Source organism: Nostoc sp. T09, assembly GCF_002154695.1.
GTDB lineage: Bacteria > Cyanobacteriota > Cyanobacteriia > Cyanobacteriales > Nostocaceae > Aulosira.
In genome coordinates this window covers 1-52,540 of record NZ_MTAV01000024.1, presented here as the reverse complement: position 1 = coordinate 52,540, position 52,540 = coordinate 1, and the positions used below count along the sequence as shown (strand labels likewise).

The 52,540-nt window shown below is 42.8% G+C and carries 47 protein-coding genes, 1 tRNA gene, 1 pseudogene and 2 riboswitches; of the genes and pseudogenes, 16 read left to right on the top strand and 33 right to left on the bottom strand.

What is annotated here, in order from left to right; translation table 11 throughout:
* Positions 1 to 291: 291 nt before the first annotated feature.
* Positions 292 to 921: a recombination mediator RecR gene (gene recR / locus BV372_RS07390; protein ID WP_086685392.1), complete on the bottom strand. Its 630-nt coding sequence runs from the start codon at positions 919 to 921 to the stop codon at positions 292 to 294.
* Positions 922 to 1,331: 410 nt separating this feature from the next.
* Here recR and BV372_RS07385 point away from each other — a divergent pair, with 410 nt between their 5' ends.
* The gene (locus BV372_RS07385) at positions 1,332 to 1,625 is read left to right on the top strand and encodes a type II toxin-antitoxin system HigB family toxin (protein ID WP_086685389.1); all 294 of its coding nucleotides are present in this window, start codon (positions 1,332 to 1,334) and stop codon (positions 1,623 to 1,625) included.
* 14 nt (positions 1,626 to 1,639) lie between these two features.
* Positions 1,640 to 2,020, top strand: coding sequence for a type II toxin-antitoxin system HigA family antitoxin (locus BV372_RS07380; RefSeq protein WP_086685386.1), 381 nt, complete (start codon positions 1,640 to 1,642; stop codon positions 2,018 to 2,020).
* Between the two features lie 69 nt (positions 2,021 to 2,089).
* On the opposite strand, the gene BV372_RS07375 is transcribed toward BV372_RS07380, so the two are convergent.
* From BV372_RS07375 to BV372_RS07335, 9 genes are all read right to left on the bottom strand, one after another.
* Positions 2,090 to 4,387 (bottom strand): site-2 protease family protein, encoded by a 2,298-nt coding sequence (locus BV372_RS07375; RefSeq protein WP_086685384.1) that lies wholly within the window; start codon positions 4,385 to 4,387, stop codon positions 2,090 to 2,092.
* A gap of 132 nt (positions 4,388 to 4,519) precedes the next feature.
* Positions 4,520 to 6,406 carry an ATP-dependent zinc metalloprotease FtsH2 gene (ftsH2, locus tag BV372_RS07370; RefSeq protein WP_086685382.1) on the bottom strand — a complete coding sequence of 629 codons (1,887 nt, stop codon included), beginning with the start codon at positions 6,404 to 6,406 and terminating at the stop codon, positions 4,520 to 4,522.
* 533 nt (positions 6,407 to 6,939) lie between these two features.
* Positions 6,940 to 7,434 carry a hypothetical protein gene (locus BV372_RS07365; protein WP_086685380.1) on the bottom strand — a complete coding sequence of 165 codons (495 nt, stop codon included), beginning with the start codon at positions 7,432 to 7,434 and terminating at the stop codon, positions 6,940 to 6,942.
* 236 nt (positions 7,435 to 7,670) lie between these two features.
* The gene (gene gltX, locus BV372_RS07360) at positions 7,671 to 9,116 is read right to left on the bottom strand and encodes a glutamate--tRNA ligase (RefSeq protein ID WP_086685378.1); all 1,446 of its coding nucleotides are present in this window, start codon (positions 9,114 to 9,116) and stop codon (positions 7,671 to 7,673) included.
* A 171-nt stretch (positions 9,117 to 9,287) separates the two neighbouring features.
* A tRNA-Asp gene (locus BV372_RS07355) sits at positions 9,288 to 9,361 on the bottom strand.
* A gap of 141 nt (positions 9,362 to 9,502) precedes the next feature.
* The gene (locus BV372_RS07350; RefSeq protein WP_086685377.1) at positions 9,503 to 11,071 is read right to left on the bottom strand and encodes a serine/threonine-protein kinase; all 1,569 of its coding nucleotides are present in this window, start codon (positions 11,069 to 11,071) and stop codon (positions 9,503 to 9,505) included.
* 103 nt (positions 11,072 to 11,174) lie between these two features.
* Positions 11,175 to 12,794 (bottom strand): serine/threonine-protein kinase, encoded by a 1,620-nt coding sequence (locus tag BV372_RS07345; protein ID WP_086685375.1) that lies wholly within the window; start codon positions 12,792 to 12,794, stop codon positions 11,175 to 11,177.
* Between the two features lie 357 nt (positions 12,795 to 13,151).
* The gene (locus BV372_RS07340) at positions 13,152 to 14,336 is read right to left on the bottom strand and encodes an esterase-like activity of phytase family protein (RefSeq protein WP_086685374.1); all 1,185 of its coding nucleotides are present in this window, start codon (positions 14,334 to 14,336) and stop codon (positions 13,152 to 13,154) included.
* A gap of 135 nt (positions 14,337 to 14,471) precedes the next feature.
* On the bottom strand, positions 14,472 to 15,980 hold the full coding sequence (locus BV372_RS07335) for a TM0106 family RecB-like putative nuclease (RefSeq protein ID WP_086685372.1): 1,509 nt from the start codon (positions 15,978 to 15,980) through the stop codon (positions 14,472 to 14,474).
* 148 nt (positions 15,981 to 16,128) lie between these two features.
* Here BV372_RS07335 and BV372_RS07330 point away from each other — a divergent pair, with 148 nt between their 5' ends.
* On the top strand, positions 16,129 to 17,319 hold the full coding sequence (locus BV372_RS07330; RefSeq protein WP_086685370.1) for an aminotransferase class V-fold PLP-dependent enzyme: 1,191 nt from the start codon (positions 16,129 to 16,131) through the stop codon (positions 17,317 to 17,319).
* 113 nt (positions 17,320 to 17,432) lie between these two features.
* Here BV372_RS07330 and BV372_RS07325 read toward each other — a convergent pair whose 3' ends face one another.
* A complete protein-coding gene (locus BV372_RS07325; RefSeq protein ID WP_086685368.1) occupies positions 17,433 to 17,792 on the bottom strand; it encodes a hypothetical protein in 360 nt (119 codons plus the stop codon).
* A gap of 747 nt (positions 17,793 to 18,539) precedes the next feature.
* Between BV372_RS07325 and BV372_RS07320 the strand changes: the two genes are divergently transcribed.
* Complete coding sequence (locus BV372_RS07320) at positions 18,540 to 20,465, top strand: transglycosylase domain-containing protein (protein ID WP_086685365.1); 1,926 nt, start codon at positions 18,540 to 18,542, stop codon at positions 20,463 to 20,465.
* 36 nt (positions 20,466 to 20,501) lie between these two features.
* Here the strand turns inward: BV372_RS07320 and BV372_RS07315 are convergent, their stop codons facing one another.
* The 6 genes from BV372_RS07315 to BV372_RS07285 form a co-directional block, all read right to left on the bottom strand.
* A complete protein-coding gene (locus BV372_RS07315) occupies positions 20,502 to 21,095 on the bottom strand; it encodes a neutral zinc metallopeptidase (RefSeq protein WP_086685363.1) in 594 nt (197 codons plus the stop codon).
* Positions 21,096 to 21,699: 604 nt separating this feature from the next.
* Positions 21,700 to 22,533, bottom strand: coding sequence for a protein-glutamate O-methyltransferase CheR (locus BV372_RS07305; protein ID WP_086685359.1), 834 nt, complete (start codon positions 22,531 to 22,533; stop codon positions 21,700 to 21,702).
* Entirely contained in the window at positions 22,533 to 23,606 is a 1,074-nt protein-coding gene (locus tag BV372_RS07300) for a chemotaxis response regulator protein-glutamate methylesterase (RefSeq protein ID WP_086685357.1), read from the bottom strand. Before BV372_RS07300 ends, BV372_RS07305 begins: the two co-directional genes overlap by 1 nt.
* A gap of 226 nt (positions 23,607 to 23,832) precedes the next feature.
* Positions 23,833 to 25,140, bottom strand: coding sequence for a methyl-accepting chemotaxis protein (locus tag BV372_RS07295; protein ID WP_086685355.1), 1,308 nt, complete (start codon positions 25,138 to 25,140; stop codon positions 23,833 to 23,835).
* 20 nt (positions 25,141 to 25,160) lie between these two features.
* Positions 25,161 to 25,625, bottom strand: a complete 465-nt coding sequence (locus tag BV372_RS07290; protein WP_256973110.1) for a chemotaxis protein CheW — start codon at positions 25,623 to 25,625, stop codon at positions 25,161 to 25,163.
* Entirely contained in the window at positions 25,618 to 27,756 is a 2,139-nt protein-coding gene (locus BV372_RS07285; RefSeq protein WP_086685351.1) for a chemotaxis protein CheA, read from the bottom strand. Before BV372_RS07285 ends, BV372_RS07290 begins: the two co-directional genes overlap by 8 nt.
* Positions 27,757 to 27,893: 137 nt before the next feature.
* On the opposite strand from BV372_RS07285, the gene BV372_RS07280 reads away from it, so the two are divergent.
* From BV372_RS07280 to BV372_RS07260, 5 genes are all read left to right on the top strand, one after another.
* Positions 27,894 to 28,169 (top strand): hypothetical protein, encoded by a 276-nt coding sequence (locus tag BV372_RS07280; RefSeq protein ID WP_086685348.1) that lies wholly within the window; start codon positions 27,894 to 27,896, stop codon positions 28,167 to 28,169.
* Between the two features lie 146 nt (positions 28,170 to 28,315).
* On the top strand, positions 28,316 to 28,681 hold the full coding sequence (locus tag BV372_RS07275) for a PleD family two-component system response regulator (RefSeq protein ID WP_086685345.1): 366 nt from the start codon (positions 28,316 to 28,318) through the stop codon (positions 28,679 to 28,681).
* A 7-nt stretch (positions 28,682 to 28,688) separates the two neighbouring features.
* The gene (locus tag BV372_RS07270; RefSeq protein WP_086685342.1) at positions 28,689 to 29,294 is read left to right on the top strand and encodes a chemotaxis protein CheX; all 606 of its coding nucleotides are present in this window, start codon (positions 28,689 to 28,691) and stop codon (positions 29,292 to 29,294) included.
* 60 nt (positions 29,295 to 29,354) lie between these two features.
* Positions 29,355 to 30,971, top strand: coding sequence for an ATP-binding protein (locus tag BV372_RS07265; protein ID WP_086685397.1), 1,617 nt, complete (start codon positions 29,355 to 29,357; stop codon positions 30,969 to 30,971).
* Between the two features lie 171 nt (positions 30,972 to 31,142).
* Positions 31,143 to 32,282: an FAD-dependent oxidoreductase gene (locus BV372_RS07260; RefSeq protein WP_086685339.1), complete on the top strand. Its 1,140-nt coding sequence runs from the start codon at positions 31,143 to 31,145 to the stop codon at positions 32,280 to 32,282.
* Between the two features lie 65 nt (positions 32,283 to 32,347).
* On the opposite strand, the gene BV372_RS07255 is transcribed toward BV372_RS07260, so the two are convergent.
* From BV372_RS07255 to cobG, 7 genes and pseudogenes are all read right to left on the bottom strand, one after another.
* Positions 32,348 to 32,644, bottom strand: coding sequence for a hypothetical protein (locus BV372_RS07255; protein ID WP_256973109.1), 297 nt, complete (start codon positions 32,642 to 32,644; stop codon positions 32,348 to 32,350).
* A gap of 100 nt (positions 32,645 to 32,744) precedes the next feature.
* A pseudogene (locus BV372_RS37415) lies at positions 32,745 to 32,925 on the bottom strand (Uma2 family endonuclease); the annotation flags it as partial.
* Positions 32,926 to 32,951: 26 nt separating this feature from the next.
* Positions 32,952 to 33,380, bottom strand: a complete 429-nt coding sequence (locus tag BV372_RS07245) for a type II toxin-antitoxin system VapC family toxin (RefSeq protein ID WP_086685334.1) — start codon at positions 33,378 to 33,380, stop codon at positions 32,952 to 32,954.
* On the bottom strand, positions 33,377 to 33,595 hold the full coding sequence (locus tag BV372_RS07240; RefSeq protein WP_086685330.1) for a transferase hexapeptide repeat containing protein: 219 nt from the start codon (positions 33,593 to 33,595) through the stop codon (positions 33,377 to 33,379). Before BV372_RS07240 ends, BV372_RS07245 begins: the two co-directional genes overlap by 4 nt.
* A 72-nt stretch (positions 33,596 to 33,667) precedes the next feature.
* Positions 33,668 to 34,372, bottom strand: a complete 705-nt coding sequence (locus BV372_RS07235; RefSeq protein WP_086685327.1) for a precorrin-2 C(20)-methyltransferase — start codon at positions 34,370 to 34,372, stop codon at positions 33,668 to 33,670.
* A gap of 2 nt (positions 34,373 to 34,374) precedes the next feature.
* A complete protein-coding gene (locus BV372_RS07230; protein WP_086685323.1) occupies positions 34,375 to 35,001 on the bottom strand; it encodes a precorrin-8X methylmutase in 627 nt (208 codons plus the stop codon).
* Positions 35,002 to 35,084: 83 nt separating this feature from the next.
* On the bottom strand, positions 35,085 to 36,557 hold the full coding sequence (cobG, locus tag BV372_RS07225; RefSeq protein WP_086685395.1) for a precorrin-3B synthase: 1,473 nt from the start codon (positions 36,555 to 36,557) through the stop codon (positions 35,085 to 35,087).
* Between the two features lie 31 nt (positions 36,558 to 36,588).
* A riboswitch (adenosylcobalamin-variant (AdoCbl-variant) riboswitch) is annotated at positions 36,589 to 36,695 on the bottom strand.
* Positions 36,696 to 36,797: 102 nt separating this feature from the next.
* Between cobG and cbiE the strand changes: the two genes are divergently transcribed.
* Complete coding sequence (cbiE, locus tag BV372_RS07220; RefSeq protein ID WP_256973108.1) at positions 36,798 to 38,045, top strand: precorrin-6y C5,15-methyltransferase (decarboxylating) subunit CbiE; 1,248 nt, start codon at positions 36,798 to 36,800, stop codon at positions 38,043 to 38,045.
* Positions 38,046 to 38,363: 318 nt separating this feature from the next.
* On the opposite strand, the gene BV372_RS07215 is transcribed toward cbiE, so the two are convergent.
* Positions 38,364 to 39,305, bottom strand: coding sequence for an AraC family transcriptional regulator (locus BV372_RS07215; protein WP_256973111.1), 942 nt, complete (start codon positions 39,303 to 39,305; stop codon positions 38,364 to 38,366).
* A gap of 133 nt (positions 39,306 to 39,438) precedes the next feature.
* On the opposite strand from BV372_RS07215, the gene BV372_RS07210 reads away from it, so the two are divergent.
* From BV372_RS07210 to BV372_RS07195, 4 genes are all read left to right on the top strand, one after another.
* Positions 39,439 to 40,131 carry an aldo/keto reductase gene (locus BV372_RS07210; RefSeq protein WP_218776690.1) on the top strand — a complete coding sequence of 231 codons (693 nt, stop codon included), beginning with the start codon at positions 39,439 to 39,441 and terminating at the stop codon, positions 40,129 to 40,131.
* Between the two features lie 146 nt (positions 40,132 to 40,277).
* Positions 40,278 to 41,327, top strand: coding sequence for an NAD(P)-dependent alcohol dehydrogenase (locus BV372_RS07205; RefSeq protein WP_086685316.1), 1,050 nt, complete (start codon positions 40,278 to 40,280; stop codon positions 41,325 to 41,327).
* Between the two features lie 184 nt (positions 41,328 to 41,511).
* Positions 41,512 to 42,009 (top strand): cupin domain-containing protein, encoded by a 498-nt coding sequence (locus tag BV372_RS07200; protein WP_086685313.1) that lies wholly within the window; start codon positions 41,512 to 41,514, stop codon positions 42,007 to 42,009.
* Positions 42,010 to 42,174: 165 nt separating this feature from the next.
* Positions 42,175 to 43,794 carry a Na+/H+ antiporter gene (locus BV372_RS07195; protein ID WP_086685309.1) on the top strand — a complete coding sequence of 540 codons (1,620 nt, stop codon included), beginning with the start codon at positions 42,175 to 42,177 and terminating at the stop codon, positions 43,792 to 43,794.
* Positions 43,795 to 43,854: 60 nt separating this feature from the next.
* On the opposite strand, the gene BV372_RS35065 is transcribed toward BV372_RS07195, so the two are convergent.
* The 6 genes from BV372_RS35065 to BV372_RS07170 form a co-directional block, all read right to left on the bottom strand.
* Positions 43,855 to 44,031: a hypothetical protein gene (locus tag BV372_RS35065; RefSeq protein WP_218776691.1), complete on the bottom strand. Its 177-nt coding sequence runs from the start codon at positions 44,029 to 44,031 to the stop codon at positions 43,855 to 43,857.
* Between the two features lie 70 nt (positions 44,032 to 44,101).
* Positions 44,102 to 44,848 carry a cobalt-precorrin-6A reductase gene (locus tag BV372_RS07190; RefSeq protein ID WP_086685307.1) on the bottom strand — a complete coding sequence of 249 codons (747 nt, stop codon included), beginning with the start codon at positions 44,846 to 44,848 and terminating at the stop codon, positions 44,102 to 44,104.
* Positions 44,845 to 45,279, bottom strand: coding sequence for a DUF1636 family protein (locus BV372_RS07185; protein WP_086685304.1), 435 nt, complete (start codon positions 45,277 to 45,279; stop codon positions 44,845 to 44,847). The genes BV372_RS07190 and BV372_RS07185 overlap by 4 nt, the downstream gene beginning before the upstream one ends.
* Positions 45,280 to 45,301: 22 nt before the next feature.
* A riboswitch (cobalamin riboswitch) is annotated at positions 45,302 to 45,457 on the bottom strand.
* A 126-nt stretch (positions 45,458 to 45,583) separates the two neighbouring features.
* Positions 45,584 to 46,078, bottom strand: a complete 495-nt coding sequence (locus tag BV372_RS07180; RefSeq protein WP_086685301.1) for a hypothetical protein — start codon at positions 46,076 to 46,078, stop codon at positions 45,584 to 45,586.
* 192 nt (positions 46,079 to 46,270) lie between these two features.
* Positions 46,271 to 48,421 carry a pentapeptide repeat-containing protein gene (locus tag BV372_RS07175; protein ID WP_086685298.1) on the bottom strand — a complete coding sequence of 717 codons (2,151 nt, stop codon included), beginning with the start codon at positions 48,419 to 48,421 and terminating at the stop codon, positions 46,271 to 46,273.
* A 57-nt stretch (positions 48,422 to 48,478) separates the two neighbouring features.
* A complete protein-coding gene (locus BV372_RS07170) occupies positions 48,479 to 48,823 on the bottom strand; it encodes a hypothetical protein (protein ID WP_086685295.1) in 345 nt (114 codons plus the stop codon).
* A gap of 461 nt (positions 48,824 to 49,284) precedes the next feature.
* Here BV372_RS07170 and BV372_RS07165 point away from each other — a divergent pair, with 461 nt between their 5' ends.
* Complete coding sequence (locus tag BV372_RS07165; protein ID WP_086685292.1) at positions 49,285 to 49,719, top strand: hypothetical protein; 435 nt, start codon at positions 49,285 to 49,287, stop codon at positions 49,717 to 49,719.
* A 55-nt stretch (positions 49,720 to 49,774) separates the two neighbouring features.
* Here the strand turns inward: BV372_RS07165 and BV372_RS07160 are convergent, their stop codons facing one another.
* Positions 49,775 to 50,209: an Rrf2 family transcriptional regulator gene (locus BV372_RS07160; protein ID WP_086685289.1), complete on the bottom strand. Its 435-nt coding sequence runs from the start codon at positions 50,207 to 50,209 to the stop codon at positions 49,775 to 49,777.
* A 359-nt stretch (positions 50,210 to 50,568) separates the two neighbouring features.
* Between BV372_RS07160 and BV372_RS07155 the strand changes: the two genes are divergently transcribed.
* Positions 50,569 to 51,051, top strand: a complete 483-nt coding sequence (locus tag BV372_RS07155; protein WP_086685286.1) for an adenosine-specific kinase — start codon at positions 50,569 to 50,571, stop codon at positions 51,049 to 51,051.
* A 185-nt stretch (positions 51,052 to 51,236) separates the two neighbouring features.
* Here the strand turns inward: BV372_RS07155 and BV372_RS07150 are convergent, their stop codons facing one another.
* Complete coding sequence (locus BV372_RS07150; RefSeq protein WP_086685283.1) at positions 51,237 to 51,485, bottom strand: hypothetical protein; 249 nt, start codon at positions 51,483 to 51,485, stop codon at positions 51,237 to 51,239.
* Positions 51,486 to 52,540 lie beyond the last annotated feature (1,055 nt).

Below are 52,540 nucleotides of genomic sequence, written 5' to 3'. Positions count from 1 at the left end.
CGCCCTGCAATCGAATTGCATCGCCTTGTTATATTAATGCATCGCCCTGCAATCGAATTGTATCGCCTTGTTATGTTAATGCATCGACCTGCAATCGAATTGCATCGCCTTGTTATGTTAATGCATCGACCTGCAATCGAATTGCATCGCCTTGTTATGTTAATGCATCGACCTGCAATTGAATTGCATCGCTATGCAATGCGATTGTATCGGGTGACAATGACATTGCAAGTGGATGCGATCGCATTTTTAGCCGATAAATTTGTCATTTCCCCGCATCGCTGCGTCTCCCTAATCCAACTCTCGCCGCCCTTCCAAAGCCCTTGCCAAAGTCACCTCGTCAGCGTACTCCAAATCTCCACCCACAGGTAAACCAAAGGCAATGCGCGTCACCTTAGTAAATGGTTTCAATAGCTGACCAATATATAATGTCGTCGTTTCCCCTTCGACACTGGGACTAATTGCCAAAATCACTTCCTGGGGTTTTTGTTGACTCACCCGCCGCACTAAAGCTTGGACAGTCAACTGTTCTGGGCCGATACCATCCATAGGCGAAATCACCCCACCCAAAACGTGATACTTACCTTTGAACTCGCGGGTTTTTTCCAGTGCAATGACATCACGAGAATCTGCCACCACACAAATAGTATTGATATCACGGTTAGGATTGCGGCAGATTTCACAAACTGGTTCAGCAGATAAATGAAAGCAGACAGAACACAAGCCCACCTGTTTTTTAGCATCAATCAGAGCTTGTGCCAAAGCCTCTACTTCCGTTTCTGGTCGCTTCAAAATATGCAAAGCCAATCGCTGGGCTGACTTCGGCCCAACTCCCGGTAGGCGTTGCAATTGCTCAATTAACCGTGCTAAAGGACGTGCGTAAACCGTAGCTTTATCTCCAGAATGTTTTACCTTAACTATGATGACATTCTTACAACATTTTGGGGCTGAAGTAGGAAATTACGCCTTGACTCCGCTCGGCGTAACCCTGAGCGTAGTCCACCTGTGTCAACTTAAGCTAAAAAGCTTATCCCACAAGCGTTTTACCCCACCCCTCAATCCCCTCCCCTTGGCAAGGGGAGGGGAAGTTTTGGCTTTAGACAAAACTGGGGTGGGGTAACGCGGATCGTAATGGTAAGTGAGTGAATCCAAAATCGAGTTTTGACAAAGATTTCTCGTTAAGTTGACACCAATGAGCGTAGTCGTACTCCTACTCTACGAGAAGGGCTACGCCCAACGGAGAACCCGCAGGGTAGGGTTACTTCATGCATACACGGGATTTGCAACTTTAGAGGATTTACTCTCATAGTCGGAGTCATTATAATCTCATTATGCGAATCATTGCCCGTAGTACTTTACGAAAGTTCTGGGAAGCATATCCAGATGCCGAACAGCCATTAAAAGCTTGGTTTGATGAAGCATCTCGTGCCGAATGGGACAGTCCAGCAGATATCAAAAGCATCTATCGCAATGCCAGTATTCTTGCTAATAATCGTGTTGTTTTTAATATTAAAGGCAATGATTACCGCTTAATTGTTCATGTTCGTTATGAAATTAAAATTATTTTTATTCGTTTTATTGGAACGCATAAAGAATACGATAACGTAGATGCGACAAGTATTTGAGGCAGTAATTATATATGCTTGAACCCCGTCCCATCCGAACCGAAGCCGATTATCATGCTGCGCTTGCTGAAATTGAAAGATTGTTTGATGCGAAAGTAAATACGCCAGAGTATGACCGCTTGGAAGTTTTAACTACCCTTGTGGAAGCATACGAGCAAAAGCATTACCCAATCGAATCACCAGATCCGATTGCAGCGATTTTATATTATCTCGAATCCCGTGGGTTGTCTCAGCATGATTTAGAGGCTGTAATTGGTACTCAAGTGCAGATTGCGGAGATTTTGAATCGACAACAGCCTCTAACGTTGGATATGATTCGTCTTTTGCATCAGCAATTAGGAATTCCGGCGGATGTGTTAATCCAACCCTACTCTTTGATAGAAAAGCCAGCTTGAAAGTAGCAACTGGTACAGCAATAAAAGCTAAATTCCAACCCTACGCTAAACTAGCGATCGCAACCTATATTAGGTTGGATCTTCCTCATCCATAGCTTTATAAAGAGTATCTGCTTTTTGTTGATCTGCGATCGCCCCTTGAGTATCTCCCATGCGATGACGAACTTGACTCCGCAAAACATAAGCCTTAGGGTTTTTAGGATTGAGTTTAATTACATAGTCAGCATCTGCGATCGCGCCTTTGTAATCCTGTAGCTTTTGACGCACATATCCGCGAGAGATGTAAGTCCATGTATCTTGGGTATTTAATTTAATCATTTCGTTGTAATCAGCGATCGCACCCTTGTAGTCTTGCATCTGATCGCGCACTCGCGCTCTTAGCTGATAGACATTGAAATTTTTAGGATCAAGGCGTAAGACTTGATTGTAATCTTGAATAGCACCTTGATAATTCTTTAACCTGCGGCGAAAATTGGCACGAGTCAGGCGAGATTCAATATCATGAGGTTGTAGGCGTACCACTTGGTCATAATCTGCTAGCGCTCCTTGATAGTCACGTAAGGCAAGATGCGATCGCGATCGTTTTATATACGCATTCACATCATTTGGATTAGAACGTAAAGCAGCAGTCGCCTCCTCAACTGCTTGTTGCCTATGTTTTATAACACGCTCACGTCTTTGTTGTGGACTTTCAAAGTAATAAGGTAAATAACTAACCCAACTAGGAATGATTGCTTGTAAACTACCTGCTATTCCGCTTAACAAACTCACACAGTAGAGGATAACCAGAAACACTCTAGTTGTCCACTTGCCACGCGATTCGTAATGCCGTTGAATTAACTCTTTCACCAGAGTGTATTTAGTACTGAAGGGCAAGTTGCTATATCCAAACTGCTTCAAGTATTTGAATATGGCATGTAGGAGATTATCTTGATCTGTGGGTGGGTTTTGCTGTAATTCTTTCTGTAATTTGGCATTCACTTTGGCACTGCGAAAACTGTGAGGGATACTCAAAGCTATCAAAAATACAAATAACAGCATCTCTGGTCGGTCTTTCCCGATCAGCCCCAAGATAATAACGCCAATTAGCTTAAATAAAACTCCAATGTAAGGAAAGCGGGAAAACAGCAGTAAATCAGCAATTTGTCCGCCATCCAATGGGTATACTGGCAGCAAGTTGAATAAATTTAGAAAAATTAGCGTCCAGCTTGCTTCGCGCACCCAACTAGGATAGCCACTATGAGGAGGCGCAAGGATTGCTAACCCAATCCCCAAAATTAACCCTGGTAATGGGCCTGCTAGGGATATCCAAAACTTTTGCGTCAGTGTGGCGTCATCTTTGTGGGCAGTTGCTAAAGCTCCTAAGAACGGTATGAATAAAACAGAGGTGTCACGGTAACCAAACAGTTTCATCGCTAATAAGTGTCCACCTTCATGGAACAGGAGTACACTGATAAAAATCCCAACACTTAGGGCGGAGAGGTAGTGGGTATAACTGGCGATAAACAGCACTAGACTGCCCAACAATAGCCAGGCGCGAAATTTTTTCCCTACTAGACCCTGTTGCAAGTATTGCATTTGTTGAAAGCCCTCAACTTCCAGTTCTATCGGGATTTCTCTAGAGATGCTGGAATCAGTTTTGGCTTTTTGTCTGCGTTGCTTGATGATAGTTGCAGCTTTACTACCACCTTGGATCATCGGGTTGACTGTTTTCAGGGCCGTTAGCCAATGTAGCTGAAATAACTCTGTTCCTTTAATTGGTGATATATGTCCTGCTTTGGCTAGGAAACTGACATAATTACTCATGTATATCTGTAGTGCCTTAGCAAAAGCCTCTGGTAGCAAACCACAGGGAGTTTTACTAGAAGTTAATTGTTTGAGTTTATCTTGGTGAGTTTGCCATTGCACCGATACTCGATCTGTATAAACATCTTGAACAATTGTGTTAGGAATTTCCCCTATCACTCCATGTGCTTTACCGTTAATAGTCAGCAACAATGTTTTCTCTTTAAAGAAGGTATAAAACTCTATATCAAATAAATTAACAGGTTCAACTAAACGACGCACAACTACTGTGGCGTAGCTTTTAAGCGCTTTGTTATATAAGAGAATTTCCCAATTTGTTTGCTGATAAACTTTTACAACTGGTTGATAGCGCAAATAGCTAAATGGTTTAAAGCCTAATTGTTCAAGTTCTCTAATTGGAGTTTGAAATAAATCTCTCAGGTAAGTAGGAACTGTATCAGCTTGTGTAACTTGGTAGTTTGGATATTGGAATTGAGACTTGCAAAGCTGTAAAAAGGTAATAAAATAGCGGATAAAAATTAGAAAAATGTAGATAGCGATCGGGTAAAGCAGGTATTGCATAGCAGTGACAAAACCTTAACTATGCTTAGTATTCCCTGCTACTAATTAAATATTTAGTATTTTATCAATACAAAAAATAAAAATGGGTATAGTCCTTTAACCATACCCATTTTAAGATTTTTAAATCAGTAATTATAGCTGTGGTACATACTGAGTTTTCTCAGGCACATCTGTGTACTCAGCCACAATCTGACGGAATTCTGCGCCGTCAATGGTTTCTTTTTCGATCAGCAGATCGACTAAACGATCGGTGACGCTACGATTTTCACGAATAATTTTCTTGGCTGTTTGATAGCAATCTTCGACGATCGCTCTAACTTGACCATCAATCCGCGATGCGATCGCTTCGGAATACTCAGATCTGGTTGTCCAGTCACGACCCAAGAAGACTTCTCCCTGCTGGCTTTCCAGAGATAGGGGGCCTAAATTTGACATCCCGAACCGGGTAACCATTTGCCTAGCCATACCCGACAACTGTTGTAAGTCGCCACCTGCACCAGTGGTAACTTCCGCCGGTCCAAAAATTACTTCTTCCGCAGCGCGTCCACCCAAAGCACCAGTAATCCGCGCTTTCAGTTGGGAACGAGAAATTAACCCCTGTTCTTCGTTGGGAGTAAACCAAGTTAAACCTTGTGCTTGTCCGCGAGGGATAAGGGTAACTTTTTGTACTGGGTCATGATCTTTTAATACAGTTCCCACCAAAGCGTGTCCGACTTCGTGGTAAGCAATTAAGCGCTTGCTCTTGCTATCAACCAAGGGAGTTCCTTCCATCCCTGCGACTACCCGATCTACCGCATCATCAATTTCGTTGAGGGTAATTCCTTCTTTACGTCTTCTGGCTGTGAGAATTGCCGCTTCGTTGAGTAAGTTGGCTAAATCTGCACCTGTGAAACCAGGTGTGCGGCGTGCGATCGCTTCTAAGGATACACTTGGGTCAAGTTTCTTATTGCGGGCGTGGACTTGTAAGATTTCCAAACGTCCTTTGATATCTGGTGCATCAACGGTCACTTGGCGGTCAAAGCGTCCGGGACGCAACAATGCTGAGTCTAATACGTCGGGACGGTTGGTAGCAGCAATAATAATGATGCCTGTGTTACCTTCAAAACCATCCATTTCGGTGAGTAGTTGGTTGAGAGTTTGTTCTCTCTCATCGTTACCACCACCGATACCAGCACCCCGTTGTCTACCTACGGCGTCAATTTCATCGATAAAGATGATACAGGGAGCATTGTCTTTGGCTTTTTTGAATAGGTCGCGTACACGAGACGCACCCACACCCACAAACATTTCCACAAATTCCGAACCGGAAATACTGAAGAAAGGTACACCAGCTTCCCCGGCGATCGCTTTTGCCAATAAAGTTTTACCAGTTCCTGGAGGCCCAACTAACAGCACACCTTTAGGAATGCGCGCACCTACAGCAGTAAATCTTTCTGGCTGTTTGAGGAAGGTGACAACTTCTTGTAGTTCCTCTTTAGCTTCTTCAATACCTGCTACGTCGTCAAATTTGACACCGGTTTTGGCTTCCATTTGAAAACGCGCTTTAGACTTGCCGAAGTTCATCGCTTGACCAGGCCCGCCTGGGAGATTGCTAGAGCGACGGAACAAAAAGAACAATCCGGTAATCAATAAAATTGGAAAAACAAGATTGCCTAACAATCCCCAAATCGCTCCATCATTGCGCATGGGGTGGGCATCAAAACTAATTCCTTTTTCTTTTAGCTTGCTGATTAACTCAGGTGCGTTAACAGGCAGATCCACCCGCCACCGTTGAACACGATTTTCAATATCTTGATCTACGGCTTCGACAATTGCTGTTCTGCCGCCTTCATAAAGATCTACACTACTGACGCGATTAGCGTCCAAGTATTCCAGAAAGCGACCATAGGTCATGCGGGTATTGGCTGCATTCTTAGTCATGTCAACAGGAGCGCTAGCAAATGCTCCTTGCCAAAAGAAAAAGCCAATTACCAAAGCAGGCAATGTCCAGAGTAATAGGACTTTCCAAGAAAATTTCATCTTAATCTGCCTCTAGATGCCAATACAACTCATCAGCTTTAGCAACCAAATGATGCAATCATCCTGTTAATTTCAGAATGAGAGTGGAGTAAAAAGTATAAAATTTTTCAACCTAACTCACCCTGTAAGCGGCGCTGCCTTTTGGTGACGCTCCCCAGAGGGCGTTTAATCTTAGAATTCAAAACTTTTTTGTCATCATTCATCCTTTCTTGGTTGCTGAATCGCTAGGAAACGGATCTTGATAAATCCATTTTGTTTAATCTGATGCTTTACGTGCATCGCTATAGAAGCTCTAAGGGCCTTACAGCAAATCTATAACGACAGCACGAATCTTAATTAAAGTTAACTTAATTTTAATACAAAATTGCCCATAAAAGAAACGAGGATTAGAGAAACTCAAGATTAGGAAGCATTATCAAAGCCTGCTTTCTAAGTTATTGCCGTTTCTCTATCCCTCTATCCTATTGTGAATGCCCGATTTTGGCTGATGAAATCCTACTGCTGAAATTGATGTATTAGAGTTTGCAGGTATCTCATTTAACTTCTGTAATTTGAAGCGTGTAAGGGAAATACTTGCCTTTAACATAGGAACCAACCCAAATCTGGTAAGTGCCTGGAAGCCATTCACCAACTATGCCAGGATTTTTACCATCAAACTCGTCATTGCACCATGTACCACCAGGTCCCTTGACTATGAGCGTGGTATCTTCAGGACTTTGCACTTGTAGCTTCAGATAGTCAAATTTATTTGTTAATTCCAATTTATGGTCTGGTGTTTCATCAACAAATCCGGTGCATGGGCCAGTAGCCGTTTCCGTTCTCTTGCCAACTTGGTTCCCTAAAACTGAGCCGCCACTCATACCCCGAACAGTAAAGGGGTCTGGGGAAAAATTCTTGCCGATGGTGGCATCTCCGAATATTGGTGGTGTTGGTGGCACATCGGCTCCGGCATGAGTGATCGATGTGACGAAGAGTGTAAATACCACTAATGATAATCTTATCCCTTTATTGAGCGCTCTTTTCGGCATTTTAATTACATAGTTATCTAAGTGGAGTTGATGACATGAATTTTACATACCAAGTTCCCAAAAATAGGAGAATTAACTACTTTTGGAAGATGCACGCCGAAGGGTTGATTTAGTTTCCCAGGAACTGGGCTTGTAATTGGTGCCACGGCTCACAATTCTTGTGGCTGCTTTTATTATCAATAGAGGCGCACCTAGGTGCGCCTCTAAAAATCTAAAATATTTCCAAAGGATGGGAGCTAACTGCCTGCTGTTATGGCTTTACTCAAACGCGAGCGATCTAAACCAATTTGGTTGAGTAGTAACCAGGATTGGATTAAGTCGGGGCCATGAACATCTCCAGTTAAGGCGGCTCGGAGCGATCGCATGACTAACCCTTTCTTGACATTTTGGGCTTTTACCACCTGTTTAATAATTTCTTGCGCGGTGGCTTCTTGCAATTGCGGTTGATTGTCCAAAGCTGTAAGAATGCCTTGGAGAACAGCCGCAGAACCTTCTTGCTGTAACTGCTTACTTGCTTCTTCGCTAAATTCAACTGTCTCAGTAAAAAACAGTTGACTCTGCTCTACGGCATCTTTAAGGCGAGTCAGGCTAGGGCCAATTAAAGCTACTAGCTGCTCTAACCAAGCGCGATTGCGTCCACCATCAAATTTAAAGCCTGCTTCTTCCCAATAGGGTATGAGTAAATCTGTCAGCTGATCTGCTGGGGTATTGTGGATGTACTGACTGTTTAACCAATCCAATTTTGCCCAGTCAAACTTTGCACCTGCTTTATTAACACGCTCAAAGCTAAATTCTTTGGCTGCTGTTTCTAAGGTGAATATTTCTTGAGTAGAGTCTGGTGGTGACCAACCCAACAAAGTCATGTAATTGACTAAAGCTGCGGAGGTGAAGCCTAATTTTTTAAACTCGGAAATGGAAGTAACGCCATCTCGCTTAGACAGTTTGCGCCCTTCCATATTCAAAATTAGCGGTGAGTGGGCGAACTCTGGTATTTTCGCCCCCAAAGCTTCGTAGAGGAGAATTTGCTTGGCTGTGTTGGCTATATGGTCTTCTCCCCGGATGACATGGGTGATTTGCATATCGATGTCATCAACGACAACTACAAAGTTGTACAGTGGTTGACCAACACCTGCTTCGGAAGCGCGAGCGATGACCATATCACCACCGAGATCGCTACCTTGCCAAGACATTTTTCCCCGTACTAGGTCATGCCATACAATCTCACGCTCATCTTCGATTTTGAAGCGAATCACAAAGTTACGGCCTTCAGCTTTGAAAGCGGCTTCTTGTTCTGGAGTAAGGTTGCGGTGACGGTTGTCATAGCGTGGTGCTTCCCCTTTAGCTTTCTGGCTTTCCCGTAAAGCTTCTAGTTCTTCAGAAGTGGTATAGCAGCGATAGGCTAATCCTTGTTCTAGCAGTTTTTCTACTGCTTGTTTGTAGAGATCCAGGCGTTGAGATTGAAAAAATGGGCCTTCATCCCAGTTTAGCCCCAACCAGCGCAGCCCTTCGAGGATATTCTCTGTGTATTCGGGACGCGATCGCTCTAGGTCTGTGTCTTCAATTCGCAGGATAAACTTTCCGCCGTGGTGGCGGGCAAATAGCCAGTTAAACACAGCAGTTCTGGCTGTACCAATATGTAAATTTCCCGTGGGACTTGGAGCAATACGGACTCTAACAGTCACAGTTCTTTCTCTCTTTCTCAAAGCATGATTAATATAACAAGCCCTGAATGCCGAGTTTAAGGCGATCTCTAAACTGGGTATAGTAGAGGTCAATTATCATGTAAACATTAAAATTGAGTTCCCTTACCCTAATTAACTCAGGACTCAGCACTGGTAACTCATTAACTTCTACGGGACTGACGGGGCTCGAACCCGCAACTTCCGCCGTGACAGGGCGGTGCTCTAACCAATTGAACTACAGTCCCTTAATTGGCAACTTTGCTATTATGTACATTTTTTTCCGCCTTGTCAAGTATCTAGGAGTGAGAAATTTAGAAGTCAATAACCCTTTGTTCTTGGCTATTTCTTCCTTGTCCTCTTTCTTTTCTCCTCCCTTTCCGGTTCAGTCATCCCAAAACGCCTGATGCTACAGCCTGCGGTATTGATGCCAGATGCTGCTGTATTTGAGATTGCATTTGCCGATACTGCTGCTTTAATATGTTTTTGCTCAACTGGGCTTGGGAAGAGGGTGGTAGGCTTTGACTCTTTTTTACCCAAGTTTTAAACATTTGTCGCTTCGTGGGATCTATGTAACTGCTGATCACTCCAGCACAGGAGTGAGGTGATTCGAGAGTAAATAAAATTAAAGGGTAGCGTTCATTTTCCGCCAACGAAGACAGCAATCGATGATTTTGTGGGTTCTGCATATCGAGGTAGCAGGGTAGCCACTTGGGGCCGAGTTTGCGATTGTACAGGACTGTCAGCCACAGCAGCATGGGGTGAGGAGATGTGATGAAGAGAAATTCGTTGTAACGTACAGAAAGGGCACGTTGTTTGATCTCTTGTTTTGATAACATCAGCCATATTGATGCCACTGGTTGTGGTTCGGTATCTAGAAGTTGGGGAAAAACAATTTCCTGAATTGGTTTATTTTCCGGCCAGGTAAGTTTCCAGCAAGTTTGTTCTATAGCTACAGGTAACTCAGAGATCAGGGGAAAATTTGAGGAATTGGCATTGGCGGATTCTGCTTGGACATTATTGCCCACTTCTGGTATCCTCACATTTGTGGGCAAGCTGAGATAATTAGACCGATTAATATTTTCCAAGACTTGCAGCAGTTGAGCCATATTTTGTGGGCGATCGCTGACTTGTTTCTCAAGACAAGTCATAATTAAATCATTTAATTCTCGTGGCAATTGCAGATTGGGTTTAACCTGTGCGATCGCTCTTGGTGCTTCAAAGTGATGTGCTTTATACCAGGCACCAAAGTGATCGGTTTCTGGTTGCCAAGGTTTTTCACCTGTGAGCATTTCAAACATCATCACGCCTAAGCTATAAATGTCGGAGCGACTATCTAAATCTCCTCCCTCTAGTTGTTCTGGCGAACAATAGGGCAATGTGCCGTGAAATCCCTTATTTGTACTTATGGTTGTCGCATAATTTAAAAATTTAGCAATCCCAAAATCTAGGATTTTTACTAACTGACCTAATATGGGATCGGGAACAACTAATATATTAGCTGGCTTAATATCTCTATGAACTAGCGGATAAATATTGCCGTCCATGTTTATGCCTTGATGAGCACACTGTAAGCCCAAAAAAATCTGACGCGTCAAAGTCATAAACATTGGCAAGTTTACAGGAATTAATTCCTTTAAGCATTTGCCAGATAAATATTCCATGACGTAAAATGGGTTACCTTTTTCACTTACGCCATAATCATATGCTCTCACTATATGTATACTTTTTTGGCTCAAAGCTGCACTCATGAGAGCTTCTCTAGCGAAATCTTTTTCCATCTTTGCATCTGAAACAGTTTGCGTGAGGAATTTGATCGCAACTGGTATTCCTCCTAGCAAAATGTCATTCGCTAAAAAAACCTTGCCCATGCCTCCGTTGCCAATTAACTTGATCAATTTATAACGATTGACAAGTAACCCTGTACCCTGTGGAGATGCAAATGAGCTTTGGTTCACTTTTACAACCTCTAAATACTCTCCAATTTCAATCTAAAGATTAGCATATTTAAAATAAGATGATTTATTAATATTAAATATTTTCAATATGTTTGGTTAAGATTTAACGGCGCAAGATAATTTGGATAAAATAATAATATATTTTAAATGCCCAAGTTTTTAAACGTATTTCTTTCTTCTCTGGCGTAGCTACTAATTTCCGGACTATTCCTGTTTTTAGCCTTTCATATTCTGCCTTCAAAATAATTTTTGCCTGTTTAGTAGAAATAAGTTCCTGGGAAGTTGGATTCATTGCTAACCAATCTGTTAGTTGTTGACGTTGGCTAGCAGTCAAAGTCAATGTCATTACATGAGTGCAATTATGTGGCTCTTCTATAGAAAAGAATAACAAATGATAATAGCCAACTTCTGCTAAACTTCGGATTATTTTTTGCCCTCGGCTATCATTCATGTCTAAGAAACAAGAGAGCCACTTTGTTTGAGATATTTGGGAATTATACAATGCTGTTATCCATAGCACCATTGGATAGATATTCATTTTAGCAACAAATTCTGTGCTATGTGTTTTATCTAAAAATTTGGCGATTTCTTGTTGAGGTAACATAGCCCAAAAAGTTGGAATAGTTCCCTGGAAGGTGTGTAATAAATAAGGAAAACCAATTGGTGCAATTGGTCGATTCTTAGGCCAAGTCTTTTGTAAACATTCTTTTTCTGATAACGATGTTACAGGTACTATTTGTAGTGTAGGCGATTGCAAGTCTTCGCTAATACTAATAGCAGCACTACGCTCAATTTGCAATTTTACCTGTTCTAAAGTGTTTAATATTTCTTTAATATTTTGTGGGCGATCGCTTACTTCTTTAGCTAAACAACTCATCACTAATTTTTGTAATGTTTGGGGTATAACTAATTGTGGATTGACTTCCCCAAATGCAGGTGGACTTTGGAAGTGATGAGCTTGATACCAGGTACCAAAAGAGTTACTTGTGGTTTGAAATGGATGCTTTCCAGCCAGCATTTCAAACATCAGTATTCCTAAACTGTAAATATCAGAACGTACATCCAATAGTTTACGTCCTTCCATGTGTTCTGGAGAACAATAAGGTAAACTACCTATAAAAGAATCAGTGAGAGTCATCCCACTACGCTCTGTTAAAAATTTTGCAATGCCAAAATCAAGAATCTTCACTACATTCTCTTTTTTAGCATCTTCTATCAGGAAAATATTTTCGGGCTTAATATCTCTATGAACAATAGGAAAATTTTCTCCTTTAAGGATAATACCTTGATGCGCGCACTGTAAGCCTAAGCAAATTTGAGTGCAAATATCTAAAAGCTTTGTTAAAGGTAATGTTTGATTTTTAAGGATACGTTTGAGATTTTTACCTTGGAGATATTCCATAACATAAAAGGGAATATTTTCCTCAGTTACACCATAACTAAATACCCGAACAATATTTTTACTTTTCCGCCCTAATTGAGCACCAATAAAAATTTCTCTAGCAAAGCGTTGGGACATTTGCTGACTACCCAGACTAAGCGAGAGAATTTTGACTGCAACAGCCATTCCACCTTTGGCAACATCTTCTGCTAGGTAAACTCTACCCATGCCGCCTTTGCCAATCAAATCTCTGATTAAATAACGATTATTTAAGAATTTCCCAATATAAATATCTAATTCAGTCTTGGAGTTGACTAGATTCGGAGTTGGATTCTGCACCATAAAATTATTTATTAAAAATAAAATTAGAAAGTTATTAAAATAACTCTCCTTGAAGTTTTATTTTATCTATAAACAAGATTAATAATTTTAGAGAGTTAATCATATGAGGTGAAATTTACTACAAAACTTGTTTAATTTTTAATAAAATTATGGGAAACCTATCTGCAACAGTTCTTAAACATGGTGTAACATATTTATTATAGAAACCGTATGGGAATTTCCACTGAATCCACGAATCGAGATAATACATTTGCCTAATTTACTCAGTGAATATACGGTTAAAGTATAAATACTTAGAATAACAAAAAATTAGGCTTCTAATTATACATCTTATCTAGTAGATTAGTCCTGTAGAAGTTAGCGGTTAAGATTGGGGATGAGACGACGCAAGAGCCTAATGAGCGGCGATTCTATTTTCAGCTTAAAGGCGAGTATTTGCGTACGTTGCAGAGCATTGAAATTGTTGTCGCTCACTAGTATTAATGAGCGTTGACCATCAGGTAATGTAGGTCCAAGGGTTAAGCCTTCAATGTTATCGAGTAATACCTCGAGATTTCTTAAATCTAACAGCAGTTTCTTTTGAACAGGTCTAATTTTTTGGGAGTTCAGACTTAAGAGACTATCGATATGCTGAATATCATCAGCACCCTCCAAAGAAATCTGGAACAGGAAAACAGCAAAGCCCAAACCTGTAAAAGACCGTTCTAAACTCAGGAAACTTCCTTGATTATCGAGGGCAACTAAATCAGGCAAACCGCTAACAAACTTGCCAGTAAAATTTAAAAAGGACGAGATAGGTTCAGTTTGATATAGGAATTCCCTTTCTGGCTGGTTGGTCAGCAAGTTATATTGTAAAATTCGGCAGGAAGTGCTGGTATTAGGTTGCGCTTCTGTACCATCTTGAATTAGAGCGTTTTCGGTGGCTGTAAAGAGTTTCTTGTCGTTAGGTGTGATTGTAAGGCTTTCAAAAGCCAAATTGTTGCGGATACCATGCTGACTATTTTTAGCAGGCAAAAACTTGTTTGGTATTGGTAGTGTTGTGATTACCTTACCAATAGATAGGGAGAATTCTTGGATAAAAGGATTAATTAATTGCCTAACATCACCTTCAGAAGAAATGAAGACCGTTTTTTTGCTAGTTAAAGCAATTCCTTCTGTATCGCTGGTATCGGGAGGAAACTTGTCACCATTTTCATTTAATAGGGTGGTGACACCAACAGGGACAACACCACCATTTTTCAGTGAACCTTTACTGAGGTCAATTTTGAGAGTGTAGAAACGGGCAGGAGCTTTTTCACTACGGTCATCAGAAATGGCATAATAAAGGTCTTTTTTGGCGTCGTAGGTAATTCCAGATAATCCTCCTACGGGCGTTTTTTGGAAGGATAAACCTTTAGGAAGAGTGGCTTGTCCGATAAACTCTATACTACTAACTGTTACAGCCGCTGATGCTAAATTACTCCATAAAAGACTGATAATTAGTGTAGGAATAATAAAATAAATAATTCTTGGCCAAGTCAAAAGTTTTTTGATGAACTGCATGGATAGCGATCGCTAAAGTGTTAAAGTCATCAAACACAATATCACGCTCCAGCTATGGCACATATATGTGCTGCGATTGGGGTTAATATTCAAGGGTAAAAGCTGATTCCTTTGACTTTGGACTCTTGACTTCTGTTAAGCAGGACGTAAATAATATTCTTCTTGGAAAAATTGTACAAGCCAGTCTTTGACATTGCGGGTGGCGCGGCAGTCATCTTCGTTGTAGCGTTGAATTATCTCCAATAAAGTGCGATCGCCTGTTTCTAACCACAAGTCATACCAGTAAATACACTTAGCTCCACTAGCTTCTTTGTCGCGCCATTCAAACCCCAACCAGCGAGCAATCGCTTTCAGGGCATAGCTTTCTATGGGTAACGCTACGCTTTGGGTCAATTGTTCATACACATCGACAAATCGATTTAGTACAGGGCGCACTGAAGAATACGGAGTTTGGTACAGCTTTGCCAGACGTTTGACTGTATCAAACTCGTAGGCACAAAAATGATAAATTGGGGCTTCGGGATATTGCCAGACTAAATCTAGAAATTGTCGCCAAACTAATTCTTCGTCTTCTGGTCTTTCTGCTAGCAGGGAATAAAACTGTTCTGTATTGGTTTGTCTATTGACCACCAAAACTCCCAACAAATAATCTAAATTCAAGTCTGGCTGGGCCTCAATATCAAAATAAATCTCAATGGGAGCCGTGAAGGTAATAGTTTCTATTGGTGGGGGGTAGGGTAAGATAAACGGACGACTTTGTAGTACAGATTGAGCTTGCACTACTAATTTATGTGCTACCTCACTGTCAAAACCAGGGAGATTTTCTAGTATGGTGGGGCTGGTACTGGCAAGAGATTCCACCGTAGTGAGTGAGAGTGCTTGGAGTTGAGTGTAGCGAACTGGTGTGACGCCTGGTATGAGAGAAAGATGTTTTTCTGATTGAGCGATCGCATAACATTGACTATGCCAGTGGCAAAGATTGCATTTTTGCCGGGAAATGAATACTTCTGCTCCATTAGGTGACTCTAAAGCTTGAATCAACTCCGCCAAAATCAGCTGCATCTGTGGCGTCCATTTGAGTAAATCTACTGTATAAGTAGTTTCTCTAGTACGCAATTTCAGCAAACCTGTTGGCGGCGCAGCTTCTTGCACAATTGCTAAGACTTGGGCATGATATGCGACTCCAACTTGATATTCCTGCTTGGGACGCTTACCCATTTCCAGATTTGCCGGCACGTATATCCAATCCCCAAAACGAGATTGTCCTGGCTGCTTCACAAGTAAATCTGGACGGCTGAGCAGGGTATATTTTTGATAATGTGGGGAAGCTGCGAAATTTTCACTTTCTATGTTTGCCCAATCGTCGTAACTAACTAACAATATTCCATGACGAATGTACTCAACCCCACGCTGCATTAATTCTAAAGTTGCTGCTTGTCCCGCTTCCCAGTCTCTTCTGGGATAATCAGGCTGATGGTAAGACAAATTAGCCAAAATACTCTTTTGATAAGCAATTTTGTCCTGTTGTAGTTTTAACAGCAACTCATTGGGAGTATCTCGCTGGTTTTTATCGCCGTGACTATCTAAAAAAGGTCGGCGCTTACAGCGTTGATATTGCAGTAACAGATCGGCATTAATTAACATTCCTTTAAGCTAGCAAGAATTAGCACTTTCTGGGAGTAAGCCAAATAACTATAATGCCTTGGGGTTGCGTGCAATGATGCACAATCATTCAGAATCTTGAATTCCAAAGTATAAAGCACTATTTTTGCCAGTTTAATCCAAAATTAGTATGACTAGTCTTTCTGCCGCACAAAAGAATTTGCATAGCCATCGAGAGCAGTTTCCAGCATTAGCGAATAAGGCATATTTTAATTATGGGGGTCAAGGACCGATGGCTCAAGGGGTAATGGATGCCATCACTGAAACTCAAGCTCACATCCAACACTTAGGCCCCTTTGGTAATGAGGTTGGTCGCTGGATTGGATTAAGTGTTCAAGCGACAAAAGAAGCGATCGCATCTGAGTTGAATGTACCATCAACCACGATTACCCTCACAGAAAATGTCACTGTTGGTTGCAATATTGCCATGTGGGGTATTGAGTGGCAAGCTGGCGACCACATACTGCTTTCTGATTGCGAACATCAAGGAATCATCGCCATCGCCCAAGAAATCGGGCGCAGATTTGGTGTAGAAGTTTCCATTTGTCCCCTGATGGATACTTTAAATGCAGGTGACCCTGTGGCAATTATCACCCAACATTTACGTCGCAATACGCGTCTAGTAGCTTTAAGCCACATCCTTTGGAATACGGGTCAACTTTTACCTTTAGATAAAATTGCTGAAGTATGCCGGAATAATAAGTCTCTACTTGTTGTAGATGCGGCCCAGTCTGTTGGGGCAATGCCTTTGAATTTAACTGAATTAGGGGTAGATTTCTATGCTTTTACCGGTCACAAATGGCTATGCGGTCCGGCTGGTGTGGGTGGTTTGTATGTCCGACCAGAAGCACAAGCCAGCTTGAAACCTACGTTTGTTGGTTGGCGTAGCGTTGTATTAGACGATCGCGGCAAGCCTGTAGATTGGAATCAAGATGGGCAACGCTACGAAGTAGGGACATCAGATTATCCATTGTACATTGGCTTAAAAGAGGCGATCGCTCTCCATCAGCAATGGGGAACCGCAGAGGAACGCTATCAGCAAATTTGCCGCAACAGTGAATATCTGTGGCGACAGTTAGCTGCTTTACCCGAGGTCAAATGTTTGCGGACTTCTCCCCCCGAAAGCGGTTTAGTCTCGTTTCAATTAGCTAACCAACAACCCCAAACTACTTTGGAGTTAGTCCGATTCTTAGAGTCAGAAAGATTATTTATTCGGCAAATTCGCGATCCCGATTCTGTCCGCGCCTGCGTCCATTACTTCACTTTAGAATCGGAAATCGACCAATTGGTTGAGGCTGTTCAAAGATTTTGCTTGTCTTAGGGGCAATCAAAGCAAGGGGGACAAGGGAGAAATAAGTAATAAGCCTTGACTTTTGCCTATTGTCCCTTGCCTTTTAACTATTGACAAATGACTAATGACAAATGACAAATTTACTATTTACTATTACCCAAATCAAACTGTACTTGTGTTCCGTCATTTCCATTAAAAGACTGAACAGGTACAAAGAAAACAGAACTGTTGGGTTCTGACAGAGATTCTTGAAGCTGCAAATCTTTTGAAATATTAGTGTTGACCTTATTTGCATTAGGAACGATTGCAGGATTTTGTTGCTCAAAAAAGCTGTTAAAGTCTTGTTGAGCATTTCGATTATCAATTCCGGTTAAAGAATCACCAGTTATTAAATATTTTTCTGTATTTTGGCTTGATGCTTCTGATGACTGTGCTTGAACCGGGTTTCCTAAGCTTGCAAAAGCTGTCATAATTGCTAACAAAGCAACAATTCTAGCGTTCATAAGTTTTATCCCAATTCTTTGTTTATTACTTGTTGTTATAGGTCAAGAGATTTATTCTCGTGAACCTTATTCTAGGCTAGACTTTATATTTAATTGTAATTAAAGCTACTTAAAGGGTCAATAATTTCTAATTTAACTTAAAGTTAAGTTTATCTTTTAAGTAATGTTGCAAATAATCTAAAAATACAACAGTGTATTGATAAATCTTAATGTTATTGGCTGATCAATTATAAAATTTTTTGATTTTATTGTCACTGATTTGTTAAGATGGCATAGAGGAGAATTACTCTGCCAGAAGTAGGAGTATAGCAATCTGAATTAAGAGCGATCGCATACCTTTTATAGAAGAGCTTGATATGCTTTTTAGCTATCAGTCGCGTCAACGCAGGTATCAGATCGTTAGTAAAATGGTATGACCCCCTATTCGCCAGCCGTATCCTTGATGAAATTGGGGATTTAATCAGCAATTTTTGCTAAAATAAGTGAAATTCTACTCACAGTTTAAGTTTATTAACTAATTAATTATTCTTAACAAAAACTAGGCAAATAGAACTGAGATTTCTATCATTGAGTAGAAGATTCATGATTATTTCTCCGCTACACTCTACACAAAGATAGATTATTTAATATTAGCTGGCAATTTATTTACTTTTGCAACTATCAGAATAATAGTTGCAAAAAGTTATTTAGCTAAATTTTCATTGAATAAATTTTAATTTTATTTACAAGTGCGGGAGTACAATTGCCGTGTCTTCGTCAAATACTTTTGTGGAGCAGCAGCCAGAAACTCGGACTGCACCTAGTTTCGAGTTTTGGAAAGAAGTAGGTCAAGTAGCTGGTGTGACTCTCTTATCAATCACTATGCTGACAAGTTCTGTTCTTGCTGGTGGACTGGCTGGTTTAGCGGTTAGTTTTCGTAATTTGCCAGATGTCAGACAATTACGGAACTTCTTACCAGAAGAAACAACTTATATTTATGATATTAAAGGTAAGCTTTTAGCAGGTATACATGGGGAAGCGAACAGAAAGATTGTACCGCTCGATCAAATTTCCCCAAATTTAAAACGAGCAGTATTAGCTAGTGAAGATAGCCACTTTTATAACCACCACGGTATTAATCCCGGCGGTATTGGACGTGCTGCGTTAGTCAATTGGGCAGCAGGTAGTATCCGGGAGGGTGGTTCTACAATCACCATGCAGTTGGTGAAAAATATATTTCTATCTAAAAAACGTGCTTTTACCCGAAAACTAGCAGAAGGTGTACTGGCAATTCGGTTAGAGCAAATTATTAGTAAAGACCGAATTTTAGAAATGTACCTCAATCAAGTTTATTGGGGTCACAATAACTATGGTGTGCAAACAGCAGCACGAACTTACTTTGACAAATCAGCAGCAAATTTAACTCTGGGCGAATCTGCAATGATGGCAGGTTTAATCCAAGCGCCAGAACAATTTAGCCCTTTTGTAAATATGAATTTGGCTAAGCAAAAACAAAAGGAAGTGCTGGGACGGATGCTGCAAATGAAATGGATCAGCCAGCAAGAATATAATGATGCCATCCAGCAAAAAATAAAACTTGGTACAATCAGGTCATTTCAAGGTAGCGCCCTTCCTTATGTAACCAATACCGTAGCGCAGGAAATAATTAAAAAGTTTGGTCGTGATGCACTGCTTAAAGAAGGAATGCGGGTACAAACTACAGTAGACGCAAACTTCCAACTGATGGCAGAAGAGACTATTAAGAACTGGCATACAACCCTTGAAGGTCGAGGGTTAAATAAAAATCAAATGGCTTTAGTAGCTATTGATCCCCGCACGCACTTTATTAAAGCACTAGTGGGTGGTATAGATTCAAAATCTGGTGAATTTAACCGAGCAACTCAAGCGCAGCGTCAACCTGGATCTGCTTTTAAGCCATTTGTTTACTACACTGCCTTTGCTAGTGGTAAGTTTACACCAAGTACAACGGTGGTCGATGCTCCAGTTAGCTATCGAGATGGTGATGGTTGGTACTATCCGCGGAACTACGATGGTGGCTTTATGGGAGCAATGCCGATTCGTACTGCCTTAGCACTGTCTCGTAATGTGCCTGCGGTTAAGATTGGCAAAGCTGTCGGAATAAATAAAGTGATTGACACCTGCCATACCTTGGGAATTAGGAGTCAAATGGTTGCCGTAAGTTCTTTACCATTGGGTGCAATTGGTGCGACACCACTGGAAATGGCTAGTGCTTATGCCACCTTCGCTAATTATGGCTGGCAATCACCGCCAACGGCTATTGTCCGGATTACTGATAGTAGTGGCAATGTATTGTTAGACAATACACCTAAACCTCAGCTAGTTCTTGACCCTTGGGCATCAGCCGCACTATTAGATGTGATGCAATCGGTAGTTACTGAAGGAACTGGTAAAGGTGCTGCTATTGATCGGCCAGTTGCAGGTAAAACAGGTACAACTTCTTCAGAAAAGGATATTTGGTTTATCGGTTCTGTACCGCAGTTAACGACAGCCATCTGGGTAGGAAGAGATGATAACAAACAATTAGCCAGTGGTGCAACAGGTGGAGGTATGGTTACGCCCGTCTGGAAGGATTTTATGCAGAAGGCGCTTAAGGATGTACCAGTAATGAAATTTAAACCGCCTTCTGAGTTTTCTCGACCTAAGTCAAATTAAAAATATTTAGGATTAGGTATTGGAAGTCATGCTGAGTTAAATGCGACAAGCAGCGAAACCTCTGCCATTGGCTGCGCCTCTCATCCCCAACACAACAGCTTTCACACGTTGCTCTGGAGTTCCGTGATGGTGTCTGCTGCCCCAGTCATAATCTCCAATATGATAAGCTAGGCTAGCAATTTCTAATGTATCGCGCTCATCTAAACCAATATTAGGAATTAACCCCAAATAAACTCCTGCTAAACAATCTGCTTGTAGTTCTGATATTGGCGTGATCCTTGGTTGAAACCTATAAGCAGTTTGCATGGCATGAGCATATTCATGTGCAACTATATAAGCTAAGGCTGCATCTCCAAAATGATAAGCCATTTGAATATCTTGTCTGGCGATATATACAGTGTGGTTTAGTTTGCAATATAAACTACCGTAAATACGCCCACAACTAGTACGAGATCCTCTAGCAACGTTCCAAATTAATTGTGGTGTTGCTTTATAACCATGAATATGTTGGATACCTGTATATACTCCATCTACAACAGCTTGAGGTGCCAATTCCGCTTTTACAGGAACATTTGCTAGAACGGATGTCAGACTAATTAGAGCTGTAGTCAATGCCTTGAGTGCTTTCATTGTCACCTGATAATGTTTGCTTCAATTTGATGTTGTTGACGCATAAATTTAGGGTGAAATCCCTTAAAATTTGATGACGCATTTTCAGCAAAAAAGTGCTTACAGCTATTTTTAAGTAAATGAACCACGGCTTTTTTGAGCACGCAGAGGCGCAGAGTCAAAAAGAGTAAGATGAATGCGTGGGCTAAATACATGAAAACTGCTGTAAATATAAAAAATATTGAACGACTAAGGCACTAAGATTAAGTGTAGGGTGGGCATTGCCCACCATATCCCAATACATTTCAGTTAAGAAAATTCCTCTGTGGAGTTAAGGAAACAGGGGGAGAAAAGACAGGCTTATCTGAACTGTATTGCACTATAGCCGGGTTTTGGTGGGCATTGCCCACCCTACTTTGATTTCAAATATATTTTGCCAGTCAAATTACTTATATTTAAGTGGTTAAAAATAGCTGTATTTATAAAGGTTTGACTTTGGGATTTGAATTAATAGAAATACAGCAGAATTCAGGAGTTAGAATTCAGAATTCAGAAGTAAAACAGTCTTTATGCTTGGGTTTGAGGTTTAGGATCTGTACTTCACTAACTTGAAATTTGATGTAAATTAATTGTTTAATCGATAGCAGATAGCTTTATCAAATTGAACCCGCTCAAATGATGAATCTAGGTGAATAGTGGTTTCAGCATTACCGAGAAATAAATATCCATCTGGATTTAATTGCTGTTTAATTTTTTTTAGTAAGGCTTTTTTAGTTGTGATATCAAAGTAGATTAAAACATTGCGTAAAAATATCACGTCACTTTTGGGAAGGGATGACCAAGAATGCAGGAGATTAATCTGGTGAATTTCTACCATCTGAAGAATTTCGTCGTTAATTTGCCAGTCATGATCAATCTGCTGAAAATAGCGATCGCGGAAATTTTTTGGTAGCCCACGCTGAATTTCGAGTTGGTTATAACGTCCTAGGCGGGCCTTTGCTAATACTTTGTTGGAAAAATCACTGGCAATCAGCCTCAAAGACCAATTGGTAAGTATGGGAAAATGTTCTCTAATGAGCATGGCGATGCTGTAGGGTTCCTGTCCATTAGAGCAGGCTGCACACCAAATATTGAGCGATCGCTTAATAATTAGTTTGTTAATCAACTCTGGAAGCACGAATTTTTTCAGTGCTTCAAAGGGTTGAGTATCACGAAAAAACGATGTTTCGTTGGTAACTAGGGACTCAATCACCTGGCTGTGAAGACTGCTAAACGGCTGAGTCCGCATATAGGCAACCAAATCGGCAATTGAAGCCAATCCTGCGGATTCGGCAATTGGCTGTAAATATAGCTCTGCTAGATAAGTTTTATCAGCGTGTAATACAACTGCCGAATGATTGTAAACTAATTCACGAATAAATTGAAAATCACTGGTACTTACGCCCATAGTCTGTTTCATTACAGACCTGAAATAGAAACTTGATTGTAACGGATTCGGCGGATAATTTCACCTGCCATTTGGTCGAGAGGAAGAATTTCATCAGCTAGACCTGCATTTACAACGAAACTAGGCATTCCCCAGACCACACTACTAGCTTTGTCCTGTGCTAGCACCTGTCCGCCTGCTTCTCGGATGCATTTACAGCCATGTAACCCATCTTGCCCCATGCCTGTAAGTATAACCGCGATCACTCTACCACCAAATACCTTTGCTACTGAACGTAATAGTACATCTACGGAAGGACGACAGGAGTTTTCTGGTGGTGCTTGATGGGTGGCAAGTCGAACTACATCTTTGTGACATTGTACAACCATGTGGAAATCTCCAGGTGCAATCCAAGCTTGCCCCGGCTCTAGTATCGCTCCAGGAACTGCTTCATCTACACGGATTTGGCACTTAGAAGCTAATCTTTCTGCTAACAGTTTGGTAAACATCGGTGGCATATGTTGCACAATTAAAATGGGGACTCCTAAATCTTTTGGCAATGCAGGAAGTAGTTTCGCTAAGGCATTAGGCCCTCCTGTGGAAACCCCAATTGCAACAACATCTACCTGTTCTATGCGTCTGTGACCGGGAGTAACAACTGAATCGTTGATTGTTGTTGGCGAGGATAATAAAGTAGTGCCAGCACCAAATACTTTAATTTTGGGGATTAATTCTTCACGGATATGTTGGTTAGTTGCCTCTACGCTCCCTAAGTTACTAGGTTTTGTTGCATAATCTGAAGCACCTAAAGACAGAGCTTCAAGTGTTGCAGTTGCTCCGGTGCGCGTAGAGGTACTAAACATAATCACCGGCAGGGTGGGATAAATTTCTCGGATCGCCGCCAAGGTTTCTAAACCGTTGAGATCCGGCATCTCGACATCTAAGATGATCACATCGGGATTGACATGAGGAATTTTTGCCAGAGCAATACGACCATTAGCAGCAACTCCCACCACCTCTAGTTCTGGATCGCTGGATAGAATCTTACTTACGCGACTGCGAACTACTACCGCATCATCAACAACGAGCACCCGGATCTTGGGCATATATTTTACCAGGCTAGGGTGTGGGGGGTGTGGGAGGTGTGGGGGGACAAGGGGGACAAGGGGGACAAACGGTGTTGTGAACTAATGATGTATTTTGACCTTTGAGGCTGGAAGTTGAGCCTTTAAGGTCGGAAGTTGCGTCTTTAAGCCTGAAATTTCGAGTTTAACTCTTGACCCTTGACTCTTAACCAATAACAAATGACCAATGACCAATGCCCAATGACTATTAATATTTAAACTGAGTAACGACTTTCTGCATATCTACAGCCATGCGAGCTAGTTCTGTGGCTGCTTGTGAAGTATTACTGGCACCAATTGTGGTAGTTTGAGCATTGATTGCTACAATCCCGATATTTTTAGCAATATCGGAGGTTCCTTGAGCTGCCTCAGCTATATTTCGAGCGATTTCATTAGTGGTTACTGTTTGCTCCTCAACCGCACTAGCGATCGTGCTTTGAAGGTCGTTAATCTGGTTGATGATGTCAGTAATCTGAGTGATAGCACCAACGGCACCTTTGGTATCAGACTGAATTGCTTCTATTCGCTGGCTAATATCTTCGGTAGCATTTGCCGTTTGTTTGGCGAGTTCCTTAACCTCATTTGCTACTACTGCAAATCCTCTACCAGCATCTCCTGCTCTAGCTGCCTCAATCGTAGCATTTAAGGCTAGCAAGTTTGTTTGTTGCGCGATCGCAGTAATGACTTTGATGACTTTGCCAATTTCTATGCTACTTTGACCGAGTTTCCCAATTGTTTGATTGGTGCGATCGGCAGTTTTGACTGCTTCAGCCGCCACTTGTGCCCCATTAGCAACAGTCTTGGCAATTTCTCGAATGCTGGCATTCATTTCTTCCACCGCAGTGACTACTGTCGTGGTGTTTTGATTTACCTGTTCTGCTGAGGCCGATGCTGAGGTTGCTTGTTCAGAGGTTTGTTCGGCATTTACGGTCATTTCTTTACTAACTGCGGTTAGTTCTTCAGAAGAAGACGCAACAGCTGTGGCAACTTCTGCCATTTGTCTGATGGAAGACTTGAGGCTGCTAATCATTTGATTGGCATTATCGCTGAGTTGCTTAAACTCTCCAGCATTGCGGGCTTTAATTTGTTTTGCTAAATTTCCTTGAGCAACAGCCAGGGTAACTTCATTAATACTTTTGATTTGCTGTGCTAGGTTATTGGACATTTGATTTAAATTGTCCAGCAATTCTTGCCAAGAACCTTCTGCTCCTTTAAGTGCAACTTGAGAACCAAGCTTTCCTTCTTTGCCGATTTCGGTTGCTAGGCGAGTTACTTCAGTGGCAAAGTTTTGCTTGAAACTCACCAATTCGTTAAAAACTGAGGCAATTTCACCCAAACCATTGTTTTCAACTGGGAGACGAACGCTAAAATCACCGTTTCTGGCGGCTTTCAATGCTGCTAGTAATGGTTGCAGTTGCGGATCTGTTGTGCCGTAATTCGTATCTGTCGTATCTGTACTATTATTTGAGGGAGATTTAGAGTTGTTCGCTGCTTTCCCAGTCCGATTTGTAGCCATTGCCAAACTCTCCTAAATTTTTAAATAAAAGAACTTTTAAAGTTAAGGTCTAGAATTTTTTCAATGTCTAGAATTAGCAAAAACCCTTCTGCTAGTGGGTAAGCTCCCGCTAGCATCTGACGCATTTTACCTTTTAACGTTGTGGGTGGGGGTTGAACGGTGTTTTCTGGCAACGCTAAGACATCCCCAATATCATCAACGAGCAGGCTAACTACTTGATCGTTAGAACGGACAACGATATTAAATCCCGCAGGCTCATCTATAAGCTTAGTAGTTGAACGCATCGCCGATTCACCCATTTCTAACCGCTGTTGCAAATCAATGACAGTTAGAATTTGCCCCCTGAGGTTAATTAATCCACAAATATCGGGCGGAGCCAAAGGTACACGAGTCAATGCTTGGGGACGAATCACTTCTTGAACGTGCTGCACATCAATGCCAAAGAAAATTCCATTGAGAAAAAAAGTGCAAAGTTGTTCAGCCACGATCGCTCACTTGCAATAAATAGGGGTTGGCTATCCGAATTACAGCCTCAACGTCAAGAATTTCTGTGATTTGGCCTTGAATTACTGCACAGAAAAGTACGCCTGGTCTGCTAGGGATACCTTTAATTGTCAGTGGTTCGTCTACAATGTCAAGAATGCGCTCGACTACTAGCCCAATACTAAGTTCAGAATCGGGAGAGACGATCGCAATCTCTAGTGTCTCTGTTGCTCGATCGAGTTCTCTGTGGTGGCGATCGCTAAATATGGTGTGAAGATCGATCAGGGGTAAAATTTTACTGTTCAACCGCACAACATACTGGTTACCCACTTTTTCCACCGCAGCCGCAGAAATTTTTTCCAGCCGAAATGCTGTTGTTAGTGGCACACCCATAGGTGCGCCTTGAGGCCCTGTAAATAGTAAAATCATTTGGCGATCGCCTGCTGGCTGTTGGATATCTGCGGCTGTGACACTCGCTAATTGCTTGTGTTTCTCGCTTACACCAGCTTGTTTTGCCAAACCGACAATATCCAGAATTAATGCGACTTTGCCATCTCCTAGAATGGTGGCTCCTGCAAATAGAGATAATCTTTTTAACTGTTTTCCTAGTGGTTTAACAACGATGTCTAAGATATCTTCTATAGTGTCTACAACTAGCCCAAATCGATAGTTATCAGCTTGGACAATTACAAGACTTAGGGTTTCCAAGTTGGCAATTTTACCTTGAATTTGCAAAGTTTGATTGAGGTAAATCAAGGGCACAAGCTCCCCTCGCAAGCGATACACGGGCACATCGTAAAGTATCTCAATACTATTTAGTGCCACCTGTGCTTCGAGACGAACTAGCTCTTGGAGACTGCTTTGGGGAATCGCATAGCGATCGCCGCCACTACTAACCATTAACGCCGGGATAATTGTTAATGTCAGCGGCATTTTAATTTTGAATGTTGTGCCTTGTCCCTGCTGACTGTAAATTTCAATGCTACCGTTAATTTTTTCAATATTGCTCTTGACAATATCCATACCTACCCCTCGCCCAGAAAGGCTAGTGACTCGTTCACTGGTTGAGAAGCCAGGTAAGAAAATTAAGTCGATCGCTTCCGAGTCGCTCATTGCAGCAGCCTGAGTAGCACTGACTAAACCAAGTTGCTGCGATCGCTGTTTGAGTTTTTCGGGATTGATCCCGCGACCATCATCGCCAATTTCAATATTAACTTTGCCGCTTTCATGAAAGGCTCTCAGAAATATTCGGCCTATGGTTGATTTACCATTAGCACTGCGTTCGGCTGGTAACTCAATGCCATGATCGATGCAGTTGCGTACTAAGTGAGTTAATGGGTCTTTAATCGCTTCAATAATACTTTTATCAATTTCAGTATCAACCCCGAACATTTCTACCTGAACTTGTTTAGCAGAAGCGATCGCCAAATCGCGAATTACACGCGGGAACTTTTGCCAGATACTACTAATAGGTTGCAGCCGAGTTTTCATTACTCCTTCTTGCAAATCGGCTGTAATTTGGTTCAAGCGTTGGCAAGTAGCCGCAAAACTACTATCCTGCAACTTATCTGAAAATGCGAGCGCCTGGTTACGAGCTAACACCAGTTCACCCACCAAGTCCATCACCCGATCTAAGAGCGCTACATTCACGCGGATATACAATTCTGAGGCTGTGAGGGTTGAGTCTTCTGTTTCGCTATCAACGGATGGGACAGGCTGCTTGACAGTAGCGGCTAGTTGCTCTGTCTCCTGCAATTTAGTTAAAGCCTGAATGAGTTCCACATAATTGCGATCGCCTTCATGTCTTGTAGCCTTAATCTCAGACAAAATCTGCCGGATGGTGTCAATAGTTTGCAGTAAAGTACTGATGATTTGAGGAGTCACCACTAATTGGCGATCGCGCAAACGCGAGAGCAAACTTTCCGCCGCATGAGCTAGCGCTTCTAACTTAGGAAAGGGTAAAAAGCCGCAGTTCCCCTTTAATGTGTGGAGTGAGCGATAAATGCGAACTAGCACTTCTCCACTGGGAGGCGCTTTCTCTAAATTGATAATGTCTCGTTCAATTTCATCCAGATTCTCATAGCTCTCAATGAGAAATGCTTCTATATCATCGTCAATTTCTGCTAACTCCATTGCATTGATAGACTGGAAATCTATTTTGTTGAATACTAGTTATAATTTTACACCTAACATAAATCTCTCTTATGAGAGATGTTTATGACACTGATTGCTGAAAATATAATGCTAAACTAAAAAACGAAGTGAGATAGATGCAATGTCCTAGTTGCCAATCCACCCAATTTTTTAAGAATGGACGGCGGAAAAAAAGACAATGTTACAAGTGCAAACAATGTGGTCGCCAGTTTCTAGAATATTATCAACCTTGGCGCTACTCCAACGATATCAAGCAACTTTGCCTCAAAATGCATCTAGATGGCATGAGTCTGCGAAAAATTGAACAATTAACTAATATTCACCACACCACAATTATGCATTGGTTGCGTCAAGCAAAACAAAAGTTAGAAGATATTTCTAATACTCAATAAAAACTTTTGCTAGAAATTGAGAATATTAAATATTTTGAAATACCTATAAATCTATATTTATTTTCTAGTTAAAACAATGGTTAATATCCGGTTTAAAATGATTAAACTCACACCAATTGCATTAACAGGACAAAAGGATAAATCTGATGGCATTGATTTTAATCATCGATGATGCAGCATTTTCTCGCAGAATGATCCGTAAGATTCTGCTAGTCGATGGCTATGAAATTTTAGAAGCAAGTAATGGGCGTGAAGGTTTAGAAATGGTTCACAACCACAACCCCAACTGTGTATTAGCTGATATTTTAATGCCTGATATGAATGGGTTTGAATTTCTGCAAGCTCTACAAGATGAAAAATTGCAAATTCCTACCATTATTATCTCAGCAGACATTCAAGAAGGAGCACGCAATCAAAGTTTTAACCTCGGAGCGGTCAATTTTATTAATAAACCGCCTAAGGAAAATGAACTGCGAGCCGCAGTTCAACAAGTTCTGAATACAAAGGAATAAAGCATAAATGGATGTAACAGGAGAACAACTGGATGCCCTACAAGAGTTGATTAATATTGGAGTCGGTCGAGCCGCTAGTCTACTGAATGAGATGGTAGACTCTCACATTCGCCTAGAAATTCCGTTTGTAAAAGTATTAAAAGCTGCGGATGCTTATCGAGAATTAGCTACACGATTTCATGATGATTGTTTGGCAGCTGTCAGGCTTGGCTTTACAGGCTCGTTTTATGGCACCGCTGGCTTAATTTTTCCAACTGAAAGTGCATCTACATTGGTTGCAGTTCTGACTGGCGAAGAGCCAGGTTCGACTGATCTTGATGCCGTAAAAATTGGTACATTAAGCGAAATTGGCAATATAGTAATTAATGGAGTGATGGGTTCGATTAGTAATGTGCTCAGGCAGCACATGAATTATACATTACCAGTTTATTTAGAAGATAAAATTGAAAATTTGTTGGCTTCGGCAAATGTCAGCCAGTCGCATATTTTACTAGCACAAGCAAGATTCACAATTGAACAATTAGAACTAATTGGAGATATTATTTTAATTTTTGAATTAGACACTTTTGATGCATTAATCAAGGTGATTAACAAAGAGTTAGGAATATCATAATTGATAAAATAGGAGTAATTGTTTGTACAGGAAAATTTTCAAAAGTGGTCTGATGAAATTATGAACAAAGTTGAACAAGCTCAAGAACAATTTGGACTTTTAGATAAAATTACTTTAGGAGCTTTTGTTCTACAGTCAGACCACATTGTTTTATTCTGGAATAGTTGTTTAGAGCAATGGACTAAAATTCCGAGAAGCAAAATTTTAGGAGTTTCTATTCTTGATTATTTTCCGCATCTAAGTCAGCCTCGTTACGCTAGTCGCTTAGAGCAAATTTTTCAAGGTGGTCCGCCAACAATCTTTTCTTCTCAGCTGCATAAATATGTCATTCCTATACCACTACCTCAAGGCAAATACCGCATTCAACACACAACGGTAACTGCCGTATCTGCAACTGATAAAGATGAATTTTATGCTTTATTCTCAATTCAAGATGTTACCGATTTGACATTGCGAGTTCAGGAGTATAAGAACTTACGAGATCAGGCATTAGCGGAAGCAGAAGAACGCCAACGAGCACAAGAAGCCGCTGAAGCTGCGAACCGAATTAAAGATGAATTTCTCGCTATTGTTTCCCATGAACTTCGTTCTCCTCTGAATCCAATTTTGGGTTGGGCAAAGTTACTCAAAAAACGTTCGTTAAATGAAACTGCAACTCTTCGCGCTGTTGAAACTATCGAACGCAATGCTGAACTTCAGGCGCAGTTAATTGACGATTTGTTAGATATTTCTCGGATTCTCCGAGGTAAGCTAGCAATGAGTTTAGAAACTGTTAATTTGGCTTCTATTATTGAAGCTGCCTTAGACACAGTAAGGCTGGCAGCAGAAGCAAAGTCAATTCAAATTAATTTGAATCTAGATCAAAGAGTTGCAGCGGTCAAAGGCGATAGTAGCCGTCTGCAACAAATTGTTTGGAATCTGCTCTCTAACGCGATCAAATTCACACCATCAGGTGGACAAGTCGAAGTTAATTTAAAACAAATTGATTCTCAAATAGAAATCCAAGTCCAGGATACGGGAAAGGGTATTAGTCAGGAATTTTTGCCCCATGTATTTGAGTATTTCCGTCAGGCAGATAGTAGTATCACTAGAAGGTCAGGTGGATTAGGGCTAGGTTTAGCAATTGTACGCCAACTAGTAGAGTTACATGGCGGTAGAGTTTGGGCAGAAAGTCCAGGAGAAGAACAAGGCGCAACATTTACAGTTGCTTTACCAGCGCTGCAAAAGAAGTTGAAATTAGCCGAGAGAGATCGAAACTTATATGAGAATTCCTATTCATTGGCTGTGCTTCATGCTCCCCTAGCAGGAATTAAGGTGTTAGTTGTGGATGATGATGTTGATACCAGGGAGTTTCTCGCCTTTTTTTTAGAACAGCAAGGAGCGATCGCCACGATCGCCGCCTCAGCTCATGAAGCACTTGTTGCGATCGCCCAATCAAAGCCAGACTTGTTATTGAGTGATTTAGGTATGCCAGAAGTTGATGGCTACGCCTTGATCCGCCAAGTCCGCGCCATGTCGGTTGATCAAGGTGGACAGATTCCTGCGATCGCCCTAACTGCTTACGCCGCAGAGACAACACAACAACAAGTGTTTGCTGCTGGATTTCAATTGCATATAGCTAAACCAGCCGATCCCTCAAAATTAGTAGCGGCGATCGCTTCACTCGTTAAAAGTTGAGGAGAGCGTAAGAGTTGATTAATAGCTTGATACAAAGAGTTCTGACAAAAATCTGCATAAGACAAAAAGGAACCACAGATGAACACCGATAAACACAGATAAATATCAGTGTGCATCAGTGTTTATCTGTGGTTTGATATCTAAAACATCGACTGATGCAGAAGGTCTAATATGCAGACAGTAAAGAAAATCATCATAGTTGGAGGAGGTATTGGCGGTGCAGCAACCGCCTTTGCCCTTGATCGTGCTGGCTTTGATGTCACTGTTTACGAACGCACCTCCGAATTACGAGAAGTCGGGGCGGGAATTGCACTGTGGGCAAATGCTACTCATGTTCTCAAAAATTTAGGCTTGTTAGAAGATGCGATCCGTGTAGGCAATCCCATCACAAATTATCAATTTAATTCGCAAAGCGGAAAAGAATTAGTCAACATAGCCGTAAATGGATTCGATTTGCCAGTTTTGGGAATCCATCGTGCGGACTTACACGCACTACTTTGGAGCAATTTGCCAAAAGAAAAGTTTGTTTTAGGGCAACTTTTTGAGCGATTTGAGCAAGTCGAAGACAAAGTTCAGGCTTATTTCGCCTCTGACTTGATAGTTGATGGCGATGCTTTGATTGGTGCTGATGGGCTTAAATCGCGGGTAAGAGCAGGACTATTCGGAGATTACCCACCTATTTATCGCAACTTTACCACTTGGCGTGGTCTAACAGATTACATTCCCAGCGGATACCTTTCTAGCTATATCAGAGAGTTTTTTGGCCCAGCTAAAGCCTTTGGATTTATGATGCTGGGCAAGAATCGGATGTATTGGTACGCAGCAGCTAAAGCACCAGAGGGACAACCTGATTCAGCACTGGGACGCAAAAGAGAACTTGAGGAAATGTTTCAAGGTTGGTTTCCGTCGATTCTAGAATTGATTGCGGCGACAGATGAAGCTAATATTCTCAAAACTGCTCTCTACGATCGCATCCCCGCTAGACCTTGGGGAAAGCAAAATATTACACTCCTAGGAGATGCTGCCCACCCCATGCTACCAACCTTGGGACAAGGAGCGTGCATGGCATTGGAAGACGCACTTGTAATTACCAAGTGTTTACAAGCACAATCAAACCCAACATCTGCCTTTCAACAATACGAGTCACAGCGGTTTGGGCGGACTAAATCGATTGTGGAACAGTCTTTGCGCTCGGGGAAAATGGGAGAATTAGAAAATCGTTATGCTGTAGCCTTACGCAACACATTTATGAAGCTCATGGCAGCAGCAATTAATAATAGCTTTCACTCAATTCACGCCTACAGAGTTTAATTTTAACTCTTCTTAATTTATCGCATTCATCCTACAAGCGGGCGCTCGTGCTGAAACGTATGGGATTAGGTAAATTCTTCAAATAGCTTGAAAAAGCTATCCAAAGCGCTGTGTTCGTCTTCGGAGTAAAACAGGATTATTTTGTCCCAAGATTGCGATGAAGAGATGTGAAATTTGCTTTGAATCCAAGTTTGAAATTCTGTAAATTGCCGTTCTTCGTCGGTTTGAAAAATACCAAGTTCGCGACGGGCTAGAATATAGCCAGAAATACAGGAACGTAGGTTACACACAGAAGGTTTACCTAGATAAAAAGAAGGACGTTTTTGGATTTTGCGAATTAGATCGTACAGACTACTCATCATATATCTCCTGGTTAAAAATCTGTTTCTGTAATCTGAAAGTCGCCTCCGATATCTTTAGCAGCACAATAGAGTTTGTTAAGCCAAACTTGTCTTAATCCTAGGTTTTATCGGAAATTTCGATAACTAACAAAATATCTTCAACATAAGGATGATGAGCGAGATAATCTTCATCTGTTCCGCGTGCAATTACAACATCTGGCTCAGGTCTCTTTAAAAAATCCGAGTTCAATCAACCGATGATACTCATCCACTGTAAATCGTTTAGGTGTGGCCACATTCATGGGAGCTATTAAACTTGCAGCGTTTTTTATAATGTCCAATTTTCTGTAGTCAAGTTCGGAACTCTGTTAAAGTCAACCATGTTACGAGTCAACAGCACTAAGCCTCGCGAAAGAGCGATCGCAGCAATCCTTAAATCCATTGTCGCTATGCGAACTCTTTGCGCTCGTAACCCCTCAAAAATTGCTGCTGCTCCAGCATCGAATGGTAAAACTGGCGCAGCCGAGAAACCCTGAATAATTTCTTGCAGCAGAGTATATCCACGAACTGCATCAGCAGGTGTTTGGGAGCGAGTGATAAAGGTATGAGCGCCAATTACTTGCTCATGAAAACTGATAATAGAAAAGGCAAAATCCGTAGGTGGGTACTGAGCAATCCTAGCGGCTAATGTTGCATACTCCGCTCCTGAGCGCCGTTGCAAAAAACTGATGTGGTCAGTGTCAAGCAGATATCTCACAGTTGTTCATCAACTTCATCTGTATCTATGTCAGCGTGACGTAATAACTGTCCATACTCTAAAGCTTCCAGAAATGCTGGTTCATCAGAGATTGAGCCAATTACCTTCTCCAGCCAATTACTAGCGGTAGGAACATCAACTATTCGACGTTTGAGATCCGCAACCGTCTGCTCAAGAGTTGCTAAACGCTGTTCAATAGTCACTTCATTTAACATAATTTGCCCCCAGGCTTGACTTGTAATCGCAGTTAGCTAATTTATCTGATCTCAAACAACTTTTACCAAAGCTTATAATCTACTCTTGCTGGGTATGACAATCATCGCAAAATAAGGCACCTCTGCCGGATCAACTTCATCTAAAGGTACAATTCTTTGCTGCGCCATTGTTGCTCGTTCAATATAAAGTGCCCGCGATGCTAACCCCAGTTGATGCAAAATATCACGCACTTTAGTAAAGTGACGGCCCAATTTCATGATTGCGGCTGCATCGGTGGTTAATAGTTGTGTGATCAATTCTTCTGCTGGTAGAGGTGCAGGCAAAACGGTGAGAATATCGTTGTAGTAGGTGAATGGTACACCCAAGGCTACCGGACAAGCCATCAGCGATGAGACTCCAGGGACAACTTCTGTTTCGTACTCCTCAGATAAGCGCGTAAAAACATACATAAACGAGCCGTAGAAAAACGGATCGCCCTCACAAACCACTACCACATCCCGTCCTGCGGCTAAATGTGCGGCAATCGGTTCAATTTCTTTGTCGTAAATCGACTTTGCTTGTTCTGGCTCCAAAGCACGGGGGAGGTGATACAGTACCTCGATTTGATTACCTGGAAGATATGGTGCGATGATTTTTCTGGCAATACTCTCTTTATCTGTTGCCGATTGATAGGCAACTACAGGCGCAGCTTGCAACAGCCGTAGCGCTTTCAGGGTCAAAAGTTCTGGATCGCCAGGGCCTATACCAATACCATAGAGACGACCTTTAGTTGTCATAATTATTCTTCCTCTGTTGCTAGGGCGTTAACTGCGGCGGCGGCGATCGCACTTCCACCACGCCGACCATGTAATGTTAAAAATGGTACATTACGGCTATCTGCTGCTAGGGCGGCTTTCGACTCTGCCGCACCGACAAACCCAACGGGAAAACCCAAGATAACCGCAGGTTTAGGGCAACCTTCATCCAGCATTTCCAACAACCTAAATAGGGCAGTGGGCGCATTACCAATTGCCACCACTGCTCCTTGAAGATGCATTCGCCATAATTCTAAGGCAGCCGCCGATCTTGTAGTACCCATCTTTTCAGCCAGTTCTGGGACTTCGGGAGCGTTGAGAGTGCAGATAACTTGGTTATTCGCAGGTAATCGCCGCCTTGTAACACCTTCAGCTACCATTCGGCAATCACACAGAATTGGCGCTCCATTTGCCAATGCTGCCCGTCCAGACTGCACCGCTGTTGGTGAATATCCCACATCAGTGACAATGTCCGTCATTCCACAGGCATGAATTAGACGAACTGCCACTTTTGCTACATCTGGCGGCAATATTTCCAGATTCGCTTCCGACCGGATGATTGCGAATGAATTACGGTAGATTTCCTTGGCATCTTGAATATAATCAGGCATTCAATTTAAGATTTTGGATTTAAAATTTTAGATTTATCTAGTAAATAGCTATCGGCGTAAGTTCGTAGTCAGGACTTTAGCCCTTATTGGCACTGATTAAGAACATGGGAGCGATCGCATAATTGTTTTAATTGACTGATTTGATATCGATTAGCAAATTCCCTAAAAGTCTCATCATGGTTCAGGCGTTGGGTTTTATATACTAGCAGCATCCGTTCTATCAACGCAGGCAATTTCGCAACAGTTACAAATTGATATTCGCGGCCAAATTGTAGGTCATTATCGTCAACACCTACATAAACCCGATAACCCTCCACCGTTCCATTCTCCTCCTCAACGCTGACACCGAGTAAGGTGATATCACTTTTGCTATGTTGGGCGCAGGATTTAGCACAGCCGCTAAAGTGGATATTCACAGGGCTGTCTAAGGAAACGCGATTTTTGAGATATTCTGCCAATGCTAAAGCGTCGCCTTTGGTGTCAGTAATAGAAGCAGCACATCCTCTTTTGCCAGAACAGGCAACTAATACACTGTTAATGTTGCTAACTGAACAATCTAATCCCAAGGCAGCCATTTTACTTTGAACATCAGCAACCCATTGTTGCGGAATATCTGTCAGGAGTATATTTTGCCTAGGAGTAAGCCTCAGAGTACCGCTACCATATTTTTCTGCTAACTCAGCTAACCCCAATATCTGCATTGTTTCTATGCGACCTAAGGGCAACACGACGCCAAGATAAAATAAACTCGGCTGACGCTGGGGATGAATGCCAATATGGTGATATTTAGTAGCAGTTCTCTCTACAAATTTCTCTTTTTGCCCAAGAGAAGATAGAGGAAAAGCTAGACGTTGCTGGACTTCTTGAAGATAATTTTCACAGCCCAAACTGTTCACTACCTCTCGCAGACGCAGCTTGTGTTTACTACTAGCATCAATATGAGCTAGGTAGACATCTGCTAAAGCTGCCAAGACTGGTAAGCAATTCTCTAATGGCAATAAAATTCCTGTATCTTTGGCTGGTTTACCCTTTGCGCCGACACTCAAACCAAGACGGAAGTACACATTACCATCAACTAAGACAGCAGCAAAGACGATATCATTGACGCGATCGCTTACTGAAACAATGCCGCCGCCATCAAAGCAGACACTAAACTTAGCAGACAGTGCTGATAGTTGAGAATTGGCTTTGATGTAATTATCCCAGGCTTGTACAAAGGGACGGGTGTCCACTAATTCTTGGGGATCGATACCAGCAGTTGGGCTGGTCATAATATTGCGGATCTGATCTACCGCTGTGTTATTAGAACCTAGCCCTAACTTTTGTAGGCGCTTCAGCACCTCAGCATTGATTCCTTGATGAATCTCCCGAATTTGCAGGTTAGCCCGATTAGTCACATCAACATAGCCACCGCCATATAGGTCAGCTATCTCTGCGATCGCGCGGCACTGCTTGCTATTTAAAATGCCACCTGGTATTCTAATGCGAGATAATATACCATCTTGAGCAGGTGTGGCGTAAAACAAGCCTGGACATTTGGTAAATCCGGACAGCAAAACTCGAACTCCTTCCCCGTGCAACGCAAGGATGTAGATGATATATGTCTTTTCAGGACAGCCTGAGAGTTGGCATTCTGACTTACTTGACAGCTGCGGCACAGTCCCGGAATTTCACCGGAGTTTCCCAACTCTAAGCTTTAGTAATTTAGCATGAGAACCCTGTAAGAATTCTCGATGCTTCATAATTTTCATCACCTGATAACATTTTTTTAATCGAGCTATAGATCTAAAACTTCATTGATAGACTTACATAAATGGCTTTCTATCGTAGGCGTTGGCGAAGATGGGTTACAGGGGTTAAGTGCGATCGCCCGTTTCCTAATAGACCAAGCTGAAGTTATAGTAGGAGGCGATCGCCATTTGGCAATGCTTCCTAGTCACGACCAACGCCAGAAAATCGTCTGGACTTCCCCCATTAGCGCCTCAGTAGCCGAAATTATCAAACGTCGCGGTCAATCTGTATGCGTACTGGCTAGTGGCGATCCCATGTGTTACGGCATTGGTGTAACATTAACCAAGCAAATTCCCCTCTCTCAAATCACGATTATCCCTGCACCTTCAACCTTCAGTCTCGCCTGTGCCAGACTGGGATGGTCATTAACGGAAGTGGAAACCCTTAGCTTGTGCGGTCGTCCAGTTTCCGCGATCCAGTCTTACATCTATCCTGGGGCGCGGCTACTGATTTTGAGTGAAGGCAAAGATACACCCGCGATTGTGGCAGAAATTTTGACAAAACGGGGCTATGGTGGCAGCAAAATGACAGTTTTAGAACGGATGGGTGGAACACAGGAACGCATTGTAGAAGGTATAGCTGCAACTTGGAGTGAAATAGATATTGCTGCTTTAAATGCGATCGCAGTTGATTGTCTTGCCGATGCTGGTGTCGTATCTTTACCCAGAATCGCAGGATTGCCAGATAACGCCTATCACCACGATGGACAGTTAACGAAGCATGAAGTTAGAGCGATTACCCTAGCTACCCTAGCACCCACACCAGGACAACTACTATGGGATGTTGGCGCGGGTTGTGGTTCAATCTCTATAGAATGGATGCGGACTCATCCGAGATGTCGAGCGATCGCTATTGAACAAAACTCATCTAGGCTACGCTACATTGCCGATAATGCTGCTGCTTTAGGTGTACCAAATCTGCAAATTATTGCTGGGAAAGCGCCAAATGCTCTCAAAGATTTACCCCAACCTGACGCTATTTTCATAGGTGGGGGAGTAACAGCCGATGGTTTATTTGATATTTGTTGGTCAGCATTAAAGCCTGGTGGACGTTTAGTAGCAAATGTCGTCACAATTGAGGGCGAGCAAACCTTATTTAAATGGTATGAACAAGTTGGTGGAAATTTCACCCGCATTGCAATCCAACGTGCGGAACCGATTGGTAAATTTTTAGGCTGGCGAGGAATGGCACCTGTTACACAGTGGGTAGTAGTAAAATCTTCAGCCACACATCAATCATTTCTTTTCCAATAAACCTGCCTTGAACATAGGGTAGGAGGCAGAAGAGAAGGAAGGGTTAAGATTTTCATTGTTCCTTGTGAGCGCAGCTCATGGAGTCTCTTGCATCCATTATTTTTTATCGGCGTTTATAGCGTTTTACAACCCAGTGAGGTACAAGAAGAAGTAATTAACCACAGATGACCACGGATAACTTCTTACTTTAGCAGACTGGAAACCGCTATATGATCATTTATCAAAGGACACAAAAACATTCAGCATACGGTGCGCTACACAGATCTGTCTCCACAATGTTTTAACGATTTCTGGCAAGATTAGGACGTCTTGAGGAAATCATATTGAACTAGCTGTCTCCCTAACAGCTTCTCGCAGCCGCTCCACATCGCGCATCGGTGGTGCACCAAAGAGCCGCTTATACTCCCGGTTGAAATGCGAGGCATCATCATACCCCACATGGTAGGCAGCACTGGTAGCATCAAGGTTTTGCCCCAGCATTAGACGGCGAGCCTCCTGGAGCCGCAGTTGTTTCTGGAACTGCAAAGGACTCATTGCTGTGACAGACTTGAAGTGATGGTGAAAGCCCGAGACACTCATTCCAAACTCTCGTGCAATATCTTCAATCCGAAGCGGCTGGTTAAAGTCTTTCCGAAGGCGATCAACGGCTCTGGCGATGTGGTGGGTGTAGCCACCCAGAACAGCAATCTGACGCAGCCTTCCACCTTGCTCTCCCATCAGGAGTCGGTAAATGATTTCCCGCTTAATTAGTGGTGCGAGAACATGAGCTTCAGCAGGGGAATCTAGAAGCCTGACGAGCCGCACCACAGCGTCCAACAGATTTGCATCCAAAGGACTTACGTCAATCGCTTTCACATCAGCACGGCTGCGCGATGAGGGATGCCCTGCCTCAACCATGACTGAACCGACAAGGGTAGGGTCGAGATCGAGGCGAAGGCTAAGGTACGGTTGCTCTTTGGACGCTTCCAGAATTTGGCTAGCAATCGGCAGTTCGACTGTAGCAAGCAGATAATGCATAGGGTCGTACTGATAGCGATCGCTGCCCAGCAGGACTTCTTTGCTGCCTTGAGCGATCACACAAAAGGCAGGTATAGAAACACTATGAACGCATTCCGAAGGCGAGGAGGAGCGGTTGAAGTGCAATCCAGAAAGCGGCTCAATCGTCCCATCATGACGAATAGCCTGGGCAATCCGCTCAGTCAGTTCTTCTCTATTGGCTTGCGCCCTTTCTGCCTCACGCTTTGCCTGCGGGTCGTTCATTAAATCCATATCGGACTTTTCACTCGTTTTGGCAGCGTTCATTTCTAAATTTGCAGGATTGTACAACAATTTTAGACGATTGTTCTATTGCTTGCCCTTCAAGATTCTTACAATGAAGCTAAAGCGATGAAAAATGATTCCAGCTTCTTGTAAACATTCTAGATTTTTATTCAATAGAAAGGACAGCCTGCGTCGGTTACAGACCGATCACATCGACCTCTACCAAATGCACCACATTGATCGACGCACGCCCTGGGAGGAGATTTGGCAGGCAATGGAACTCCTGGTACAGCAAGGCAAGGTGATCTACGTCGGCAGCAGCAACTTCGCTGGCTGGGATATCGCTACCGCACAATGCGCCGCCGAGGGTCGCCACTTCATGGGCTTGGTGTCCGAGCAGAGTCTCTATAACCTAAACGCCCGCACGATTGAACTGGAGGTAATCCCTGCCTGCCGGCACTACGACCTGGGCCTCATTCCCTGGAGTCCTCTCGGTGGTGGGCTGCTGGGCGGGTTGTTGCGTAAGGCCACCGAGGGCCGTCGGGCCGACTCGCGGATGCAGCAGCAGATCGAGCAGCATCTCTCGCAGCTAAAGTCCTATGAAGCGCTATGTCAGGAGCTTGGTGAAGTCCCTGCGGATGTCGCACTGGCCTGGCTGCTGCACAACCCTGCCGTCACGGCTCCGATCGTCGGGCCACGCACCGTGGAGCAACTGACCGAGAGCCTGCGGGCCTTGGAGATATCCCTCTCAGACGAGATGCTCCGACAGCTCGACGAGATTTGGCCCGGACCCGGCGGCGAGGCACCTAAGGCTTACGCCTGGTAGAATGCAGCACCGTTCAAAAGGCAGTTCCGTGTGCTTCCTACTGTTGAACAGTCTGTTGAGAATACGGCAATACCGTGGACTGGATCGAACAGGTCAGTGACATGCAATACCAGACACTACACGTAAACCAATAGGAGCATCCATTTATGTACAACACGAAAGCTTATGCCGCAGCCAGTGCAACATCACCCCTGGCCTCTACCCAAATCAAGCGGCGCGATCTAATTGAACACGACGTTCAGATTGAAATTCTCTTCTGCGGTATCTGTCACTCCGATCTCCATTCAGTGCGGAACGAGTGGGGCGGCACGGTCTACCCGATCGTTCCCGGTCATGAGATCGTGGGCCGTGTCACGGAGGTTGGCTCGGCAGTTACGAAGTACAAACCCGGCGATCTGGCGGCGATCGGCTGTATGGTCGATTCGGATTTGACCTGCCCCCATTGCAAGGCTGGACTTGAGCAGTTTTGCCAAAATACGATCCTCACCTACAACTCCCCAGACAAGCACCTGGGAGGAGTCACTTATGGCGGCTACTCCAATAGCATTGTCGCCGATGAACGTTTCGTTCTGCGCGTCCCAGACAATCTCGACCTGGCTGGAGTTGCACCACTCCTTTGCGCTGGGATTACAACCTATTCACCGCTACGCCATTGGGGTGTTTCCGAGGGCAAAAAGGTTGGCGTGGTTGGTCTTGGTGGGCTGGGACACATGGCGGTGAAATTTGCCCATGCGTTCGGTACTCATGTCGTTGTCTTCACCACCTCGCCAGACAAGACAGAAGACGCGCTTCGCCTCGGTGCTGATGAAGTGGTTGTCTCCCGCAATGCCGACGAAATGCAGAAACACGCGGGCAGCTTCGATTTCATCCTTGACACCGTCTCCGCCAAACACGACATCAACGCCTACCTCAACCTGCTCCGCCTCGACGGCAACATCACTTTGGTCGGCGCACCCGAAAAGCCCCTGGATGTTGCGGCATTCAGCCTCATTATGGCCCGCCGCAGTCTCTCCGGCTCTAGCATTGGCGGCATTGCCGAAACCCAGGAGATGCTTGACTTTTGCGGTGAACACAGCATCACTGCTGATGTCGAAGTTGTCCCCATCCAGAAGGTCAACGAAGCCTACGATCGCCTGCTCAAGTCCGATGTGAAGTACCGCTTCGTGATTGATATGGCATCTCTTAAATCTGAATAACCGAGGTGAAACCTCGAAGGAGAAATCAAAATGCAAACGCGCAAACATTGAAAAATGACATCTCTCATTGTTCAAGATTGAATTTGAGGTTTCGGTAGGGTAGTAGGTGAAGGGTGTCTGCGGAGCGGTTTAGGCTTTATTGTGGTATTCAGACCCTTTGCCAACTTGATAGGAGAACATCAACGTGACTGGCGAACAACATTCTCTGCTGAAAGCATCCGACATTAATGCAATAGATGCGTTTGAGTTTCATCATCCGCTCAATCCCAATTCAGAAATTTATTTACGGTTTCTTGGGCGTGCTGTCGGTCTTAAACGCATTGGTGTGACAATCGCTCGTGTACCGCCGGGCAAGGAATCTTTCATTTACCACGCTCACCAGAATGAAGAAGAATGGGTTTACATCTTGTCAGGTCGAGGGATTGCGGAAATTGGAGATAGGGAATACGAAGTTGAACCAGGAGACTTTATGGGTTTTGGGCTACCTCAACAACCGCATCATCTTCGTAACCCATTCAATGAAGACCTTGTATACCTGATGGGTGGAGAAGCAGGACGCTTAGATGTCGGTGTTTTTCCTCGGCTTGGTAAACGGGTGATTAGGGATAGCGAGTCAGCTTACATCGTCGATGAGGCAGCGCTTCAACTTTTTTGGAGCAGCAAGCAATCTGCTGAAGATTGATGCCTGCTGGAGCGATTAGTGCAAAGCGCAACTCCGAAGGAATCGCGGCATATCGGCTCAAATGCAGCGGACAAACGAGATCTGCTGATGCTGAGTTCGTTTTTGTCTGCTGCCGCTGATTGGAGACGTTTGGAAAAATCTATTCGTGAATAAACAAAACTCTTAATGCAAGGCATTTTCATTCAATATATTTGCCTCATCTTGATCATTCTTGGACTGGTCACGATCGCCAATCAGCTGCGACTGGCTTACCCGATCGTACTCGTATTGGGCGGACTCGCGCTGAGTTTCATCGCTCCGTTTTCAAATATCACCATTAATCCAGAGCTAATTTTCCTGATTTTTCTTCCACCCCTGCTCTATGAAGCGGCATGGCAAGTCTCGTGGAAAGAATTCTGGAAATGGCGAGGGTTAATCATCGGTTTTGCTTTTCCGATTGTCATCTTAACTTCGTGCGCGATCGCGGTTGTCTCCAGTGCGTTGATTCCCGGTTTTACGTTAGCGCTGGGCTTTCTTTTGGGTGGCATTATCTCACCGCCTGATGCCGTTTCCGCAACGACTATCATGCAGCGGGTAAACGTGCCGAAATCCCTGGGCAGAATTATTGAAGGCGAAAGCTTGCTCAACGATGCCTCCTCGCTGATCGTGTTTCGCTTCGCGTTGGCGGCAGTCCTCACCGGACAGTTCCATTTTCAAGAGGCAGCCGTCAACTTCGTTGTCGTTATTCTAATGGGAATCTCGATCGGACTCGTTGTCGGGTTGATTTTCTACGCCATTCATCGTTTATTACCCACAACGCCCAGCATCGAAATCGTTTTATCACTGGTCACGCCCTACTGTATGTATTATTTTGCCGAACACTTTCATGTTTCGGGCGTGCTAGCGGTCGTCAGTGGTGGACTTCTGTTATCCAGCAAGCGCAATAGTTTACTGAGTTACCGGAGCCGGGTTGAAGGTTTAAATGTATGGGCTAATCTGGTCTTTGTCCTGAACGGATTGATTTTTTTGCTCATCGGACTCGAGTTGCCGTTTGTCACTCGGCAACTTGGAAACATTAGTTTAGGCAGTGCCGTTTGGTACGGATTGATCATCGCTTTCGTGCTGATTGTAACCAGGCTGCTTTGCACATTAGGAACTTCTGTTTTGATGAGATTCATGAGCCGTTTTATCACGGTGTCAGACCCGAATCCGGGATGGAGAGGTCCGCTGATTTTCGGTTGGGCAGGAATGCGCGGTGTGGTATCACTGGCATCTGCACTTTCCGTCCCGATACTCACTCAAGCAGGACAGCCGTTTCCCTATCGTGACCTAATTCTCTTTATCACGTTTATCGTCATTCTAATGACCCTGGTTTTTCAAGGATTAACGCTTCCCTGGCTGATCCGCAAAGTAAACCTCAAGGATAGGTTCACCCTTATCCCTGAACAAAAGCAGGAAATCATCATTCAAAAAAAATTAGCGCAGGCTTCGCTTCGCTTTCTGGAAGAAAAATACAGCCCAGAGCGGGCGCGAAACGAACACTTGGATAATTTGTTCTCGAAGCTCGAAATCGATCTGAAATTTTTTGATCGCCAACTCGAAGAATCAAATTTCGTCTGGCAAAACTCATTACAAGGTTATCAATCCATTTACCTGGAAGTGCTGGAGCAACGACGAAATCTATTGAACAAAATGAATCGCCGTGCCGAGTTTGACGAAGAGTTGATCAGGAAGTATCTCTTGTTGACCGACGTGGAAGAATTCAAAGTCCGGGAAATCGGTTTACAGGAATCCGACGCCGAGTAAGGAGAAATGATCAGCAACAACACCAAAGGAAAAGCTGTTATCACGGGCGCGAGCAGCGGGTTAGGCGATTGTTAGGTGAAAAATTGAAGGGACGACTCCTTCAATTAATTCAGCTTTCTGATGTTCGGGCATAGCTTGATAGCGACGCTCAAATTCGTGGCGAGGCGATCTATCACCGCTTTCCAACGCTGGAGTTTCGTTAATGTGTGGTTGCTGTGGTTGCCGTTGCGTCACCATGTAGCAACCCTCTAGATAGTGTGAACACTTTCATTTTATGAATTTGATTCACTATCACATAGTTAGTAAACTAATTGTGCAATTTGTCAAGTAACCAAGCCACAGCATCTTCAACGTTACTTACTTGCTCCCCTGGTGGTGTAGCTGGACGGTTTACCATCACGACTTTGACACCCAGTTCTCGCGCCGCAATAATCTTGGCGTAAGTGGCATCACCACCGCTATTTTTGCTGACAATAGTATCGATTTTGTGGTGAATGAGAATTTCTCGCTCATTATCCAAGGCAAAGGGACCGCGATCGCACAATACCAAACCTGGCGGTAGCAATACATCAGGGTTAGGCGGATCGATCACCCGCATCAAAAACCAAATTCCTTTTAAGTGCGCAAAGGTGTTGAGTTCTTGTCTACCAACAGTTAAAAATACTCGCTGTGCTTGATTTGATAGCGCTGCGGCTGCGGCTGCAATATTATCAACTTCAAGCCAGCGATCGCCACTTACCTTTTTCCAAACAGGGCGGTTTAACATCAGACGGGCTATACCAACTTTCATCGCCGCCGCCGCCGCATTAAAGGAAATTTGGCTAGCAAAGGGATGAGTTGCATCTATTAAAAAGTTGATTTCCATCTCATGCAAATAGCTAGCCAATCCAGCTACACCACCAAATCCCCCAATTCGGACACTACCAGACGGGACTGATGGTTGGTGAGTACGACCGGCTAAAGATGCGATCGCCTCGATTCGCGGGATACTAGCGACTCTAGCCGCTAATTCTACCGCATCTCCGGTTCCACCCAAAATCAAAACCCGCTTCATACCAATTTTGGTTTCAAAGCAGGTAGAGGTGGAATTTTTGCCAAAATACCCTTTTTCAGCGCTTCTGGTCGTTCTGACCAAGGCAGTAAACCATCATCCTTACTGTAGTATTGGCTAGCACATTCCAAAACCGCAGATGCACTTTCATCAACTGCTAAATCGCCAAAAAGATATGTAATTTTGCCCTGCGCTGCAAAAGCCACGACGCAGGAACGGTTACAAGCGCTCATGCATTCTACTTGCTGAATGGGAAATTGATCTCGCAGCTCCCAATCTTGTGCCAGGTCTTGAAGCTGTTTTAGTAGTTTTTCACCGCCACTTTCACCTAAGCGTTTGCCATCTTGCCAAACACTGGCACAGGTTTTGCAAACAAATAGGGTATGGGAGGATACACCCAAGTTACTAGTTTCAGAATTATTAACAGCAGTCATCTGTACCTCGCAGATGTGTAGAACAAAACACTTAACATTTGGTGGGCATCCTGACTCACTCAATTTTGGAATTTGCAAAATTGGTTCACAGTTGCGGGACAGCGCCGGATTTACACCGGACTTTCCCCGTTACCTCTGGTGGCTGCTCCCCACCAGAACCAAATGGCTTGTTAAATCATACACTACTGCTATCAGATGAAAGCGAACTCTGCTTTCCTCCGAGTTTCCTCTGCGGTTAAAAATAAAAAAAATCCCACGCCTTAAAGACTTGGGAATCTAAGTTCCGTACTATTTATATTTACTCTTAAAATCTTAAACCTACGCCACCTTGCAACGAAAAAGCAGTACCACTACCATTACGGTAGGCGTCAAAAGCAATAATAGCGTTGCCAAAAAGAACAGTGTTGCTATTTGGTACAACGTAATCAATTCCTGGTTGCAAGGCAAAGCTAATTTTATTACCCACAGGAGAAGGGTCATCCCCACTAGCCAAGGCTAATCCCGCTCCTAAGTAGGCATCAGTTTGCCAGTTCAAAGGTACATCGTAAGAAACTGTGGGCACAATTGCTGTACCCTGACCTATTAAAGCCTGAGCACGGAAAGAAATTGGTGACTCTAAAAGTTTATAACGAAAAGCAATTACCCCACCGAGTTGAAGACCATCACTCAATCCCACAGATGGACCTATACCAACATAACTACCATATGCTACTTGCGCTTGTGCTGGCTGAATGCTCATAGCAAGATTCAACAGCGAACCAGCCCCTAGAACTGCAATCAAATATCGGAGATGCTTCATTGCCCGTTTCCTCACACCATCTGAAATTGTCAAGGTTCCTTTTAATACCTATGTTATCGCTGTTATTGGTAATAATCAGTGGTTAGTGGTCAGTTGTTGGTGGGCATGGGCATAGGGCATGGAGAATGAAGCATTATTATCCTTGCCCCTGCGAAGTTCTGAGCGTCGGCTTCCGGTGCTCAGACTTCTCTGCTATGGGCAACGAGGATGAATGCCTCCTTGAGTACAAATGTAAGCCAGTTGTTTGGCATCTAAGTGTTTGGCTTGAGAAAAATCAACTCCTTGCACTACAGCAGAAACTGATCCTTTAGATGGCGTTTGGACAAATTGATCTGCTGGATCTTCTTTGGTGGGCGAAAGAATTGCCCCCTGAAAATCAGCTCCTGCGACATTTGCTCCCCGTAAATCTACAAGGCTCAGGTCAGCATTTTGCAAATTGGCATTTTGCATTTGCGCTGAACGCAAAACGGCACCAGTCAGACGAGTAGCAATCAAATTAGCATTGCTGAGATTGGCACGTTCTAAATCGGCTCCAGATAAGTCTGCTCCTTGCCAATCGGTTTTGGTTAAGTTCGCATAGGACAATTGAGCGCCTATGGCAGTTACGCGACCTAAACGCACCCCATATAAATCAGCTTCGTTCAATTTGGCATCGCCTAAATCTGCTCCAGTCAGGCTGGCATTTTCTAGAACTGCGCCACGCAAATCGGCTCCTACTAGCTGGGTGCTGCTGAGGTTAGCACCAATTAACCGTGCATCGGATAAGTTAGCTCTATTAAGAGTGGAACGGCTCAAATCGCTACGGTTCATTACCACGCGGCTGAGATTAGCATCGGTGAAATTGACTTGCTTCATCTGCACCTGGCTCAAATCGGCCATAACATCGTCGTAGGTATCCCAGCGTCCATCTTCACCTACGCTGCGAAAGCGACTACCGCGAAAACTAGCTTGATTAAGATTTGCAGACTTGAATTTAATTCCCGATAAATCAACGTTGTCTAGTACCAAGTTAAACAAAGGATTAGCTTCAGAGCCAGTGAAACCCAATTGGGTACGGCTCAAATCGACGCCACTACTTTGACCACTGTAAACAGCGAGAATTTTGTTAATCGCTTTTTGGTTCAGTTGTAACCGCTTTTGTCGCGTTTCCTGATCTTGGGGTGCATTAGCGTTTCCATCGACCTCACCAGCCAGAAACTGATTCTGATTTTTTAATTCAGGGATAGCTTTCAGCCCGACATGTGCCAAAGCTTGTTGAACTGTATCCACTAGGGTAGGATTGGTTTCTTTAACCAGTAGATCTGTAAGGAATTGAATCGCCTGCGGATCATTAAGAGTACCCATAGCGAGAATTGCACTGCGACGCTCTTCATCTGTAGCAGTCGAGTTGGGGTTGAGCTGCTTTACGAGTTCTAGAAACTGTTGGCTGTTGATTTGTTGAGATTTACGTTGGGTTTCCTGAGTTTGGATGTAGACTTGAGTGCCTACTAAAGTTGCCAACACAGCTACCATGCTCAGGAGGGCAACTCCGCTCAGGGTAAGATTAGGATTGCGCCGGATCAACGCTAATAGGGGATGCAACTGTGTATTTTCAGCTGCACTTGCTACTTCTTGATTTTCTGTCGGCGATTGCTCTACGTCATCGGGCTGAGTTCGCTTGTTGTCATCTACGAGTGAGGCTGGCAAAGGACGAGTGGCATCTACTGTATGAGTACCTGCCAAAATATCATGCAATGCACGCCGCCCCTGCTTTGAAGGTAAGCCAATTCCTTCACCTGCGATCGCCAATAAAGCCAAAACTGCAAAAACTCCTAAGTTAGGAAAGGCTAAACTGTAGCGCCACAGAAGATAAGCGACAGATAGCGGTACAGTCCAACGACCAAGTCCTTCTCGGACTATAACTGCCCCAAAACCTGGTGCTGACCCTTGCTCGTTCACTACTCGAATGCCAAATCGCCGCTTCGGAATTGTGCTACCTGTTTTTGCCAGTAAATATAACTGCCATCCCGATATTGTCACGGGTGCTAACAAGGCGATACTCCACAAAATATTAGTGGGCCAGGCTACGTTACGGATACCATAGCTAACAGGCAATGCTAAAGGTCGGGCGATCGCTCTTTCTGTTACCACTAGTACAGGGTTAACAGGTACACGGTTCAAATCGCTTCTGGAATTGGCATACACGCCTAAGCCGAAGGGAATCAAGCCACTAGTAACCACCAGTGTGATTTCCGCTGCCCAAGCGGCAACACGTCTAGATACTAGTGGTAGTGAGTTAGATTTTTCCGGGTCTTTTGACCGCCTCGATTGATTATTACTGCTCCTGACAATTGGGGTCGCCATCGTAATTAATTCCCTTTGACTTTATTTCTACACCGCTTGCGGCGTGGTTTAAATAGACTATTTTTTATGTTGAAAGCTACTAGACACAAAAAATTTGTATCCAACATACACTAACAGTGCCAACACTGCCAGACTGATGACGGAGGCTACAAGCTTAAGAAATGTTTGCAACATCGCTATACCTAATACCGCCGTCACACCCAAGACTACTAGCTTTTTCGTTCCAGACAAGGTGTTGAACCAGCTTTGTATTCGTGTCAGCTGCGAGTTTAAGCTCCCAAAACTGAATTGAAAGGTTTGTTTTCGTTCTTCTGTTGGGGAAACTTCGGCTGACGAGGAATTAATATCTGCCTCTAGCTTTTGCAGGCGACGTTGCAAGTCTTCTTCTGGTTGAGGATTCATAAATCTTTTTTACCTCAGCTTATAGGCGGTTTTGTATGTGATTTTAGCTAATGTATCTGGTTGCCAAATATTTTTAGACAGTTCACAATATCATTTTGTTTAAAAGTTACAATCATAAATTTCTCAAACACCTTCATGGCAAGGATTTCATGAGCCGTCGTTTCAAATCCGGAAATTCCGAAATAGTACAGGACTGAACAGGAATCAAAATATTAATTAATAAAAGTCATACTAGTTACTTCGGTTTTTGTTTTCTCCGTAAGTGCTCTCTACTTGCAGTTCCATACCATACAGTTATTTGATGCTTTTTTCATCATTCTTTATCTCATATATTTCTTATATATGAATATAAAAATTTATACGTTGTATTTTGGAACACAAACTGATGAACATCGTCTAAAAACTTAGATTAAGTCTAAAAATATCGCTTAATAAACAGTCGGGAGCATTAATCTAATCATATGAAAATACTTAGAATATTTACAGTCGTTCCCGCAGCCTTGGCGATGAGTTTGGCGCTTAACGATGTTAATTTAGCAAAGGACGCTCCAAAAATCGTTAATCGCAACTTCAGCCCTGACCCTTTAGTTTTCAATGGCAGTTCTGGGGGTTCGGTGAAAAGCAATTGCGGTAATATTCCTGCTACACCCAGTCAAGTTATCCAGGTTCCAGAGTCGCTGCCTTACTTGCGCGTCACTGTTGAGAGTAAAGGACAGCCCACCTTGCTGATTGATGGACCTGGAGGAAAGTTCTGTGTTTTAGCAGACAGTTACTCTGGAGGCAAAGCAGAGCTGGCTGGTTACTGGCCAGCAGGAGAATACTCACTTTATGTAGGTGACTCATCTCAAGGGAAGTTTAACTATACCCTCTCAATTTCACAAAAGCCATCTAAATAGTTGCTTTGTTAGCTATTAAGAAACGGGGAACAGTAATTCAGTTCCCCGTTTCCGATTAAATGTAGTACATCAGTTCTTTTTCGCGCTGTTTGCTTCGCCGTTCACAAAGGTCTTGGAGCGTATATTTTTCTAAAACAGAGTTAGCCGCTTGACGTGCTTCGTGCCAAATTTCTTCAATGATTTGAGTTTCTACTGTTTTAGAATTTTTATCAATAGGAGCAACAGCATCTACCCCTTCAATGCAGCTCCAAGCTTCCAGCAAACTAATTTTCCGAGGATCTCGTGCCAGAACATAGCCGCCTTTGGCCCCACGTATGCTCTTAATCAGGCCTCCACGCCTCAAAGTCGCTAGCAATTGCTCTAAATAGCGGTTCGGTATATCTTGCAGTACTGCCATCTGCCGGATTTGTAGAGATTCACCACTAGGGTAACGACTCGCCAACTCTAACAGAGCTAGAAGTGCGTATTCAGATTTGTTAGAGATTTCCACAGGTGTAATATATTAAAGTTAAGAATGTAATGTTACTGTTGACTTTTGCTTCAAGTTTTGAATTAAAAAACTTGATAATTAATCTTTAGTTGAATAGTTGATTTAACTTTAGAGACTCTTAACGATAGAAGCAAATATTTTTATTTTTTAATTCGATAAATAAAAGTTATTAATATAGCGTATTTTCTGCCCAGAGGGCTTGATTCAAGTTTGAGCATTAGTTAGTCTCATTAAAAATGGGAAAATCTCATGAAGTTAGGAATTGTGTACTTCTTAAGATAGGCACTCCTAGAGATACAACAATAGTGACATAACAACTTTGTTTTCGCTGAGTTCTGCGCTAAGAGGGTAAAACAAAAATGGAACTCAAAGCAGTTGCAATGCAAATTCCGGCAGACTGTAACCTCATCTTGGGGCAAACCCACTTTATCAAAACAGTGGAAGACCTATATGAAATTATGGTAAGTATATCTTCACAGGTGAAATTTGGGATTGCGTTCTGTGAAGCCTCAGGACCATGCCTCATCAGAACTACAGGAAACGATCGCTCTCTAGAAGAAGCAGCAATTACGAATGCTATAGCTATTGGTGCAGGTCACAGTTTTATCATTCTACTCAGAGAAGCTTACCCAATCAACTTCCTTAATGCTATCAAGCAGTGTCCAGAAGTCTGCATGATTTATTGTGCAACGGCAAATCCAGTAGAGGTAATTGTAGCTGAAACCAAGCAAGGAAAAGGGATTCTTGGTGTTATTGATGGATTTTCGCCTAAAGGATTAGAAACACCTGAAGATGTAAACACGCGTCAGGTGTTTTTACGCCAGATTGGTTATAAGCTTTAACTTTTAAAGTACCTGCGCAATAAGTCTTTAAATTGTGAATTTAAGTTGAAGCTAAGCTTATTCAAATAAGGACTTACCGCTACGCGTTGATGTTTGTTTGTCCCCAGACTTGGAGTCTGAGGAGCTATTTGCCGAAAGTGGATGCACCCGATTTATTATCGCTAGCGAGCATTTTATTTTAATGCTTAAGAGTTGTTGCTAATCTCTCTTAGTTTTTTAGAATTTTTCAAATCTTGCCATAAAGATTTAATCTGCCTGTAGGCTTCTTCTGGAGAGAGTTTACCGTTAGTTTCTAAACAGGTAATAAATTCAACTCTTTGAGAAAATTCTCTGATATTAATCGAAAATTCTAGATTTTCTGCTTTCATTCGTCCATACTCACGAGCATAAGTATAGAAAAAGCTGTCTTTATCGGTGTTGTTGCACTGTTCCATCACCTGGCTCCTTGCATACTATACAGCTAGGTTGTTTAGCTAATTAAAATAATCTTAAAATTAAGCTATTTACCCAATTTAGAGGATGATTACCATTTTCCCATTTTTTTTCTTTATTACTTAATAATTGCATGGTTATTAGCCTCTTTCCCGTGCGTTAGGGTACATACAATTATGATTAACTCAATAGGATTTTTGCAACCTGATTTTTTATTACCATTCGATAAAATAAATATATTCTATAAACTGATTTTTTATTACCATTCTGAAAAATCACTGTATTAAGTTAACGGCAACCAGCCAAGAAATACTAGGTTGGATTTAAGCTGTATTAAGTTTTGATGATATTTGTAATTAATTACAATGGTTGAATTTTTATATATGTTTCTATCAATTACTCATCATGTTTGTTGGTTTGTAGTTTAATGAAAAATATAAGGAAGATAAATTTTATTCCCTTAAGTTAATTAAACTTGGAGGCAACAACTCATGCGGGAAATGCCCTTGATAAACTTAACTGATGAAGAGCGCAAGAGAAATAAATATCTCGACAAATCTAATCATGCTCCATACTTTAGAATATTCTTGATCGTAATAGGCATGTTTTTGCTCTTGACTATAGGTGCTTCACTGAGCGCTTTTTAAGTCTGGCTTTGCCTTTTCAATGCTTGTAGCTATGCAAATGGCAAGATATCGTTAGTTCAGCATAGCCTCTAAATATAACCACATCCTTTTTTAGATGCATACCAAGAATTTTCAAGGAAGCTATCAAACCCTCTTTTCAGTATTGAGAGAGGGTTTCATGTTGGTGGTAGGCGAAGAATAAATCAGATTAGCGATCGCTCCTAAACCAGTCTCACCCCACTCTCAAGACTGCATTTCTAATTTCTGGATTGATGACTCTATTTAATCAAGGCTAACTTTAATCATTAACCCCGCTAGGAGCCAAGCAAACGCATAAACTCATTAATTACATACAGCGAATTTCAAGTTAGTGAAGTACAGATTCTAAGCCTCAAACCCAAGCATAAAGACTGTTTTACTTCTGAATTCTG

Coding starts and splice junctions, on each gene's coding strand:
- BV372_RS07385 (WP_086685389.1), top strand. CDS start 1,332: ATGCGAATCATTGCCCGTAGTACTTTACGAAAGTTCTGGGAAGCATAT.
- BV372_RS07380 (WP_086685386.1), top strand. CDS start 1,640: ATGCTTGAACCCCGTCCCATCCGAACCGAAGCCGATTATCATGCTGCG.
- BV372_RS07375 (WP_086685384.1), bottom strand. CDS start 4,387: ATGCAATACCTGCTTTACCCGATCGCTATCTACATTTTTCTAATTTTT.
- ftsH2 (WP_086685382.1), bottom strand. CDS start 6,406: ATGAAATTTTCTTGGAAAGTCCTATTACTCTGGACATTGCCTGCTTTG.
- BV372_RS07365 (WP_086685380.1), bottom strand. CDS start 7,434: ATGCCGAAAAGAGCGCTCAATAAAGGGATAAGATTATCATTAGTGGTA.
- BV372_RS07345 (WP_086685375.1), bottom strand. CDS start 12,794: ATGGTGCAGAATCCAACTCCGAATCTAGTCAACTCCAAGACTGAATTA.
- BV372_RS07340 (WP_086685374.1), bottom strand. CDS start 14,336: ATGCAGTTCATCAAAAAACTTTTGACTTGGCCAAGAATTATTTATTTT.
- BV372_RS07335 (WP_086685372.1), bottom strand. CDS start 15,980: ATGTTAATTAATGCCGATCTGTTACTGCAATATCAACGCTGTAAGCGC.
- BV372_RS07330 (WP_086685370.1), top strand. CDS start 16,129: ATGACTAGTCTTTCTGCCGCACAAAAGAATTTGCATAGCCATCGAGAG.
- BV372_RS07325 (WP_086685368.1), bottom strand. CDS start 17,792: ATGAACGCTAGAATTGTTGCTTTGTTAGCAATTATGACAGCTTTTGCA.
- BV372_RS07315 (WP_086685363.1), bottom strand. CDS start 21,095: ATGAAAGCACTCAAGGCATTGACTACAGCTCTAATTAGTCTGACATCC.
- BV372_RS07305 (WP_086685359.1), bottom strand. CDS start 22,533: ATGAAACAGACTATGGGCGTAAGTACCAGTGATTTTCAATTTATTCGT.
- BV372_RS07300 (WP_086685357.1), bottom strand. CDS start 23,606: ATGCCCAAGATCCGGGTGCTCGTTGTTGATGATGCGGTAGTAGTTCGC.
- BV372_RS07295 (WP_086685355.1), bottom strand. CDS start 25,140: ATGGCTACAAATCGGACTGGGAAAGCAGCGAACAACTCTAAATCTCCC.
- BV372_RS07285 (WP_086685351.1), bottom strand. CDS start 27,756: ATGGAGTTAGCAGAAATTGACGATGATATAGAAGCATTTCTCATTGAG.
- BV372_RS07280 (WP_086685348.1), top strand. CDS start 27,894: ATGCAATGTCCTAGTTGCCAATCCACCCAATTTTTTAAGAATGGACGG.
- BV372_RS07275 (WP_086685345.1), top strand. CDS start 28,316: ATGGCATTGATTTTAATCATCGATGATGCAGCATTTTCTCGCAGAATG.
- BV372_RS07270 (WP_086685342.1), top strand. CDS start 28,689: ATGGATGTAACAGGAGAACAACTGGATGCCCTACAAGAGTTGATTAAT.
- BV372_RS07265 (WP_086685397.1), top strand. CDS start 29,355: ATGAACAAAGTTGAACAAGCTCAAGAACAATTTGGACTTTTAGATAAA.
- BV372_RS07260 (WP_086685339.1), top strand. CDS start 31,143: ATGCAGACAGTAAAGAAAATCATCATAGTTGGAGGAGGTATTGGCGGT.
- BV372_RS07255 (WP_256973109.1), bottom strand. CDS start 32,644: ATGATGAGTAGTCTGTACGATCTAATTCGCAAAATCCAAAAACGTCCT.
- BV372_RS07240 (WP_086685330.1), bottom strand. CDS start 33,595: ATGTTAAATGAAGTGACTATTGAACAGCGTTTAGCAACTCTTGAGCAG.
- BV372_RS07235 (WP_086685327.1), bottom strand. CDS start 34,372: ATGACAACTAAAGGTCGTCTCTATGGTATTGGTATAGGCCCTGGCGAT.
- BV372_RS07230 (WP_086685323.1), bottom strand. CDS start 35,001: ATGCCTGATTATATTCAAGATGCCAAGGAAATCTACCGTAATTCATTC.
- BV372_RS07215 (WP_256973111.1), bottom strand. CDS start 39,305: ATGAACGACCCGCAGGCAAAGCGTGAGGCAGAAAGGGCGCAAGCCAAT.
- BV372_RS07210 (WP_218776690.1), top strand. CDS start 39,439: ATGATTCCAGCTTCTTGTAAACATTCTAGATTTTTATTCAATAGAAAG.
- BV372_RS07205 (WP_086685316.1), top strand. CDS start 40,278: ATGTACAACACGAAAGCTTATGCCGCAGCCAGTGCAACATCACCCCTG.
- BV372_RS07195 (WP_086685309.1), top strand. CDS start 42,175: ATGCAAGGCATTTTCATTCAATATATTTGCCTCATCTTGATCATTCTT.
- BV372_RS35065 (WP_218776691.1), bottom strand. CDS start 44,031: ATGGTGACGCAACGGCAACCACAGCAACCACACATTAACGAAACTCCA.
- BV372_RS07190 (WP_086685307.1), bottom strand. CDS start 44,848: ATGAAGCGGGTTTTGATTTTGGGTGGAACCGGAGATGCGGTAGAATTA.
- BV372_RS07185 (WP_086685304.1), bottom strand. CDS start 45,279: ATGACTGCTGTTAATAATTCTGAAACTAGTAACTTGGGTGTATCCTCC.
- BV372_RS07180 (WP_086685301.1), bottom strand. CDS start 46,078: ATGAAGCATCTCCGATATTTGATTGCAGTTCTAGGGGCTGGTTCGCTG.
- BV372_RS07175 (WP_086685298.1), bottom strand. CDS start 48,421: ATGGCGACCCCAATTGTCAGGAGCAGTAATAATCAATCGAGGCGGTCA.
- BV372_RS07170 (WP_086685295.1), bottom strand. CDS start 48,823: ATGAATCCTCAACCAGAAGAAGACTTGCAACGTCGCCTGCAAAAGCTA.
- BV372_RS07165 (WP_086685292.1), top strand. CDS start 49,285: ATGAAAATACTTAGAATATTTACAGTCGTTCCCGCAGCCTTGGCGATG.
- BV372_RS07155 (WP_086685286.1), top strand. CDS start 50,569: ATGGAACTCAAAGCAGTTGCAATGCAAATTCCGGCAGACTGTAACCTC.
- BV372_RS07150 (WP_086685283.1), bottom strand. CDS start 51,485: ATGGAACAGTGCAACAACACCGATAAAGACAGCTTTTTCTATACTTAT.